Origin of the sequence: Actinotignum stranguriae (assembly GCF_051265215.1) — a bacterium.
Taxonomy (GTDB): Bacteria; Actinomycetota; Actinomycetes; order Actinomycetales; family Actinomycetaceae; genus Actinotignum; species Actinotignum schaalii_C.
Genome location: NZ_JBOZCJ010000012.1, coordinates 1 through 57514, shown reverse-complemented (window position 1 = coordinate 57514; position 57514 = coordinate 1). Strand labels below are relative to the sequence as shown.

General features: G+C 60.5%; 48 protein-coding genes and 1 rRNA gene (1 of these 49 cut by a window edge). 23 read left to right on the top strand and 26 right to left on the bottom strand.

Going from position 1 to position 57514, the window contains the following annotated elements; translation table 11 throughout:
- From ACRQEG_RS05580 to ACRQEG_RS05565, 4 genes are all read right to left on the bottom strand, one after another.
- Window positions 1-779, bottom strand: the 5' portion of a protein-coding gene (locus tag ACRQEG_RS05580; RefSeq protein ID WP_320757348.1) for a glycosyltransferase family protein. 250 nt of this gene lie to the left of the window's left edge; the window shows 779 of its 1029 coding nt (coding positions 1-779); the start codon lies at window positions 777-779; its stop codon lies off the left edge, out of view.
- Window positions 776-3373, bottom strand: coding sequence for a sodium-translocating pyrophosphatase (locus ACRQEG_RS05575; protein WP_320757347.1), 2598 nt, complete (start codon window positions 3371-3373; stop codon window positions 776-778). The genes ACRQEG_RS05580 and ACRQEG_RS05575 overlap by 4 nt, the downstream gene beginning before the upstream one ends.
- Before the next feature lie 911 nt (window positions 3374-4284).
- A complete protein-coding gene (locus ACRQEG_RS05570; protein ID WP_320757346.1) occupies window positions 4285-4482 on the bottom strand; it encodes a YbdD/YjiX family protein in 198 nt (65 codons plus the stop codon).
- Window positions 4483-4494: 12 nt separating this feature from the next.
- Window positions 4495-6957 carry a carbon starvation CstA family protein gene (locus ACRQEG_RS05565; protein WP_435733803.1) on the bottom strand — a complete coding sequence of 821 codons (2463 nt, stop codon included), beginning with the start codon at window positions 6955-6957 and terminating at the stop codon, window positions 4495-4497.
- A 542-nt stretch (window positions 6958-7499) separates the two neighbouring features.
- Here ACRQEG_RS05565 and nrdD point away from each other — a divergent pair.
- From nrdD to tal, 5 genes are all read left to right on the top strand, one after another.
- Window positions 7500-9659 carry an anaerobic ribonucleoside-triphosphate reductase gene (gene nrdD, locus ACRQEG_RS05560; protein ID WP_435733802.1) on the top strand — a complete coding sequence of 720 codons (2160 nt, stop codon included), beginning with the start codon at window positions 7500-7502 and terminating at the stop codon, window positions 9657-9659.
- Between the two features lie 177 nt (window positions 9660-9836).
- Entirely contained in the window at window positions 9837-10466 is a 630-nt protein-coding gene (gene nrdG / locus ACRQEG_RS05555) for an anaerobic ribonucleoside-triphosphate reductase activating protein (protein ID WP_320757343.1), read from the top strand.
- Complete coding sequence (locus ACRQEG_RS05550; protein ID WP_320757342.1) at window positions 10450-11814, top strand: OFA family MFS transporter; 1365 nt, start codon at window positions 10450-10452, stop codon at window positions 11812-11814. Before nrdG ends, ACRQEG_RS05550 begins: the two co-directional genes overlap by 17 nt.
- Before the next feature lie 36 nt (window positions 11815-11850).
- Window positions 11851-12261, top strand: a complete 411-nt coding sequence (locus tag ACRQEG_RS05545) for an OsmC family protein (RefSeq protein ID WP_320757341.1) — start codon at window positions 11851-11853, stop codon at window positions 12259-12261.
- 36 nt (window positions 12262-12297) lie between these two features.
- Window positions 12298-13398, top strand: a complete 1101-nt coding sequence (gene tal, locus ACRQEG_RS05540) for a transaldolase (RefSeq protein ID WP_320757340.1) — start codon at window positions 12298-12300, stop codon at window positions 13396-13398.
- Between the two features lie 50 nt (window positions 13399-13448).
- Here the strand turns inward: tal and ACRQEG_RS05535 are convergent, their stop codons facing one another.
- The 4 genes from ACRQEG_RS05535 to ACRQEG_RS05520 all read right to left on the bottom strand — a co-directional run bounded on the left by ACRQEG_RS05535 (window position 13449) and on the right by ACRQEG_RS05520 (window position 18306).
- Window positions 13449-15080 (bottom strand): glycoside hydrolase family 32 protein, encoded by a 1632-nt coding sequence (locus tag ACRQEG_RS05535; RefSeq protein ID WP_320757339.1) that lies wholly within the window; start codon window positions 15078-15080, stop codon window positions 13449-13451.
- A gap of 2 nt (window positions 15081-15082) precedes the next feature.
- Window positions 15083-15961, bottom strand: a complete 879-nt coding sequence (locus ACRQEG_RS05530) for a carbohydrate ABC transporter permease (RefSeq protein WP_274733861.1) — start codon at window positions 15959-15961, stop codon at window positions 15083-15085.
- A complete protein-coding gene (locus ACRQEG_RS05525) occupies window positions 15958-16941 on the bottom strand; it encodes a carbohydrate ABC transporter permease (RefSeq protein ID WP_320757338.1) in 984 nt (327 codons plus the stop codon). Before ACRQEG_RS05525 ends, ACRQEG_RS05530 begins: the two co-directional genes overlap by 4 nt.
- Window positions 16942-17007: 66 nt before the next feature.
- Entirely contained in the window at window positions 17008-18306 is a 1299-nt protein-coding gene (locus ACRQEG_RS05520; protein WP_320757337.1) for an ABC transporter substrate-binding protein, read from the bottom strand.
- Between the two features lie 238 nt (window positions 18307-18544).
- Between ACRQEG_RS05520 and ACRQEG_RS05515 the strand changes: the two genes are divergently transcribed.
- Window positions 18545-19561, top strand: coding sequence for a LacI family DNA-binding transcriptional regulator (locus ACRQEG_RS05515; RefSeq protein WP_320757336.1), 1017 nt, complete (start codon window positions 18545-18547; stop codon window positions 19559-19561).
- Between the two features lie 15 nt (window positions 19562-19576).
- Here ACRQEG_RS05515 and ACRQEG_RS05510 read toward each other — a convergent pair whose 3' ends face one another.
- Entirely contained in the window at window positions 19577-20617 is a 1041-nt protein-coding gene (locus ACRQEG_RS05510; RefSeq protein ID WP_435706306.1) for a hypothetical protein, read from the bottom strand.
- Window positions 20618-20833: 216 nt separating this feature from the next.
- Between ACRQEG_RS05510 and ACRQEG_RS05505 the strand changes: the two genes are divergently transcribed.
- Window positions 20834-21775, top strand: a complete 942-nt coding sequence (locus ACRQEG_RS05505) for a nucleoside hydrolase (protein WP_320757395.1) — start codon at window positions 20834-20836, stop codon at window positions 21773-21775.
- 2 nt (window positions 21776-21777) lie between these two features.
- Complete coding sequence (locus ACRQEG_RS05500; RefSeq protein ID WP_435706305.1) at window positions 21778-23187, top strand: MFS transporter; 1410 nt, start codon at window positions 21778-21780, stop codon at window positions 23185-23187.
- A 38-nt stretch (window positions 23188-23225) separates the two neighbouring features.
- Here ACRQEG_RS05500 and ACRQEG_RS05495 read toward each other — a convergent pair whose 3' ends face one another.
- On the bottom strand, window positions 23226-24047 hold the full coding sequence (locus tag ACRQEG_RS05495; protein ID WP_320757333.1) for a coiled-coil domain-containing protein: 822 nt from the start codon (window positions 24045-24047) through the stop codon (window positions 23226-23228).
- Window positions 24048-24245: 198 nt separating this feature from the next.
- On the opposite strand from ACRQEG_RS05495, the gene ACRQEG_RS05490 reads away from it, so the two are divergent.
- Window positions 24246-25709, top strand: a complete 1464-nt coding sequence (locus tag ACRQEG_RS05490; RefSeq protein ID WP_435706304.1) for a class II fumarate hydratase — start codon at window positions 24246-24248, stop codon at window positions 25707-25709.
- A 32-nt stretch (window positions 25710-25741) separates the two neighbouring features.
- Here the strand turns inward: ACRQEG_RS05490 and ACRQEG_RS05485 are convergent, their stop codons facing one another.
- From ACRQEG_RS05485 to ACRQEG_RS05455, 7 genes are all read right to left on the bottom strand, one after another.
- Window positions 25742-26683, bottom strand: coding sequence for an SGNH/GDSL hydrolase family protein (locus ACRQEG_RS05485; RefSeq protein ID WP_320757973.1), 942 nt, complete (start codon window positions 26681-26683; stop codon window positions 25742-25744).
- Complete coding sequence (locus ACRQEG_RS05480; RefSeq protein WP_320757972.1) at window positions 26684-27250, bottom strand: dihydrofolate reductase; 567 nt, start codon at window positions 27248-27250, stop codon at window positions 26684-26686. It abuts the gene before it with no gap.
- A 9-nt stretch (window positions 27251-27259) separates the two neighbouring features.
- Window positions 27260-28060, bottom strand: a complete 801-nt coding sequence (locus tag ACRQEG_RS05475) for a thymidylate synthase (protein WP_320757971.1) — start codon at window positions 28058-28060, stop codon at window positions 27260-27262.
- Window positions 28061-28157: 97 nt separating this feature from the next.
- Window positions 28158-28616, bottom strand: coding sequence for a DUF2505 domain-containing protein (locus ACRQEG_RS05470; protein WP_320757970.1), 459 nt, complete (start codon window positions 28614-28616; stop codon window positions 28158-28160).
- A 98-nt stretch (window positions 28617-28714) separates the two neighbouring features.
- Entirely contained in the window at window positions 28715-29104 is a 390-nt protein-coding gene (locus tag ACRQEG_RS05465) for a hypothetical protein (protein WP_320757969.1), read from the bottom strand.
- A complete protein-coding gene (locus tag ACRQEG_RS05460; RefSeq protein WP_320757968.1) occupies window positions 29097-29423 on the bottom strand; it encodes a helix-turn-helix domain-containing protein in 327 nt (108 codons plus the stop codon). The genes ACRQEG_RS05465 and ACRQEG_RS05460 overlap by 8 nt, the downstream gene beginning before the upstream one ends.
- Before the next feature lie 5 nt (window positions 29424-29428).
- On the bottom strand, window positions 29429-29971 hold the full coding sequence (locus tag ACRQEG_RS05455; protein ID WP_320757967.1) for a hypothetical protein: 543 nt from the start codon (window positions 29969-29971) through the stop codon (window positions 29429-29431).
- A 129-nt stretch (window positions 29972-30100) separates the two neighbouring features.
- Here ACRQEG_RS05455 and galK point away from each other — a divergent pair, with 129 nt between their 5' ends.
- Window positions 30101-31273, top strand: a complete 1173-nt coding sequence (gene galK, locus ACRQEG_RS05450; RefSeq protein WP_320757966.1) for a galactokinase — start codon at window positions 30101-30103, stop codon at window positions 31271-31273.
- A 104-nt stretch (window positions 31274-31377) separates the two neighbouring features.
- Here the strand turns inward: galK and galE are convergent, their stop codons facing one another.
- The 3 genes from galE to ACRQEG_RS05435 all read right to left on the bottom strand — a co-directional run bounded on the left by galE (window position 31378) and on the right by ACRQEG_RS05435 (window position 35284).
- Window positions 31378-32394 carry a UDP-glucose 4-epimerase GalE gene (galE, locus tag ACRQEG_RS05445; protein WP_320757965.1) on the bottom strand — a complete coding sequence of 339 codons (1017 nt, stop codon included), beginning with the start codon at window positions 32392-32394 and terminating at the stop codon, window positions 31378-31380.
- 82 nt (window positions 32395-32476) lie between these two features.
- On the bottom strand, window positions 32477-34033 hold the full coding sequence (locus tag ACRQEG_RS05440; protein ID WP_320757964.1) for a galactose-1-phosphate uridylyltransferase: 1557 nt from the start codon (window positions 34031-34033) through the stop codon (window positions 32477-32479).
- Between the two features lie 66 nt (window positions 34034-34099).
- Window positions 34100-35284: an ROK family transcriptional regulator gene (locus ACRQEG_RS05435; protein WP_320757963.1), complete on the bottom strand. Its 1185-nt coding sequence runs from the start codon at window positions 35282-35284 to the stop codon at window positions 34100-34102.
- A gap of 61 nt (window positions 35285-35345) precedes the next feature.
- On the opposite strand from ACRQEG_RS05435, the gene ACRQEG_RS05430 reads away from it, so the two are divergent.
- The 6 genes from ACRQEG_RS05430 to ACRQEG_RS05405 all read left to right on the top strand — a co-directional run bounded on the left by ACRQEG_RS05430 (window position 35346) and on the right by ACRQEG_RS05405 (window position 42283).
- Complete coding sequence (locus ACRQEG_RS05430; protein WP_320757962.1) at window positions 35346-36344, top strand: carbohydrate ABC transporter permease; 999 nt, start codon at window positions 35346-35348, stop codon at window positions 36342-36344.
- 18 nt (window positions 36345-36362) lie between these two features.
- Entirely contained in the window at window positions 36363-37277 is a 915-nt protein-coding gene (locus ACRQEG_RS05425; RefSeq protein WP_320757961.1) for a carbohydrate ABC transporter permease, read from the top strand.
- 73 nt (window positions 37278-37350) lie between these two features.
- The gene (locus ACRQEG_RS05420) at window positions 37351-38715 is read left to right on the top strand and encodes an ABC transporter substrate-binding protein (RefSeq protein ID WP_087069785.1); all 1365 of its coding nucleotides are present in this window, start codon (window positions 37351-37353) and stop codon (window positions 38713-38715) included.
- Between the two features lie 78 nt (window positions 38716-38793).
- Window positions 38794-40320 carry a glycoside hydrolase family 36 protein gene (locus ACRQEG_RS05415; protein WP_087069784.1) on the top strand — a complete coding sequence of 509 codons (1527 nt, stop codon included), beginning with the start codon at window positions 38794-38796 and terminating at the stop codon, window positions 40318-40320.
- Between the two features lie 84 nt (window positions 40321-40404).
- Entirely contained in the window at window positions 40405-41727 is a 1323-nt protein-coding gene (locus tag ACRQEG_RS05410) for a family 16 glycosylhydrolase (protein ID WP_087069783.1), read from the top strand.
- 133 nt (window positions 41728-41860) lie between these two features.
- Entirely contained in the window at window positions 41861-42283 is a 423-nt protein-coding gene (locus ACRQEG_RS05405) for a hypothetical protein (RefSeq protein ID WP_087069782.1), read from the top strand.
- Between the two features lie 25 nt (window positions 42284-42308).
- Here the strand turns inward: ACRQEG_RS05405 and ACRQEG_RS05400 are convergent, their stop codons facing one another.
- The 4 genes from ACRQEG_RS05400 to ACRQEG_RS05385 all read right to left on the bottom strand — a co-directional run bounded on the left by ACRQEG_RS05400 (window position 42309) and on the right by ACRQEG_RS05385 (window position 45902).
- Complete coding sequence (locus tag ACRQEG_RS05400) at window positions 42309-42812, bottom strand: hypothetical protein (RefSeq protein ID WP_087069781.1); 504 nt, start codon at window positions 42810-42812, stop codon at window positions 42309-42311.
- Window positions 42809-43975, bottom strand: a complete 1167-nt coding sequence (locus ACRQEG_RS05395; RefSeq protein WP_087071112.1) for an MFS transporter — start codon at window positions 43973-43975, stop codon at window positions 42809-42811. Before ACRQEG_RS05395 ends, ACRQEG_RS05400 begins: the two co-directional genes overlap by 4 nt.
- Window positions 43976-44044: 69 nt before the next feature.
- On the bottom strand, window positions 44045-44260 hold the full coding sequence (locus ACRQEG_RS05390) for a hypothetical protein (RefSeq protein WP_087069780.1): 216 nt from the start codon (window positions 44258-44260) through the stop codon (window positions 44045-44047).
- Entirely contained in the window at window positions 44241-45902 is a 1662-nt protein-coding gene (locus tag ACRQEG_RS05385; protein ID WP_244899298.1) for an amino acid permease, read from the bottom strand. The genes ACRQEG_RS05390 and ACRQEG_RS05385 overlap by 20 nt, the downstream gene beginning before the upstream one ends.
- Window positions 45903-46052: 150 nt before the next feature.
- On the opposite strand from ACRQEG_RS05385, the gene ACRQEG_RS05380 reads away from it, so the two are divergent.
- On the top strand, window positions 46053-47510 hold the full coding sequence (locus ACRQEG_RS05380; protein WP_101595621.1) for a sensor histidine kinase: 1458 nt from the start codon (window positions 46053-46055) through the stop codon (window positions 47508-47510).
- Between the two features lie 111 nt (window positions 47511-47621).
- Here ACRQEG_RS05380 and ACRQEG_RS05375 read toward each other — a convergent pair whose 3' ends face one another.
- Window positions 47622-47882, bottom strand: coding sequence for a WhiB family transcriptional regulator (locus tag ACRQEG_RS05375; RefSeq protein WP_016441656.1), 261 nt, complete (start codon window positions 47880-47882; stop codon window positions 47622-47624).
- 236 nt (window positions 47883-48118) lie between these two features.
- Between ACRQEG_RS05375 and ligA the strand changes: the two genes are divergently transcribed.
- Window positions 48119-50719, top strand: coding sequence for an NAD-dependent DNA ligase LigA (gene ligA, locus ACRQEG_RS05370; protein ID WP_087069778.1), 2601 nt, complete (start codon window positions 48119-48121; stop codon window positions 50717-50719).
- On the opposite strand, the gene ACRQEG_RS05365 is transcribed toward ligA, so the two are convergent.
- Window positions 50716-51957: a phospholipase D-like domain-containing protein gene (locus tag ACRQEG_RS05365; RefSeq protein ID WP_087069777.1), complete on the bottom strand. Its 1242-nt coding sequence runs from the start codon at window positions 51955-51957 to the stop codon at window positions 50716-50718. The genes ligA and ACRQEG_RS05365 overlap by 4 nt on opposite strands.
- A gap of 80 nt (window positions 51958-52037) precedes the next feature.
- Between ACRQEG_RS05365 and gatC the strand changes: the two genes are divergently transcribed.
- From gatC to ACRQEG_RS05340, 5 genes are all read left to right on the top strand, one after another.
- Complete coding sequence (gatC, locus tag ACRQEG_RS05360; RefSeq protein ID WP_026429253.1) at window positions 52038-52334, top strand: Asp-tRNA(Asn)/Glu-tRNA(Gln) amidotransferase subunit GatC; 297 nt, start codon at window positions 52038-52040, stop codon at window positions 52332-52334.
- Entirely contained in the window at window positions 52335-53864 is a 1530-nt protein-coding gene (gene gatA / locus ACRQEG_RS05355; RefSeq protein ID WP_087069776.1) for an Asp-tRNA(Asn)/Glu-tRNA(Gln) amidotransferase subunit GatA, read from the top strand.
- A gap of 3 nt (window positions 53865-53867) precedes the next feature.
- Window positions 53868-55367 (top strand): Asp-tRNA(Asn)/Glu-tRNA(Gln) amidotransferase subunit GatB, encoded by a 1500-nt coding sequence (gene gatB / locus ACRQEG_RS05350; RefSeq protein ID WP_435710445.1) that lies wholly within the window; start codon window positions 53868-53870, stop codon window positions 55365-55367.
- A 119-nt stretch (window positions 55368-55486) separates the two neighbouring features.
- On the top strand, window positions 55487-56671 hold the full coding sequence (locus ACRQEG_RS05345) for an NAD(P)-dependent malic enzyme (RefSeq protein WP_234984537.1): 1185 nt from the start codon (window positions 55487-55489) through the stop codon (window positions 56669-56671).
- A gap of 549 nt (window positions 56672-57220) precedes the next feature.
- Window positions 57221-57514: ribosomal RNA gene (locus ACRQEG_RS05340) — 16S ribosomal RNA — on the top strand; the annotation flags it as partial.

Genomic DNA, 57514 nt, shown 5'->3' with positions numbered 1-57514 from the left:
GCCCCGGCCCCCAGCGCCTCCACGTAGGACAGCCCGTAGGATTCTTCCGCGGCGGTGGCCAGGAAGGCCGTGGTATGTGCGAGGGCTTCATAATACGAGGTGCGGGTGTCCGTGAGTGGCCCCACGTGCATCCACGGCAAGCGCGAATACGTCATTGCCTTCTCGGACACCAGGTGTGCTTCGTGTAGGCGCATCTCCACCGTGAGGGGAATAAGCTCCTGCACCCTTGTCAGCACGTCCATAAAGAAATCGGGGCGTTTGCGCGGGGACAGGTAGATCGCCGGGTAGAGCACCACCGGAACTTCCGGTTCGCGCCGCTCCTGCACGTGGTCGAGGCGGAAACCGAGATTCACCCAGCCGAGCTTGAGCCGCCCCGCCAGCGGGGGCACCGTCCACTTATTGACCATCTCGCGGATTTCCCCGGCGGTGCGCTCCGAATTCGCGAAAGTGGGGAAGAGCGCGCAAGAAAGCGCCACCGGGGCGATCTCCTCCGCGCTTTCCAGGGTGGACACCGGCAGCCACACAAAATTCATAAGGCGCGGGGCGGCGTGGCCAGCCTTGCGTAGGCGCTCCCACAGGGCTGGAGTGTCATGCACATCCATGGTGATAACCACCGTATCCGGGGCGAGCTCTTCGGCGGAAACCCCGCTGGGGTCAAGCACCATCGCACCCGGGAAAATACGCAGAAGGCGACGCAGCAGGGTGGCACCGGCATCCTGGCCGGCGATATTTCCTTCCGGGCTGATCTGAGCGCCGGACCAATGCACGGCAATATTCATGCCAGGACTCCCTTCTCGGGTTCGGATCCGGTCTCAAACCGAGATTGCGGTTCGAGCGCCGGCTTGGATTCAGGCGAAGATTCAGGCAAGGGCTCATCCAGCAGCGGATCCTCCGTGGAGGCCTGGATTCGCATGCTGTAGAAGGAACGGTAAATAAAGACAAGCGCGAGCGCCCCGAAGCACACCGCCAGGCCGGTGACCACCGCGGTGAGATTCTGGGCGTTGAGACTCACGGCCAGCTCCACGGCGAGCAGCCCGAAGAGCGTCGTGAATTTAATAATCGGGTTGAGAGCCACCGAGGAGGTGTCCTTGAAAGGATCGCCCACGGTATCGCCCACGATGGTGGCATCGTGGAGTGCGGTGCCTTTCGCGTGCAGATCCACCTCTACGATCTTCTTTGCATTATCCCAGGCCCCGCCCGCATTCGCCATGTAAATCGCCTGGTAGAGGCCGAAAATGGCAATGGAGATGAGGTAGCCGATAAAGAAGTACGGCTCGATAAAAGCGAAGGAGAGGGTAGCGAAGAAGACCGCTAGGAAAATGGTGAGCATCCCTTGCTGGGCGTACTGGGTGCAAATTTCGACGACGCGCCGCGAGTCATCATGGGAAGCCCGCTCCGCATTCTTATCCAGATGGATGGAATCCTTGATGAACTCCACCGCTCTATACGCTCCCGTGGTCACCGCTTGCATGGACGCCCCGGAGAACCAGAAGATCACCGCGCCTCCGCTAATAATCCCCAGCAGGAACGGGGCGTGCATAAGGGACAGCATCTCGATCCCGCTGGTCAGCCCACCGGTCAGCCCGATAATAATGGAGAAGATCATCGTGGTGGCACCCACCACCGCGGTGCCGATCAGCACCGGCTTCGCGGTCGCCTTGAAGGTATTGCCGGCCCCGTCGTTCTCCTCCAGCATGAGCTTGGCACGATCCCACTGCGGGGCGAAACCGAAACCGGAGCGAATATCAGCGTCGATATCGGGGAGCGCCTCGATCCGGGAAAGCTCGTAGACCGACTGGGCGTTATCCGTGACCGGGCCGTAGGAATCCACCGCGATAGTGACCGGGCCCATGCCCAGGAAACCAAAAGCCACCAGCCCGAAAGCGAAAACAGCCGGCGCCAGCATGAACTCACCGAGCGTGGCATCCGCGATCACGAAAGCCCCGGCCATAAGCCCCACGATGGTGATACCCAGCCAGAAAGCGGAGAAATTCCCAGCTACCACGCCGGACAGAATATTGAGGGATGCTCCGCCCTGGCGCGAGCTTTTCACCACTTCACGCACGTGCCGCGAGGTCGTGGACGTGAAGACTTTCACCAGCTCCGGGATGAGCGCCCCCGCGAGAGTCCCACAGGTCACGATAGTGGCGAGTGCGAGCCACAGTGCGCCGTCGTGCCCACCCAAAACGAGCCAGGAGATCCCATACACGCAAGCAATGCAGAAAATCGAGGTGAGCCACACGAGTGAACTCAGCGGTTTTTCGAAATTGAGGGTGGTGACGCTGGCGTAGCGGGTAGCAGCCAGGCGCGCATTGAGCCCGTAGGCCAGCGCCGAGGCAATAATCATGGCAACCCGCACCGTGAACACCCACACCAGCAGAGTGGCTTGCAAGGCTGGATCATGCACGGCCAGCACAATGAAGGTCACCAGCGCCACCCCGGTCACGCCGTAGGTTTCGAAACCGTCAGCGGAAGGCCCCACGGAATCCCCGGCATTATCGCCCACGCAATCGGCGATGACACCCGGGTTACGCGGATCGTCCTCATCAATTTTGAAAACGATTTTCATCAGGTCGGAGCCGATATCGGCAATCTTCGTAAAAATACCACCGGCGATGCGCAGCGCTGAAGCGCCCAGCGATTCCCCGATGGCAAAGCCAATAAAGCAGGCCCCGGCCACATCCGCGGGCAGGAACAGCAAAATGACGAGCATCATGAGCAGTTCCAGGGAAATGAGCACCATCCCGATCGACATCCCCGAACGCAGCGGCACCTGGTGCAGCGGGAGGGGCCGCCCGCGCAGCGACGCGAAAGCCGTGCGCGCATTGGCCAGGGTATTCACGCGAATCCCGAACCACGCCACCGCGTAGGACCCGCCCATACCCAGCAGTGAGAACGCCACCACGATCGCCAGCTTGCCCCAGGTGAAACCAACGAGGAACTTGTAGTAGACCACGATAACCGCGGTAATAAAGGCCCAGAGCACCAGCAGGAACCGCCCCTGTTTGACCAGGTAGGCCTTGCAGGTTTCGTAAATCAGGTCCGCGACCTCGGCCATGGCCCGATGCACCGGAAGCTTGCGCAGATTCATATACGTGATGAGCCCGAAGCACAGTCCCAGCACGCACACCCCCACGCCGATGAGGAGCAGCAGCCGGCCGGAGACCCCGCCCACCGCGCTCACACCCGAGAGATCGGGCAGTACAATATTTGCTTCACCTCCGTGCACAGTTGCCTCACCGGCGGGCGCGCTCGCGGAAGCGGCGCACGAACCTAGGGCAACGGGAGCCAGCGTGAGCGCCCCGAGCAGGGGGAGCAGCCGGCGTGGACGCGAGGTGTTCTTGTGTGTGGATACAGAAAAACAACGTCCCATAATTACCTCGACATGAAATGATGAGGCTCCTTTGCCTCTCTTTTATCCTAGGCCGGCTGAGCCACCAGTTTTTGGGACCAGGTACGACGACGCCGCTGCCGCGCGCGCACCACCGTGGCCGCGCAGGTGCGGGTTGGCCGGCGCGCCTAGGCCCGAGGTCCCGCGGTGGGTGGGTTTTCGGTGCGGGTAGGGCGCTTTCGCCGCGGGGGCCTTTCGGGGTGGTTGGGTGGGCACTCTGAGCCGGGCGGGCCGGACCGGGCGTGCCGGACTGGCGAGGCACTATGTGTTTTCAGAGCTGTACTGCATTTGTTGTACATGCGAAGTACACCTTGGGAAAAGTACCCCGCCCCGCCGCCGCGGAGTTTATGCTCGAAGGGCTCGCGAGGCGGATTGTGGATGTGGATTGCCTGGCGGTGGGGTGAGGCATATCGGTATGCCGGTGTCTCGGGTGGGTGTGGTTGGCGTAGTGGTACTGGAGAACATCGGGCCTGACAGAGTGGTACTGCACGACAGAAAAACGGGTACTGGTTGTAGCTCCAGTACCACTTTGTTTGTGATCGTCGCGGGCGCCCTATCGGAGACCGAAAAATGCATCTTCTCGACCTGAGGACGTGTAGAAAGCAACGCTATGACGGTGGGGGCCACAGAAAGCAACGCCAGCGCATGATTTGGAAAACTTAATGTATTTGCTGTTGCATTTTGTGTGGAGCGGAAAAGCGAGACACATGGAAGTGGGACAAAGCACCGCTCCCCGAACGGCGGACCGAAGTCCGAAGTTCGGGGAGCGGTGTTGATGGCCAGTTTCCAGCCCGTTCCAGCCCGGCGGCGACCGCCAGCCTGCGCATTCGGCCAGCTCAGCGGCTGGCGCGGATCCAGCGCCCGGCGGCGACCGCCAGCCCAGCGCCCAGCGCTTAGCAGCAGCCGGTGGAGACATTCTCCTCGTCGAAAGCTGCACGCTGGCGCCAGAACTCGCGCTTGGCGAGCGGCGGATGATCGGGATGCTCACGGGCGTGCCGAGCTACGTATTTCTCGTAGGCCGATTCGCCGGTGAAGTCCCGCCACAGGCTGCGAGCGTGTGTCGCGAAGGCACGAAGCTGGGTAATGAACATGGGCCTGATCTCCTAGCGCTGGGCGGACTCGGAAGAATCCGAGTCGCTGGCAGAGCCCGCCGTGCCCGGTTGCGCCGTCGTCGTACCAGAACCAACGCCCGCACCCTTACGGTGATCGTAACCGGGAATCAATGCCGGATCGCCCACGGCGGCGTATTCAGCCACCACCTTCTTCTCCAACTTGGTCGGGAAGAGCTGGGTGGGTGCGTAGAAGTTGGACTCCCGGTAGGGATCCTCGGAAGTGACGTACTTCTTCGCGGCAATCACCCGGATGATCTTGATCATCGCGCAAACCAGCACGAAGGCCACCGTGGCCAGGAAGATCACGGAGAGCCATCCCTGGATGAAGGTGTTACGCACAATCGCGGACTGGATACCGATGGCTTCGGTATCGCCGGCGGCCTGCGCCTTGGCGAGGGCCGCCTTCGCGTTGGTGTTCTGGGTGAAGTACCCGATGGCGGCGTCGGTGGAGAAAATCTTCTGCCAGGACGCCGCGAAGGTGACCACCAGGTCGAAGGTTGCGGCAATGCCCGGGATCCAAGCCCATTTCGCCCAGCCCTTATTGACCACCACCACGGTGCACAAAATAAGCGCCAGGGCGGCGATGAGCTGGTTGGCTACGCCGAAGAGCGGGTAGAGGGTTTGGATACCACCGCGCGGGTCGGTCACGCCCATGAGCAGCAGCGAACCCCAGGCCGCCACCACCACGGCCGTGGTAATCCACGCGCCCACTCGCCAGGAGGGATCCTTGAACTTGGGCAGCACATTGCCCAGGGCGTCGCCCAGCTGGAAGCGGGCCACGCGGGTCACAGCGTCCACCGCGGAGAGGATGAAGAGCGCCTCGAACATAATCGCGAAGTGGTACCAGAAGCCCATCATGGCCTGGCCGCCACCTACCTGGTGCAGAATATGGGCGATAGCTACCGCGAGGGTGGGCGCACCACCGGTACGCGAGGTGATGGAGGTTTCCCCAACGTCCTCGGCGACCTTGTCGAAGGCCTCCGCTCCCACGTAGGTTTTCTCATTTCCGTTCTCATCCCAGGATTCCCACCGGGCTTCCACCGAATTGCCGTGGGTATCGGTGACCGCGAGGTTTTGCACCGCGGCAGCCGAAAGTTCGGCGCGGTTATCGGTCATCTGCACGATGGCCGTGCCCGCCAGCTTATCGGTGGTGTGCTCGGAGGTATTCATACCGAAGTAGATACCCATATTGAGGGAGGAGGCCGCAGCCAGCGCCATAATTGCCACGAAGGATTCCATGAGCATGCCGCCGTAGCCGATCATGCGCACCTGGGATTCCTTCTGGATCATCTTCGGGGAAGTACCTGAGGACACCGTTGCGTGCATCCCGGAGAGCGCCCCGCAGGCGATGGTAATAAAGAGGAAGGGGAAGAGTTCCCCGGCGAACACCGGCCCGTCCGTATTCGAGGCGAATTCGGTGACGGCCGGCATTTCCACCAGCGGGCGCACGATGAGGATGCCCAACGCCAGCACCACAATGGTGCCGACCTTCATGAAGGTGGACAGGTAGTCACGCGGGGTGAGGAGCAGCCATACCGGCAGCACCGCCGCGAAGAAACCGTACACAATCATGCACCACACGAGGGTGGTGGGGGATAGGTGCAGGAAAGCCTGGCCGAAATCGGATTCCGCCACGTAGCGGCCCCCGATAATCGCACCGAGCAGCGCAATGAACCCAACAATAGACACCATCGTGATATTGCCGGGCTGCACGAAACGCAGCCACAGGCCCATACACAGCGCAATGGGGATGGTCATACCGACGGCGAAAACGCCCCACGGCGAATCGGCCAGCGCGTTCACGCAGATCATGGCGAGCACGGCCAGCACGATCATGAGCATGACGAGGATCATGACCGCGGCCACGGCCCCGCCGATCTTCCCGATTTCATCCACGGCCATCTGGCCGAGGCTGCGCCCGCCGCGGCGCATGGAGAAGAAGAGGACGAGCATGTCCTGGACGGCACCGGCCACGCACACCCCGAAGATAATCCACAGGGTGCCGGGCAGGTAGCCCATCTGGGCGGCCAGCACCGGGCCCACCAGCGGGCCGGCGCCGGCGATAGCGGCGAAGTGATGCCCGTAGAGCACCACGCGGTTTGTCGGGTCGAAATCGCGTCCGTTATTGATGCGTTCGGCCGGCGTCGCGTTGGAATCGTCGGGCTTCATAATGGTTTTTTGAATAAAGAGCGCGTAGAAGCGGTAGGCGATCATGTAGGTGCAGACCGACGTCACCACGAACCACGCGGTATTGACTTGTTCACCGCGATAGAAGGCGAGCATGTACCAGCCCGCAACACCGAGGGCTGTGACGAGGACCCACACCGCGATGCGCGGCAGCGTCCACTTCGTATGCGGTTTTGTTCCGACCGGAACACCATGGCGGTTCCGGATAATATATTTTTCCTCTTCTTCGCTATAGCTCGGAAGAGCAGTGTCAGCTGGTGCACTCATAGCTGAAACTCCATTTATATGGGCCGGCGCGGTCCGCGTGGACGGCAGCGCTGGCATCTTGTGCGGATCCTCGGTTGAGTACCCGGGTGGCGTACGCCACCACATCCGATAATAAACGCGTGCAACAGTAATGGGTTAACTTACGTTCGCGTTAGCGCGCTATTTGTGGGCTAGACCACTAAAATGGTGGCTTGCGGTGATGAAGCACGACGACGCCGCCAGCTGGCCGCGGGCTGGCTTGGGGTGGAAGTGGCGGTTTGGAGCCAGTTTCGCACTTATCGCAAGATGTAGGGGTGGCGGGTGGGTGGTGCCCCTATAGGTAGTGGTAAGCTCGCCCGGTGAGCGCGAAACGCGGTGCCGAAAAAATGTGTTGCACATCATAAATTCGGCGGGCGCGGGGCAAGAGTGGCGCGGCGTCGCCCTTTATGGGGTCGGGCACGGCGTGCGCGGCTCAAAAAACGCACCCGTGTGGCGCACGAAGCACACCGGTGTCATTCTGGCCGACTACTATATGTAGTGTTCGAATTTTACGGAGGCACAAGATGTTGATTGATACCTCAACGACCACGGGGGTAGTCGTCACCAAGCGTGACGGTCGGTCGGTTAGCTTTGACGCCGGTAAGATCTACCGCGCAATCGCGCTGGCAATGAACAGCCAGGGCATCGACGATTACGCATTCGTTGAGGAAGCCACCCGCACGGTAATCGATCATCTTGATGCTGCCAAGCTTGACGTTCCCACCATCCAAACGGAAGTGGAAAACGTGCTCATGGCATCCCGCTACCCGCAGGTGGCGCGCGCCTATATCGAGTACCGCCACGATCGCGATACGGCGCGCGAACAGGCCATGGATATTTCGCGCTCCCTGGATAAGCTCATGCAGCGCGATAAGACGGTGGTCAATGAGAACGCCAATAAGGACTCCACTGTTTTTAACACCCAGCGTGATCTAACCGCGGGTGCGGTGGCCAAGGCGTACGCCCTCAAGTACCTGCTGCCCCCGGCGGTGGCCAATGCGCATATTAAGGGCGATATCCACTTCCACGATCTGGATTACAACCCCTTCCAGCCCATGACCAATTGCTGCCTCATCGATATTGAAGGCATGCTGCGTGATGGCTTCCAGATTGGTAACGCCCGGGTGGAATCCCCGCGCTCCATTAACACCGCTACCGCGCAGATCGCTCAGATCATCGCGAATGTGGCCTCCAGCCAGTACGGTGGCTGCTCGGTGGATCGCTGCGATGAAGTGCTCGCCCCCTACGCGGAACTCAATTACGCCAAGCACCTCAAGGATGCGCAGCGTTGGGTTGCCGAAGATAAGCGCGATGAGTACTGCTGGGAAAAGACGAAGAAGGACATCTACGATGCCATGCAGTCCCTGGAGTATGAGATCAATACTCTCTACTCCTCGAACGGGCAGACTCCTTTTGTCACCCTCGGTTTCGGCCTGGGTACCAGCCGTTTCGAGCGGGAAATCCAGAAGGCAATCCTGACCATTCGTATTAAGGGCATCGGGGCCGATGGCCATACCGCGATCTTCCCGAAGCTCGTCTTCGGGCTGCGCCGCGGGGTTAACCTCAACCCTGAGGATCCCAATTACGACGTGAAGCAGCTCGCTTTGGAATGTTCCACGAAGCGCATGTATCCGGATGTCCTTTCTTATGACCGTCTCACCGAGCTGGAAGGTGATTACAAGGCTCCCATGGGTTGCCGTTCCTTCCTGCCTAAGTGGGTGGATCCGGAAACCGGTGAGGCCGTGAACGCCGGGCGTAATAACCTGGGCGTGGTGACCCTCAACGTGCCGCGCATTGCACTGCAGGCGCGCGGGGATAAGCAGCGTTTCTGGAAGATCTTCGATGAGCGCATGCAGGTAGTTAAGGAAGCTCTGGTCTACCGCGCCCAGCGTTGCGAGGATGCCACTCCGGAAAACGCCCCCATTCTCTACCGCTACGGTGCCCTGGGTATCCGCGCGGAAGAAGGCGATGAGGACGTCACGAAGTTCTTCCACAATCAGCGTTCTACGCTATCCATTGGTTACATTGGCCTGTACGAAGCCGCTACCGCTTTCTACGGCCCCAATTGGGAGCACAATTCCGAAGCGAAGGAATTCACCATGGATATCGTGCGCCGCTTGAGTGCGTACGCTGACCAGTGGAAGAAGGAGTACCCCTACTGGTTCTCCGTCTACTCCACCCCGGCTGAATCACTGACCAACCGTTTCTGCTCCATGGATCGTGAGCGTTTCGGTGCGGTTCCGGATATCACCGCGAAGGATTACTACACGAATTCCTTCCACTACGATGTGCGCAAGAAGATCACTCCTTTCGAGAAGATTGACTTCGAAGCGCCCTACGCGGAGTACACCAAGGGTGGTTTCATCCACTACTGCGAGTACCCCAAACTGACCCATAACACCGCGGCTCTGGAAGCGGTATGGGATTATGCTTACGATAAGGTGGCCTATCTGGGCACCAATACTCCGATTGATAAGTGCTACGAATGCGGTTTCAGCGGGGAATTCGATCCCACCGCGGAGGGCTTCAAGTGCCCGAACTGCGGTAATGATGATCCCGACCGTTGCGATGTGGTCAAGCGGACCTGCGGGTACCTCGGTAATCCGGTCAAGCGCCCCATGGTGCACGGCCGGCATGAGGAAATCATTTCCCGCGTTAAGCATATGGACGGTCCCTGCGCCTAAACTCCTGGGTGTCCGGTGCCGCGTGGTTGAGTGCCGCGTGCCCGGTGCACCCCAGCACCTAAGGCCCCGTGCGTCTTAGCTCTTCGCTGGCGCACTCTCGCAAGGCTCCCCGCACTCGGCGAATGTGCCGGGCGCGGGGAGTATTGTGACTCAGGGACTGTGAAAAGGTAAGGAAGAATGCGAGAATTGCGCCTGCTCTCCACACCTCCGGAAGCTCCGGGGGTGCACCAACCCAAGCGCCCCGGCGCGTGGGATGGGCGGCGTTTGTCACGCAGCTACGTTGCGGATTACAAGCCCTTCGTCATGGTGGACGGGGAAGGGGTGCGTTGCGCCATTTACGTTTCCGGCTGCCCCTTCAAATGCCCGGGCTGCTATAACGTGGCGGCCCAGAGTTTTCGCTACGGTACCCCCTACACGGAAGAACTCGAAGAACGCATCCTTGAGGACTGCGCGAAAAGCTACGTGGCCGGAGTGTCCTTCGTGGGCGGGGAACCGTTCCTCAATACTCCGGTTCTGCTGCCGTTAGCGCGGCGTTTCCGGGAGCGCTTCGGGAATAGTAAAACAATTTGGAGCTGGAGCGGATACACCTTCGAGCAGCTCCTGGAAGAAACCGAAGATAAACGCGAACTTCTTTCCCACGTGGACGTGCTGGTGGACGGGCCCTTTATCCAATCCCAGTTCATTCGTGACCTCACGTTCCGCGGCTCCAAGAACCAGCGCATTATCGACGTGCCCGAAACATTTGCCGCCATGCAAGCCGGGTGCGAAGCCCCGGTGCGGCTCTGGAAAAATGGAGATTACGACTAACGTGACCAGCACTCACCCTGCCGCTCAAGAACCCGCGGCCCAACAGTCCGCTGACCAGCACCTAGGGAACCAGGCCCCCGCGGATCAGCATCCCGAGGATGAGCGTCCCGCGGCCCAGCCGCCGGCAACGATGCCGCGCCGCAGCCGCGTCCTTATTGGAACACTTCTTGCCATTATGACCACCGGGGCGCTCACCGCCTTCTCTATTTTTGTGCGCCCGCTCGCCGCGAGCCGCGGCTGGGCAGCGCCGGATATTATGCTGGCCTTCGGGCTCGCCTCCCTGGTAGTGCCCTTTATTATGATTGCCTCCGGCACGCTCTTGCGGCGCGGTTACGCGGCCCAGATGATGGCGGTGGGCGGTACCTGCTTCGGGCTGGGACATATCCTGGCCGGCCTAGCACCCACCCTCCCGCTGTTCGTGCTCAGTTACGGGTTGGTCACCGGCGGAGGTCAGGGTCTCTTCTACTCGGCTGCGCTCACTAATACCATGCGTTTCTTCCCCGACCGGCGCGGTATGGTGGCCGGTCTCATCACCGCCGGGATGGGAATCGGCCCCATGATTATCGCCCCGGCCGGCCAGCATCTCATTGCCGGCTACGGCGTGCACAGCGCCCTGGTGATTCTCGGCATCGCTTTCACGGTGATTAACGCCGCCGCGGTCATCTTCCTGGTGCGTCCTTTCCGGGAAGAATACGGGGCCTACCTACCTCGCCCGGCGGGCACCGCCGCAGCCGCCGGACCGCGCGCGAGCCTGAATCCGCTCCAGATGCTCGCCACCCCCACCTTCTGGCTCATCCTCGCAATTTTCGTCACGGCTGCTTTCGGTGGCATCATGGTGAATGCCAATATGGCGCCGCTCGCTACCAGTATTGGGTTCGACGCCGCAGCCGCGGCTCTCACCGTCTCACTTTTCGCGGTCGCGAACGCGGCCGGGCGGCTGGCCTGGGGCTGGCTTTCCGACCGCATCGGTATTCCGCTGTGCCTGGTGGCGGTGCTCGGCTGCGCAGCCGGTGGGCTCGCGCTTCTTGCGCTATCCGAGCGCGGGGCAACGGTACTCTTCCTTACCGGGGCCATCCTCGTGGCCCTGGCCTTCGGGGGCACCATGAGTCTTTTTGCGCCGCTGACCATGCAAAGCTTCGGGCCGCGTCATAATGGAACCAACTACGGCCTCATGTTCCTCGGTTTCTCGCTGGCCGCCGTCGTCGCCCCGCGCTGGGCCGCGGCAAGTGCCGGTGCCCACGGCGGTTCCTTCACCCCGGCCCTGTGGGGTGCTTGCGTACTGGCAGCGGTCGGTCTTTTCTTGGCCGGACTTTTCCGCTGGTGGAAAGCGCGCTCACCACAGCGCTGAGCTTTCCCGTAAAGTGAAAGAAACAAGGAGGTAGCTATGGCTCAGCTCTCTGCCCGGCGTATCGGGCATCTTCATTTCACCGCCGTTAATGATCGCGGTGCTAGCGTGGAAATCGGGAAAGGTCCCGAACAATTCACCCCCGGGGAACTCATGCAACTGGCGGTGGCCGGCTGCCAGGCCCTCAGCGCGGATTCCCGTTTCGAGCAGGCTCTCGGGGAGGGCTACCGTGCCACCTTCACGGTGAGTGCGGATGCGGACCGCGAGGATAACCGGTTCACCGCGTTCCACACCGCTCTCGAGGTGGAATTTGCCGATATGCCAGAAGAAGCGCGCGCTGCGCTTTTGGGGCGGGTAGACCGCGCCATTGAGCGGGCTTGCACGGTGGGTCGCACTCTTGACCACCCCGTCCCGCATGACCTGGAGATTCGCAACGCTGCGGATAACTAGGATGCCTTCGGGTACCACGGAGAAAGGACAGCAAGCATGAGTACCGCTAGCTTGAGCGATGCCGGAGTGAGTATCTGGCTGGATGATTTATCCCGCGAGCGGATTGCCTCCGGGAATCTCGCTTCCCTTATTGACACCCATACGGTGCGGGGCGTGACCACGAATCCCACAATTTTCGCCGCGGCCCTGCGCAACGGGGAAAGCTACACCGAACAGGTGGCCGCTACTGCGGCGGCCGGCAAGGATGGCGACGAGGCGATTTTTGACATCATCATTAAGGACGTTCAGGACGCCTGCGATATTTTCCGCCCCATTTATGAGGAATCCGGTGGGGAAGACGGGCGTGTTTCCATCGAAGTTTCCCCGGAGTTGGCGCATGACACCTCGGCCACCGTGGCCCAGGCCCGCCAGCTGTGGGACCGGGTGGATCGCCCGAACGCTATGATCAAAATCCCGGCCACTAAGGAAGGCCTGCCGGCTATTACCGAAGTGATCGGCCACGGGATCTCCGTGAATGTCACCCTCATCTTCTCCCTGGCGCGCTACGGCGAGGTTGTGGATGCCTACCTCGCCGGCCTGGAAAAGGCCCAGCGTTCCGGGCATGCACTCAGCGATATTCACTCGGTGGCTTCGCTTTTCGTTTCCCGTGTTGATACAGAAGTGGATGCCCGTCTGGAGAAGATCGGTACTGAGGAAGCCTTGGCGCTGCGCGGTAAGGCCGGGGTAGCCAATGCTCGCCTGGTCTACGAAATCTTCGAGAAGAAATTCGCTTCCGAACGTTTCACCGTGCTGGCTGCGGACCACGCGCATGCCCAGCGTCCGCTGTGGGCTTCCACCGGGGTCAAGAACCCGAATTATCCCGATACGCTCTACGTTACCGAGCTGGTGGCTCCCGCAACCGTCAATACCATGCCGGAAAAAACCCTGGAGGCCACCGCGGATCACGCGGAGATCACCGGGGACACGGTGCGGGAGAACTACGGGCAGACACATCGGGTTTTCGAGGAACTCGCCGCGGTGGGCGTCGATATGGGCGATGTAGCCGCCCAGCTCGAACGCGAAGGCGTGGAGAAGTTCATCGTCTCCTGGAAGGAACTGAGCGAAACGGTCAGCACCGCGCTCGCGGCTGCCCGGTAGAGCCGGCTGCCCGGTAGAGCTGGCCGCCCGGTAGGGCAGGCTGCCCACGTTTAGCTCGCCGGGTTCTCCGCTTCAGCTTTCGTTTCTGGCTCCGGCTTGGCCTGGGGGAAAGCATCCATCATCTCCCACGCCGAGGCCGCGACCGCGATATCACCCTCCTCAGCCAGGAGGGTGATATCACGTTTGCCCTCCACGAAAGCAAGAGAGGAAAGCACCCGCTCGCCGTTCCCGGCAATCACCTCCACCGATCCGGCATCAACGAGCACCCGGAAGCTCAGCGGGGCCAGTGCAGATTCGCCAGCTCCGGCGGATTCTCCCGCTTTCTTAGCGGCTGTCTCACCGGCAATTTCACCGGCGCGTTCGCCCCAGAGGCGATAGGCCGGTGCCCAGGGGGCAGCCCGGTAGCCCAGATTCTCCACCGCCGCGCCGCGGTCCACCCCGATGGTGCCGCTATTGCGATCCACGATGATGCTCACGGAACTGGCATCCGAACCGATGCGCAACCGCAGTCGTTCGCATTCACCCGTGAGTACACTCACGGAAATATCCGCTGCGGTCACATCCCGGGCGATGGTGAGGGGCGCGCTGGCGGCGAGTGCGGCGTCGTCGTTCCACACACACCGGCCCCGCAAACGCGTGAGGGCAGGGGCGGGCCGTAAGCACAGGTCACCGGACTCAAGAGAGACGCTCATCGGTACCGTGAGCTGGCCGGACCAGCCGTCGGCCGCGGAGGCCGGGGCGCGCCCGAAGCTGCCCATCCAGCCGAAAAGCGTGCGCTGTCCGGCAATGAGGCAGGTCTGCGGCGCGTAAAAACTGTGCCCCCAATTGAGGGTGCGATAGGGCGCGGTGGGTTCAAAGCTTTCGCCAGGCTCCCAGCTGCCCAGCAGGTAGCCGGCGCTATTGACATTGCAATGCGCGAAACCTTCGGGGCGGATGCCCATGGGGGAGAAAATCAGCACCCACGTATCGTCGAGCGGGAAGAAATCGGGGCATTCGAGCATGAAAACCCGCGGATCGGGGTGCCGGTAGAGCACGCATTCGAAGCTCCAGCGCGCCAGATCCGGGGAGGTGTACATCCACACTTCACCGCGGCGGTCGCTGCTTTGCACGCCCACGACCATGCGGTACGTATCGCCGTGGCGCCAGACTTTCGGGTCGCGGAAATCGCGCACGCCTTCCGGGGTGGGTACGACGACGCCTTTCTTCTCAAAGGTCACTCCGTCACGTGAGATCGCCCGGCACTGCGACTGCCCGCAGCTGGCGGCTGGTAGATCACCGATGCCGGGCTGGCTCGCCACAGTGCGATTCCCGGTGTAGAACACCTCGAGGTGCCCGCAGGGGGCCTGGAGGGCGGAGCCGGAGAAAACTCCGTCGCGGTCGGCTTCCAGGGAGGGAGCCAGGGCGAGGGGGCGGCGCTCCCAGGTGGCGCCGTCGCGCGAAACCACATGTCCCCAGTGCATGGGCCCCCATTCAGTGGAGTAGGGGTGGTGCTGGAAGAACACGTGGAGTTCTTCGCCGGTGTGGACAAGGCCGTTGGGGTCGTTGATCCAGCCGGCAGGTGCCGCGATATGGAAACGCGGGTACCAGCGCGGATTCACGGCGGCGGCGAGCTGCGCATTCGCGGCGCGGGCTCGGGCCAGCGCCGCATCGTGGTCGGCGGTGAACTCGAAGGAAAGCGACATGGTTATCCCTTAATACCGGAAGCGGCAATAGAGTTGACGAATTGTTTCTGGAAAGCCAGGAACAGCATAATGACAGGAACGGTAATCAGCGTGGAGAACGCCATGATCTGGCCCCAGGATACGTTGAGCTGCTGGAAATAGTCGATTCCGATCATTGCCGGGCGTAACTCCTCCGAGCGTACCGTCATGAGTGGCCACAAGTAGGAATTCCAAGCCGGTAGGAAAGTCAGAATCGCGACGGTCGCGGTGGCTGGGCCGGACAGTGGCATAACGATAGAGCGGTAAATCTTGAACCAGCTCGCCCCGTCCACGCGCGCCGCTTCATCCAGCTCGCGCGGAATGGAATCGAAGTACTGGTAGAAGAGATAAATCGAGAGTGCGTTGGCAATAAAGGGCACGATCTGCACTTGGTAGGTATCCAGCCAACTCTGTGAGAACCCGTTGGCGTCCAACCACGGAAGCTTATTGACCCACCACAGCAGTGGCAGCGCCAGAGTTTCAAAGGGAACAATAAGGGTGGCGATCACAAGCGTCAGCGAAATCTTGCGGCCGCGGAATTGCAGGCGGGAGAGTGCAAAAGCTGCCATGGAATTGACGATGAGCCCGAAAACCACGATGCACACCGAAATAATGACGGAGTTGAGGAGGAAGCGCCAGAACGGCACCCGGTTGAAGACCCCGGAGTAGTTATCGAAACTAAGGTCACCTACCGGAAGGAAAGCCTCGAGGCCACCCATATCCCCGAAAATCTGGGTATCTGGTTTGAAACTGGAGACCACCATGAAAAGGAGCGGCAGGCCGAAGATGGCGGCCAAGCCAATACGAAGTGCCCAGATTCCAATAGCGCGGGGGATACTGCGAGACGACGTCGTGGTGCTCATGCGCGGGCCTCCTTATCGCGAGTGAGATAGCGTTGCACAAGATTTACGGCAAGAACCAAGACGAAGAAGACTAGGGAAATTGCTGCGGCATAGCCGGTTTGTTGCTGGTCGTATCCGGTTCGCACCGCCTGGTAGACCACTGTTGAGGTGGAATCGAGGGGCCCGCCCTTCGTCATAATATTGATCTGGGTGAAAAGCGAGAACGCCGCGATGGTGATCGTAATAAGAATAAAAGTGCGGGTTTGGCGCAGTCCCGGCCAGGTCACGTGCTTGAACTGCTGCCAGGTTGATGCCCCGTCCAGAGACGCCGCTTCATAAAGTTCACCCGGGATCGTTTGCAGACCGGAGAGCCAAATAATCATATGCATCCCGGCGGCCTGCCAGGCGGACATCACGATAATGGCGAAGAGTGCCCAACTCGGATCGCCCAACCAATCCGGCCCGGAAATACCAACTTTGGCCAGTAGTGCGTTGAGCAGGCCATCGGGCTGGTACATGAAAAGCCACAGCATGGAGACCACGACCATGGAGGTCACCATAGGCAGGAAGAATACGGTGCGGAAGAAGTTCAAGCCCGGGAACTTCTTATTTACGAGCAGTGCCATAATGAGAGCCAGCCCAGACTGCCCGGGCACAATAACGAGGGCGAAAATTAGGGTATTGCGCAGGGACGCCCAAAAGACCTCGGTTCCAAATAACCGCTCAAAATTCTCCAGTCCAATGAATTGCATCGGCCGCGGGGAGATGAGACGCGCGTCAGTAAAAGCGAGAATGAAGGTGAGGACAATGGGAACAACGAGGAAAAGCAGCATGAGAATCCCCGCGGGAGCCAGCATTCCCCATCCGGCGCGTGCTTGCGCGGAGGTTTCGCGCCGATATTTTTGCGACGGTGCAGCGGTTGCCTTAGCACGCTGAGAAGATGCGGACGCCGGCCGGGGTGCGTGCTTACTCTCCGCGGTGGCCTGGGGTGCAGAAGTCATATCACTGGCCTTTCGGCAAGGTGCGTGAGCTACCACTGGCAGCTCACGCACCCTGCACATCAGGTGTTACTTAAAGAAGCCGTTGGCTTTTTGGTTGGCGTCAATATTCGCCACGGTTTGGTCGAGAATCTTCTTGGGATCCCCGCCGTTGAGGATGTCCTGGGTTGCCTTGGTGAATTCGGTAGCGATGAAGGGGTAGCCGGCTGTTTCAGGACGTAGCACCGCGTACTTCTTAGAGAATTCCCGGAAGATAGAGTACTTCCCACCTTCGGCGAAAGCCGGAACTTCCGCGGTGGCGGCATCAGTTGCCGGGATATTACGGGTGGCAACCGAAACGGAGGCTACGTATTTATCCTGGGCGGCAAACTTCATGTAGTCCAAGGCTCCCTCGGGGGCAGGGCACGACGGCGACATTCCCCACTGCCAGGAGCCGCCGCCAATCTTCGGGCCCTTACCAAAATCAGGCGGCGGGAGGAAAACAACGTCGTCGCCAAAAGCCTCTTCGGTGGGTTGTGCAGCCCACGAACCCATCCACAAGAAAGCTGATTTTCCGTTAATGAAATCCTGCGTGGGATCCGAGCCCGCATTGGCCGGCGTGTAGCCCTCGGTTACCAGGGAACGCATCCACTTTGCCCATTCCAGGGCCTCCGGACCGTTGAGTGCACCTTCCGCGCTTTCGAACTTCGAGCGGTCAATAAGATCACCGCCGAAGCTCTGCAGGTAAGGGGAGTAGGCGTAGGGATACCATTCACCCTGGTCTGCGGTATTGATATCGAAGGGCACGGCGTATTTCCCGGAGGCTTTCACCTTGGCTAGGGCGTCGGTGAACTCATCACGTGTCCACGGCTGATCCACGGTGGGGGTGCGGATGCCGAATTCATCGAGGATGGACTTGCGGGTAATGACGGATAGAGCCACATCGTAGTAGCCGTAGGAGTAAATCTTGTCCTCGTAGCGTCCCACCGTGGTGGGGAGGAATTTATTGAGGGTGTCATCCATGCCTTCGAGCGGGGCAAGGTAGCCGGCCCACGCCCAGTTAGGAACATTGGGGCCGTCAATATCCATAATGCACGGGAGGCTATTGGAGGAAGCGGCCGCCACCACAGATTGGTTGTAGGAAGCCTGCGGGAAAGCCTGCATGGTGACTTGGTACTTATCAGATTGTGCGTTGTAATCGGCAACGATTTGCTCGATGGCGGCGAGCTCTTCTTCGTTGCCGGCGTTATGAGTCCACATGGTGACTTCTTGTTTCCCGTCCGCAACATTGCCTTGGGACGAGGTTCCGCCCTTACTGCAAGCGCTCAGCGTGAAAGCGAGTGCAGCGGCGGATGTTAGTGCGGTGAGTTTCCGGAATCTTTTACTCATCACCCCTCCTTGGGTTTGTTTGGCGCCCCGCCCGGGAAGCGGGAACGTGCTAAAAGGGAGAACCATCACGCGGCACCTTTGCACCGTGATAAATGCATTTAGCACTTGCCAGAAAGTGTAGGACTGCTCGTGGGTATGCGCAATGTGGGGGTGTGTATGAGCTTGGTCACCTTGGTGATCGGATACTCTTAGCTCAGGCTGTGGCCCAAAGGTGGGAAGAATGGCGCGAGGAGGTTGAATGAAGCGAGCGACGATCGCTCAGGTGGCACAACGAGCGGGTGTTTCACCCACCGCGGTGAGCTTGGTGCTAAATGATCGCCCCGCGCGTCTCTCTCAAGAAGTACGGGATCGGGTGATCGAGGCGGCGGCCGCCCTCAATTACCGGCCCAACCCGGCCGCACGTTCTTTGCGGACCAATACCACCGGGATTTACGGAGTGATTAGCCGGGACGTGACTGTTACGCGTTACGCTTCGGCGATGCTGCGTGGGATTCTCGACGCTGCGGATCAGGCTGAAAAAATCGTGTTTCTCGCGGAAGTTGGGGATAGCGCAAGCCGGGCGGAGAATTCGGTGCGTGAAATGCTCAATCGTAATGTTGATGGTCTTATCTTCGCGGAAATGGGAGCGAAGATGATCACCGTGCCGAAGAGCGTGACGGGCCTGCCGGTGGTGGTGTGCAATGCGGTTCCTGATCGGGAGGGAGTTTTCCCGGCGGTGCTTCCGGCTGAATACGAGGCTGGGCGGCGTATGGCCAATGTTCTCATCGAGGCCGGGCACCGCAAAATCGCGATTATTGGCATGGATGACGGTCTGCGCGAGCCGCGCATCTCCGCCACGATCGGCCATCGTTTTGACGGAATCCTGGATGCTTTCGAGGAAGCGGGCCTCAGGCCGGTAAAGATTTTCCCGGGCACGCTTTGGGACCCGGATTTAGGTTACGAGGCGATGGGCGACCTGTTGGATAATGGTCCGGAGTGTACCGCGATTCTTGCCCTCAATGATCGTATTTCTTTGGGTGCAATCCAGCAGTGTTTGGGGCGGGGTATGCATCTGCCGGATGATCTCTCTATTGCTTCTTTCGATGACGATGAAATCGCGCTCTACGTTCACCCGGCTCTCACCACCATCGCGATTCCCTACTGGGAGATCGGGCAAACTGCCACCCGCCTCCTGGGTGAGGAAGGTGCGGGAGATCGCGATATTCACCTGGTGGATATGCCGCTGCGCATGCGTGAATCGGTGCGCCGGATCTAGGTGCGGGGCTTGGGCTTATTCTGCCCGCAGCACCTGCATCACTCGCCGGGCGAGCTCGGGCATCTGCTCTGGGCAATAGCGCTGATCGATGGGTAGGGCAAGGATATTCGGCCAGTTGACCGCATGAGTCAGGCACGGCCAGAAAGCGGGGGTGAAAACTCCGTGGGCGGCAAGGAGTTCGGCACAATGGTGCGGGTTATGCGACGCGGGCCAGCTTGGCGGTAGGGCGTCCAGACGGAGGGCGAGGGCGTAGAGCGCGCTGTTCGTAGCCCCGCGACTTTCTTCCCCATCGCCGAAGAGCGCCCCCTCCGGTACACCTTGGCTCATCAGGGCCGCGCGCAAAGCCCGAGCGTTGGTCCTCCGCCGCTCCAGCACTGCCGCGACATCGAGGTGGGCGAGAATATCCCGGGCGGCACCGCTCATCGAGCTCGGGCTGAGAGCGGCATCAATGGCGGCCTCAGCTGCGCCGTCGTTCTCCTCCCCGCGCAATTGCAGCAAGCCGCACCGGGTTACCTCGCGGGCCGCCGCATTATCCGCAGCCACGGCAGGAAGCGCGGCGCCGAACGCCCAGGCGCCGTCGGGAATCGGAAACCATTTCCGCAAGGACGCTGCGGCATAATGTGCCGGGATCTTTCGCGTCGCGTCACCACAAGGTGCGTGCGTGAAATCAGCGACGACGACGCCACCGCGGCCCTCCCACCCCTCGAGCACGGCCCGCAACTCGGGAGTGGGCCAGGCACCGAAGGTGGTGGAGATGAGCACCGCGCAGCGCCGCGGATCGGTGAGGAGTTTGGCAAGGGCGGCCGGATCGGGCACGAGATCCGGGCCAACCTGCACCCAGCGGACCCGGATGCCTTCGAGCTGGAACGGTGTGAGTGCAGTCGCGCACAGGAAGCCCGGCGCGATTACGCGACGGATACCGCGGGCGGCGAGCGCCTGGGCGATAAGGCCAAGAGCCTGGCGCCCCGATTGCACCAGCATCGCGCCGGGCGGAATCGGGAGCGCGCGCGAAGCGGAGCGGGGCGGGAGTGCGGTGAATTCGCCGCCGAAGATCATTGCGTGTCACCGCGGAAAAGAACTGCCGGAATGGTGATAAAAGGCGCGGTGGGGACGGAGATAACCGCGGCAGAGATTACCATCATTATCCCTTTCATTAAAGAGCCCGCAGTCGATATTTGTTTCGTATACTCATGATATCCGGCAAGGGTGCCGGGTGGTGATTACGGTCAGCACGAAGGTCGTGACCGAATCTAAGGAGGAACCACAATGAAGATGATTCTGGACCTGGATACAGGTGTTGATGATTGCCTGGCAATCACCTACGCTCTCGGATCACCGGAAGTCGAATTAATTGGCATTACCGGCACCTACGGGAATGTTCTGCTGGACACCGGCGTGAAAAACGATCTTGACCTTCTTGATCTTTTCGGGCATCCGGAGGTGCCGGTCTATCCGGGGATCCCGCACGCTCGTGAAAAGGACGGTTTTGAGGTCCTTGAGATTTCGGAATTCATTCACGGTAAGAACGGTATCGGGGAAGTTGAGATTCCGGTGTCGAATCGGGTTCCGCAAACCACGCCGGCACCCGAATTTATGGTGGAAGCGGTGCGGGAGTATGGCAGCGACGTCGTTATTGTTGCTACCGGCCCCATGACGAATCTGGCCCGCGCTATTGAACTGGACCCCACATTCAAAGACAATGCCCGCATCGTCATTATGGGCGGGGCGCTCACGGTTCCCGGGAATTGCAATGACGTCATGGAAGCGAATATTTCCCAGGACCCGGAGGCCGCGGATCTGCTCTTCCGCTCAGGTGCTCACGTGACCATGATCGGACTGGATGTCACGCTTCAGACGTTGCTCACCTATGAACATACGCAACAGTGGCGCGATCTTGGCACCCCGGCCGCCACTGCTTTGGCAGATATTACGGACTTCTATATCAAGGCCTATGAGACTACCGCCCCGCATCTGGGCGGCTGCGGTCTGCATGATCCTTTGGCCGTTGCCGTGGCTATTGATCCCACGCTGGTCACGCTCTTCCCCTGCAATATCAAGGTTGATCTGCACGAACCGGTGCGTGGGCGCACTATCTGCGATGAGGAACGGCTCAATGATCCGGTCAAGACCGCGGATGTGGCCATCGCGGTGGACGTGGAGCGTTTCCTTTCCGAGTTCATGTCCCGTATCACCTCGCTGTTGAAAGGCATCTGACCGTGGACGCGCGTGATCGATCTCAGGTTGATACCGCGGCTGCCATGCGCACGCTGCCGCAACTCATCATTATTTTCATTACCTCAATTCTCACGATCCAGGGCTTCAACCTGGTTTTCCAAGACATCGGCGCGCAGCTCAACGCGGTTGAGTATGCCCCGCTTATTACCTCAATTCCCGGCATTGTGCTGGGTATTGTGTGCGTGATTTACGGTTCGCTTGGCGATTTCGTTTCCCTGCGCAAAATGATGATGGCGGGTATCGTGCTCATCGTTATCGGCTCGGTGTTGGGACTGGTGGCATCGCGGTCCTCCATCTGGGTGGTGATTATCGCCCGTGCGATTCAAACAGCGGGCACGCAGGTATCCGGGTCCGTCTACCTCGTGGTGACCACCAAGTATGTCCCCGGGGTGAAAAAGGTTCTGTATTTCGGTGTCTTCACCGCGGCCTATCAGTTCTCCACGGCCATTGGGGTGCTCGCGGCTGGATGGCTTATCACCATGTCCTGGGTGTGGCTCTTCGCGATCCCGCTCATTTCGGTGCTCTTCATCCCCACCCTGTGGCGGGGCCTCCCGGATGTTTCCGGAAAGGCCCAGCGGATTGATGTGCCCGGCTTCCTGCTGGCCGGCGTTACGGTCACGGCCCTGGTCATGTACTTCAACTCGATGAACTGGCTTTACCTGGGCGCCTTCGCGGTGCTCCTGGTCCTCTTCATCATCTACATTTCCAAGGCCAAGAACCCCTTCGTCACCCCGGAGTTCTTCCAGAACCGCCGCTACCTCATGGCGGTCTCCCTGGTGCTGCTCTTCTACTTCGGTAATTACGCCATGACGCCGCTCTTCAACCTGGCAGGTGGTATTTTCCACGGCAAGACGGCCCTGGAAATGGGCTTCGTGCTGCTCGCCGGCTACGTTGTTGCGACCGCCATGGGCGTGATGAGCGGCGCAATCGTGGCGAAAATCGGCTGCGGGATGGGAATTGTACTGGCGGGTGGAGCTGCCGCTATCGGCGCCTTCCTTGCCGCTTTCACGGTAGACGAGGGCCTGTGGGGCATTATTGTTTCGGCGGTGTTCCTCTTCGGTGGCCTGGGCTTGGCCTATGCGCCGGTGGTGGATACCGTCATGGGAACCGTGGATGTATCCGAATCGGGGCGTGCGGTGGGCATGAATGACCTGGCTATGAATATCTCACCCTCGATTGGGATCGCAATCCTCGGGTCAATGATGCCCGCGGCGGTTCGCCCAGACGGCGTGGCCGAAGCGCAGTATCTCGCTGATTCCGCGCATAGCCTCACCCTGCTTTTCATCATCGTGGGCGCGACGTGCCTGGCTGGTTTGCTGGCTTTCTTCGCTTTCCGCCGCCAGCTTTTCCCAGCTGACGGCTGGGGGAAGGTTGCCAGTGAGGAGGCCTAGCCCGTTCGCACCGCACCGATAGGTGTAAGTGCGTGTTCTTATAAAACAATAATGAGCATCGCAATACCCAGCGCTGCCGCGAGTCCTCCCATTCCGAGGCTCAGGTAGCGCTGGGTTTGCGCGTGGGATTGCGCCTCGCGCAGCTCCGCCTGTGCCTCGGCCAGCTCATTGCCGGAGGTCTCCAGCTGGGTGCGGGTGGCGGCCAGCTGGGCCCGCGCTTCGCGCAGCTGCACCTCAAGAGTGCTGATCTGGCTGGTATAACGTTCCTGATGCGCGGCGGAGGTACGTGCCGAATCCACGGTGAGGCGCGCTTCCCGAGCCCGACCCGCCGCCTCGAGGGCCGCGTAGCGCCGTCGTTCTTCTTCTAGCTGCTGCTCTAAACCGCGCACGCGCGCAACCAGCCGGGCCGCGCGCCGCATCGCGTCCTCGCTGCGGGCCTGCGCGGTCACGGCGCTTTGTTCCACGCCCGAGGCGTAGACCACGCCCGCTTCCACTTCTTTTTCACGACGGCGCAAATCCGCCACCAGGCCCTCCAGCTCGGTCACGCGGGTCTGGAGCGTGGCGGCCTCCGCGCGGGCAGCCTCGCGCTCGCCACGCAGCTGCGAATTTTTCGCGCCCAGCGCTTCTACTTCGCGGTGGAGCGCGGTGCTTTCGCCGCGCAGCTTCGCGTGCTCCTCACGCAGCTTCGCGTGCTCACCACGCAATTTTTCGCACTCTGCGCGCAGCTGGTCGCGCTCGTCCCGGAGTGTGGCTTTTTCCGTGGTGGGAGAAGGAGTGGAAGATGGTGCGGGCACCGAGGCGCGTTTGCCGCGCGCGGGAGTATCAAGTGCCCGAGAACCGCGCCGTCGCTCCGTAGCCATGTCCCTCCTTTGTCCGCGCCTGACTTTACCTAATAAACATAGCGCGCGCAGATGCTTATGGCCCGCCCGCGGCGGCCTTTCCTGCCTAAATACCGGGAGCGTGAGAGATGCCACTCAGCTTCATAGCGGTTGTGGTGGGCAGGGGCCAATCCAGGTGGACTGACCGTTCTCAGCTGGATAGGCACTACCCTTGGAATTATGACGAAGGATCAGCTCACCGGCGCGGACGGCACCGCCGCCGCACCTAAGCCCGCCGCGGCTCAGCTCACCCGCACGGAAACGGATTTGATGGGTCCGGTTGAGGTGCCCGCCGCGCACTATTGGGGCGCGCAGACCGCTCGCTCGCTTCAGCATTTCCCCATCGGCGGGCAGCGTTACACCTGGGGTGGCCCCCTTATTCACGCGTTTGGGTTGCTCAAAGGCGCTGCTGCTCGTGCGAATGCCGAGCTCGGGGTGCTTGATCCGCAGCTCGCCACCCTTATTACCGCGGCCGCCAGCGAGGTTGCTGAGGGTGTTCTTGACGCGGAATTTCCGCTCAAGGTGTTCCAGACAGGTTCGGGCACCCAAACGAATATGAACGCCAATGAGGTGATTGCGGCGCGTGCGAATGAAATCGCCACCGGGCAGCGCGGCGGGAAAAGTCCGGTGCACCCCAATGACCATGTCAATAAGGGCCAGTCCTCGAATGATGTGTTCCCCACTGCGATGTATGTGGCGGTGGCTCGCCAGGCGCACCGCCAGCTTATCCCGGCGGTGGAGAGCTTGGCGGCCACGTTCCGCGCTCGCGCGAGCCGCTTCGCGGATGTGGTGATGGTGGGGCGTACCCATCTGCAGGATGCCACCCCGATCCGCTGGGATCAGGTGGTGGGCTCCTGGGCGGCGCAACTGGAGAGCGCGCTCGCGGGGGTGCGGGCAGCGGCGGCGGGCCTGTACCGGGTGGCGCTGGGCGGGACCGCGGTGGGCACCGGTCTGAATTCGCATCCGCGTTTCGCGGCGCGGGTCTGCGAGCTGCTCGAGGAGGCTACCGGCTTGCCGTTCCGCCCGGCGGATGATCTTCCCGCGGCTCTGGCTGCCCACGATGACCTCGTGACTTTTTCGGCAAGTTTGCGCACTTTGGCCGCTGCATCCATGAAGATTGCTAACGATATCCGCTGGTATGCCTCGGGCCCGCGTACCGGCATCGGCGAGATCGCGATCCCCGATAACGAGCCGGGTTCTTCGATTATGCCGGGCAAGGTGAATCCAACCCAGGCGGAGGCTCTTACTCAGGTGTGCGTCGCGGTTTTCGGTTATGACGCCGCGGTGGCTTTCGCAGGCTCGCAGGGCAATTTCCAGCTCAATGTGTACAAGCCGGTCATGGTGTTTTCGGTGCTGGAGGCATTGTGCCTGCTCGGCGACGCCCTGCGCACTTTCGAACGTTTCTGCGCGGCAGGCATCACCCCGCGCACCGGCGTCATCTCCGCGCACCTGGACCGGAATCTCATGTTGGTCACGGCACTTGCTCCTCATATTGGGTACGACGCCGCAGCTAAGCTGGCGCGCGCAGCTCAGGCCAGTGGGGCTTCACTACGGGAGGTTGCGCTTGCTTCGGGGCAGGTCAGCGCGGCGGATTTTGATACCTGGGTGAATCCAGCGGCTATGACTGAGCCGGAAGCTAGCTAGGTGTGCGGCGCCCGGAAGCCGCTACCGCAGGTCTACTCGGATAGCAGTGCTCGGGCGGGAGGTGACGGTGTTGCCGGAGTGCTTTCGGGGATAGCGGGGACGGCGAAACCGGCTCCGGCGAGGAGTTCGCGCAGGTAGGCGTGTATTTCGCGGTACCCGCGCGCGGTGGGATGCATCCACGCTTGAACATCTGAGGATGAGAAGGGGGAGACCAGCCACGCTTCTTCGTTATCGCGGAAGGCTTGGGCGCGCGGTTCGTGCCCGGCGAATAATGCGTGGGTGGAGGCGAAGAGGAAACGTTTGGATCCGGTTTCTTTCCGCATCTGGGCGGTGACGCGTTCTTGCATGGCGTCAGCGGCATCCTGGAGCTGGGCGAGGGCGGCCCCGGCATCGTAGCTTTCCACCACCGGAGGGATGCGGTAGGAGTGTTCCGCGAAAAGCCTCGGGTAGCCGACCAGGATAGCGGTGGCCTGGCCGTGGGAGGCGGTATCGATGGCCCGCAGGATCTCTAGGGTGGATTCTTCGATAGCCGGGAGTGCCGCGGTGGCTGCATTCATGGCTTCTTCGCAGCTATTCGGGGTACGGAGCACGAAGCACGAGCTGATGATCCGGGCGAAGTTGGCGTTGTTGCCGCCGGCGGTGAGGAAAACGACTGAAGTATCCGGGGTGACGGCACTAACTTGTTCGGCAATGTCGGATGTTCGTGCTCCGGAGCACGAGGCGTTGGTATAGCTGGCGCCGAGTTCACGGGCGAGCGGAGCGGAGTAGTTATCCGGGGAGCGCCGGCAGGTATCTTCTTCGTAAGTGCCGGCTCCGTTACCGGAGGAAAAAGAATCACCTAGTTGCACGATGGCGGTGATGGGCCGCGGGGTGGGGGAGGGCGGCGCGCCCGCGTTGCCGGTGGGAGTGCAGGCTGCGCAGCTGAGCGCCACGGCGGCAAGAACGCCAGCTGCCCGCGCGCCCACACGCAGCATTTAGGCCACCTGCCAGGCCGCATCCGGGGTAACGGGGAGTAGATTTTCCGGGATGGAAACACCGGGGCGAGCCCAGACTTCGTATCGATAGCGCAGCCCGGCGCGCGAGGCGTGCCAGCCTTCATGAGCGTTTCCCGGTGAGCAGAGCCGCAGCTCCCATTCCGGGGTGATTGCGGGCGCGAAAATATCAGCATCCACATCTGCATCGATAACGGTGCGGATAAGCACCTGTGAATAGTCCCGGGTTTCGGCATAGACCCCGGCACCCCCGCATACCCAAGCCGCATCCGCCCCGGTAGCACGGGCCAGCGTGAAGGCCTCCTCAAGATTCGAGGCGAGCTGCGCACCGGGAACCCCAAAATCTTCCTGCGTGCTCACCACGATGGTGGGGGAGTGCGGCATGGGCCGTCGCCCCGCCGAAATCCAGGTTTTCCGCCCCATGATAACGGGCCGCCCGCGCACCGCCGCTCGGAAAAAGGCCGAATCTTCCGGAACGTTCCAGGGCAGCCGCAAACCCTTCGCGAGGGCATGACCGTGTGCTTCCGCCCAGATTTGTGCAATGAGCATAGCTTCCTCCTAGACCGAGACCGCGCCGGTGAGCTTGGGGTGGTGCTGGTAGCCCTGGGTGGCCGAAATATCATCCATCTCATAAGAGAAGAGGGAATCGGCTTTGCGCAGCTCCAGGGTGGGGAAGGGATAAGGTTCGCGCGAGATCTGTTCGCGCACCTGATCGAGGTGGTTGAGGTAGATATGGCAGTCCCCACCCGTCCACACAAAATCACCAACATCCAGACCAACCTGCTGGGCGATCATATGGGTGAGCAGGGAATACGAGGCGATATTGAAAGGCACCCCGAGGAACATATCCGCGCTGCGCTGGTAGAGCTGGCAAGAAAGCTTGCCATCCGCCACGTAGAACTGGAAGAAAGCATGGCAGGGCTGGAGCGCCATCTTATCCAGATCCGCCACATTCCACGCAGAGACGATCATGCGCCGCGAATCCGGGTTGGTACGTAAGGTTTCCAAGAGCTGGGAAATCTGATCGATATGCCGGCCATCCGGCGCGGGCCAGCTACGCCACTGATAGCCGTAAACCGGGCCGAGCTCCCCATGTTCATCAGCCCACTCATCCCAAATGGTGATGCCATTGCGCTGCAACCACTCAATATTGGTAGATCCGCGCAAGAACCACAGGAGTTCTCCCTTGATGGGCTTCATGGCCACGAACTTGGTGGTGATACGCGGGAAACCATCAGCCAGGTGGTAGCGCAGCTGGCGCCCGAAGACAGAGAGGGTACCCGTGCCGGTGCGGTCCCCCTTGCGAGTTCCGTTGGCGAGGATATCTGCAAGCAGATCTTCATATTGGCGATTAATCATGAACCCATCCTACGTGGCAACTACGACAGAAAAATTGGCTGCGAAAAAGCTACCCGGCCGGGCCGCGCTGGGAGAGGCAGCATGCCGGGTGAGCATCTTAGCCCTGCGCGATGATCTCGCGGATAAGCGCGGCGTCGCGCTCCACCACTTTCGCGGCGTACTGGGCCACCTTCTCCTCAATTTTCTTGCCGACGAAGGGAATGGAGACCCGCACCTCACCGGTCACCGTGACCGTGGCCGGCCCGGAACCAGCAACCTGGAAATCAGCGCTGGCGTGGACGGGAAGTTTGGCTTCCAGCTGCGCTGCGACGTCGTTCCCACTGCGGGTAAACACGATACTGGCGGCTAAACCGGAAGAAAGGAACCGCCGAGCCTGTGCGGGAAGCTGTTCGGCATCCACCCGCACCGTGAGGACTGCGCGCTCGGCGCCGGGTGTGAAGGAGGACGGTTGCGTGTGGAGCGCGGCGAGACGGCGGTTGGCGAGTTCTTCGGACATGAGGACGGTGGCGACGGCGCTCGCGGGGGCGTCGATTTCATACGAATGGGAAAACTGCATGGCTATATTTTCCTGCATGAGCGCGGCGCGAGGAAAGCTCGGCCGGTTTTTTCAGCGCAGAGCCGGAGAAGTGGGGCGCTGGTAGCCAGTGTGGAGATCTATCGCTGAGCGCTTTTTTCCGGTTTGAACATCGGCAGGCCGGTGAGGGAAAGCCCCACCGCTTGCGCGACGTCGAGTAGTTTTGTGGCCATGATCGGCCATACAAGATCGATGAGTTCTGAGGTAATGTCCTGGTGCTTGTCTTCCAGGTTTTCAATACGCACGCGTGCCGTGACCTCGGACAGGTACACTTCTTTACCTTGGAATGTGGCGACAAGATTCATGGTGACATCAGCGGTGGAAACGCCCGCAGTGTCTTCGTCGAGATCAATAAACCGCGTATGTACGTCCAAATGGCTTCCGAGATCGCGCTGGTTATCGTTGTAATATTTGGTCGTTTTGCCGGAAACCTCGATAAAACTAATATCCGTGATGTTGTCTCTAAGCATTGTCCTTGATCCGTTTCTTTTCACCAGTGTTGAGGCTTCCATCCCAACCGAAAGTGGTGTCCTGCTCGTCTAGGTCTTTCACGTCGTAGTCGATGGAAACACCGATAGCGACCGCGTAGGAATGCAGCTCCTGCAGTGTCGGATTCACGGCCCTTAACTCTAAATCTGTCACTGACTCCGGAGTGGTAGCTAGCCTTCTAGCAACAATCTCCCTCGGTATTTGTTTGGCTTCACGCAGAAATTGAAGCTTTTCGAATAATCGACGGTTCCGTTTGGCTTGCTCGTACGATCTCTCTACAACCTCGGCGAAGAAATCCATGCTGCTCATCCTCCCTCTGATGTATTACCGCTCCGCCAATTTATTAACCAGGATTCTCCTCTGTTTTGCGCCAGGGAGATGCTCACATTTTGTTGCTCTTTCCAGTTGTCGGAGTTTTCTTTGGCTCCAAGACATAGAGAAACCATGCCGCCCCACTCGGCGGGTTCTCCATAATACAGCCGAACTAAAAACTGTCTGGAGTTGATTCTGTACGGAATGGGGAGCCGAATTTCTGCAACGCCAGGCTGGCTTTTACAGGCAGTAGCTTCTTTTGATGATAGTTCACCGAGAGAGGCTTGCTCGAGGTATTCCCGTAAGTGCCCGGCTAACGTTGCTGTGACGAAAAACGCTTCTGGGTCATTGCCGAATAAACTGCGTAGCTCGTTGAGATCTTTTCGCAGCCAGCATTGGGGATTTGTCCAGGCAAGTCCTACTCCACAGTGTTTGTCCCAGGGATGTGCCCATTCGTATATGCGCACAGACTCGCTTGCACCCCTATTGGAACGGGAGCGCAAGTTTTTCGGGTCAGCCAACCGGAACTTATGCATGTCCTCATTGTGACATAAGTCGGCCTTCCGGACACTACCTCTGGGAACCCCAGGGAATCTAGGGATCACCTATTCCGCTCTGGTAAACTTGGCTTGTTTCTCAACGACGAGCGAGCATAGGGACACTCAATGTCATTAGCTTTCACCGCTGCGTGGGATACCGCCGAAGGAACTCGGCGGGCTCAGGAGCTATTCACCCGGACTTTTAGCGAAACGGCTGAGCGCGTGGCTTTCGCACCCGGGCGAGTCAATCTTATTGGCGAACACACCGACTACAACGCCGGGCTGTGCCTCCCCATCGCGCTACCGCACCGCACCTACGTTGCCCTGAATGTGCGCAGCGATAACCGTATTCGGCTGATATCCGAGCACGGCGAACTCTGGGAGGGACACGTTGAAGATATCAATCCCGCTATGCCGGGATCGTGGATCGCCTATGCTGCCGGACCCGCCTGGGCATTAGATGTACAGCGCGGCTACGACGCGGCTATCGTCTCCTGTGTTCCGCTGGGAGCAGGGCTTTCCTCTTCGGCAGCCCTCGAATGCGCCATGGCATGCGCCATCAACCCGTGCCTCATTCAGGAAGATCCGAACGCTGTTGTTACTGCCTGTATTCGCGCGGAAAACGAAGTAGCGCACGCGCCAACAGGCGGAATGGACCAAACGGTATCCGTTTTCGGGAACGACGGCGCAGCCGTTGCGCTCGATTTCCACTCCCACACACACAGCCTTATTCCCGCAGATTTCGCGGCAGCCGGACTGCAACTGGTTGTCATCAATACCCGCGCCAAGCACTCCCTATCAGACGGGCAATACGGAAATCGCCGCCAGGAATGCGAAGAAGCCGCGAAGCTTCTGGGGCTGAGCTCCCTGCGCGAAGCAAGCGTGGAGGATATCGATAGGATCAACGGAGTGCATGCCCGGCGTGCGCGGCACGTCATCACCGAAAACGTCCGTGTTACCCATGCCATCGAAGCCCTGAGGGCAGGTGATTTCCACACCCTTGGCAAGCTGTTCAACGAATCACACGTATCGCTACGCGATGACTTCGAGGTCTCCTGCCCCGAACTGGATTGCGTGGTCGAAGCAGCATGCCAGCACGGCGCCCTGGGCGCTCGCATGACCGGCGGCGGATTCGGTGGTTCCGCAATCGCGCTCGTTCCGCTCGACAAAGTAGAGGCGCTCGCTGCCGGCGTTATGGAAGCGGCCGCAGCACGCGGATTCCCCACCCCGGAACTACTGCTAGCGCAGGCAAGCTGCGGGGCCCGCCTGGTCAGCGGAGAAACCGATGGCGCTCAATAAGAGCGCAAAGTAGTATCGGCCGGTCATCCGAATGGGGGATACCGGCCAATACCCGCGGTGTCGAAGAGACGTTCAGGGGAACGAAGGAAACGAAGATACGCTGCTCAGCCCCGCAACCCCGCGGGATTCATTCTCTGCCAGTGCAGGGAGGAGGTCGCCATCTCATCAAGGGAATGGGTGGCTCGCCAGCCCAATTCCCGTGCGGCTTTACTGGCATCGGCATAACTGGAAGCAATATCGCCTGGCCGCCGGGCGACCACCCGGTAGGGAATTTTAATCCCGGCTGCCTTTTCATAGGCGTGAATAACCTCCAAAACTGAGGAGCCGTGACCGGTACCCAGGTTATATACGTACACCCCCGGCGAATTGACCTTGTCAACCGCAGCAACGTGCCCGCGCGCTAAATCAACAACGTGGATATAATCCCGTACGCCGGTACCGTCCGGGGTGTCATAGTCATCACCAAACACCTGGACGTGGTCAAGTTCCCCTACCACTACCTTCGCCACATACGGCGTGAGATTAGCGGGGATACCCTTGGGATCTTCCCCGATCAAGCCACTGGGATGGGCGCCAATAGGATTGAAATACCGCAGCAGCACTACCGTCCAGTTCGGGTCAGCCTTCTGGATATCCTCCAAAATTTGCTCGGTCATCACCTTGGTTTGCCCGTACGGATTCGTGGCTTTCCCCGCCGGAGACTCCTCGGTGAGTGGCAAAGATACCGGATCTCCATAAACGGTGGCAGAACTAGAAAAGACAATCTTCTTCACCGAATGGGCTTGCATGACAGACAGCAATGCCAGCGCCCCGCCAATATTATTCTCGTAATACTTGAGCGGTTGCGCCACGGATTCACCCACCGCTTTGAAACCAGCAAAATAAATGACCCAGTCAATCGGGTGGCGGCTAAAAACCTGGTCGAGAGCTTGCGCATCACGAACGTCAATGTCGTAAGCGGGGAGGTCGTGATCGGTAATCCGGCGCACGCGCTCCACGGCTTCCGGGCTGGAATTCGCGTAATTGTCCACGCACACCACGTTGTAGCCCTGTTCAAGGAGTTCAATACTCGTGTGGGTGCCGATATAGCCAGCACCTCCAGCTACTAAAACAGTTGTCATCACTAACCTCTTTTCACAAACCTGTTGTCTTGTTCTGTGCGGACGTGCCGCATTGAAGCTTGCGACCTAATGCCTTGCGGTATCACGCTTGCGGATACCAGCCGCATTCGGACAGGAAGCTCGCGGTATCCGCTTCGCTCGGGAATACGGCGGTGTTTTCGAGAATTCGAACGCAGACGCTACCCAGTTCGGTCCGGATCGCATCTTCCACACTTTCCTTATCACGGGCACCACCGAGCAGCTGGCGGATCTCCTCAAAAATCATGGCGAATTCCGGAAGCTCCTCGGGCAGTTTGTGCCCATCCTCCAAAGCTTGCGCGAGCAGCGCGAGCTGACGCTGCAGACGCGCCGGCAAAATAAACAAGCCCTGAGCTTCGATCAGACCGATGGACTCCTGCTTGACGGGGAAAAACTCCGGGTGCGCGTGGAAAACCCCCTGCGGATAGCGCTCACTGGTGATATTCGAGCGCAAAATGATGTTCATTTCGTAGCCGCGCGCGGTACGCACACAGGTGGGCGATACCCCGGAATGCTGCCCTTCTGCGTCCCGCGGAATAATGCCGAGCTGCTCATTCGTATAAGTATTCCAGGCCCGAGTGATGCCGTAGCTGGCCCGCGTCACGGCAGCGCGGTCACGCCCCACAACGCGCAGCACACTTCCGGGCCATTCCACACTTTCTAGTACGACGGCGCACTCCTCTGCCGAGGTATAGCTCTGGCGGGCAGGGGTGGTGTGGAGGGGAAGAGTTTCCAGGCCACCCTGATAGTGATCATGCCCGAGCACGGATCCTCCGATCCGGGGAAGGGTGGCATTGCAGCCAATAAAGTACCCGGGGAATGCATCAACGAAGTCCATGAGCCTGTCAAAGGTAGCTTCGTCGATATGCATGGGGATGTGCTCAGTGTTTACCGCTATCCCGTGCTGCGTGAAATATCCGTAGGGGGAGAACTGCCAGAACCAATCCTGGCCGGCTAAATGTAAGGGCACCGTGCGGAGAGTCGCTTTAGAGCGCCCCGCAAAACCTTCGTTCTCCGGGCAGATCGTGCATTTGGGATAGCCGCCCGCAAGGGAATTCCCACTTGCCGCGGTACGCGGGTCCTTGAACTCGGGCTTGGCCAAATTGATGGTGATAATCAGGCCGTTAGATTCGAAACGTGGATTGCGATCAAGCACGCTGCGTTTCACGTAGTCATTTGCCACGCCGTAGTTATAGAACCACTCCATCGCCGCCCGGCCCCCCGCAGAATTCTTCAGAGCAGCAAACTTGGAGCGGATAACGGAGGGCGGGATGCTCACGATTCCCATAACCCTATCGGCCATGGCTGCCCGGCCACCCGTCTCAATGAGGCCGGCCTTCTCGCACGAGTCTAGAAACTCGCTCAGCACGTTATCGGGCCGGCCACCGTGCACGGGATTCGCATCCCTTGGGTCCGCGGGTGCGGACTCTGCCCCCGGATCGCTATCGAGCAAAGCTAGGACTTCTTCCGCTCCGGGGTACGAATCTAGAGAAAAAATCTCAAAGATCCGATTGCGGGTCAGGGTGATATCGCGGGCGTCAAGATCTAGATAGTCCTGGGCGTAGGCGAGCAGGGCATCGATGCTGCGGTACACCGGGAGGAGGTGTGGGGGAGGTGTCATGGCCACTTCTTCCGCTGAGGACGTGCCGCCCAGCCAACCCGGACAACCACGTCAAAATCGAACTAGTTATCTACGGTAGATTTCTTGGAAACCTTGGACGGATGGGAATACTTCCGAGGAAGAAGCCATCTGCGTAAGGTCATCGGTCAGGGTGTCTAATCCTTGCCGCAACGCACCTAAGCAAATAGCGCGCGGGCCCAGGGCTGATACGGAAACTTCCGGCATAATTGGGCAGATTCGCCGTAAGTTCTCGATGAATCGCTCCAAGAACGTATCCGCGTAGGCGGAGTATTTCCCGCCTACCACCACATGGGATGGAGCAAGCGCGAGGATCATGGCGGAAGCTCCCAGGGAGAGAGCATCGGCGAAGTCATCAACGAAGTCACGGGCGCGCGGATCGCTATCTACACTCTCGAAAATCTTGGTGCGGGAGGGGACTTCACCCGCGGGGTACAGCTCCCGGGCATGTGTTGCCGCTTCGATATCGCGCCAGCGTAACACTCCAAGTTCGCCAATAAGGCCGGCTCCACCCCGCAGCCCGCGGTGGATACGCCCACCCACGATGGCGGCCGCTCCGGTACGTTCACCGGAGAGGATATACACCACTTCGTCGTGGCCCTCCGCGGCTCCCTGCCAGGCTTCCCCGAGGGCACCGAGGGCGCAATCCCCGGCCACCACCGTGTGGCAGCCCAGCCTGGTGGAGATCTGAGCTGCGATATTGCTGCCCTGCCACCCGGGCATTCCACTGCCGCCGAAGTACTCAACTGCGCCGTCGTTAATGACACCGGGTGACGCGACCGAACAAAGTGTAATATCTCTCACGTCTAGTTTCGCGTCCGCGACAGTGCTTCGCCCCAGATCAACGGCCGCGTCAACACGCTCATTAGCCACCTGAGCTGCGGAAAGTTCGCAGGTGCGCTCCCCAAGAACCTCGCCCCTGGCATTGCAGAGCATGGCGGTGCAATGGTGCGCGCCAATATCTAAACCGAGCACGTAAACGGCGTGCTCGTCCAGCACCCAGCGCACCGCCGGGCGCCCCAGGGTGTTTTCGGGCTCCAGCTGTTTGAGCCAACCCAGATCATCAAGATCGGCCACGATGCTTTCCGCGGCCGGCCGTGTGACGCCAATTTTCCCCGCAATTTCCGCGATAGTCTGCGATTCGTGCACCAGGTACTGACACGCCGCGAGGAGGTTCATGCGACGCTGCACCCTGCGGGTCACCGCAGCAGGGAACTTCGAAACGTTTGACATACTAAAGAAACTAACGTAATAATGTTCGCGAGGCAACCGGTAACCAGATACTGGATACGCAATGAAGCGAAAACCTGCCCCGGCAGGTATGGAGGCGATGATGCACACAGCCGCAGCTACAGCCGAGAATGGCGTAGTACCCGCACGAAAGAAACCACGCGCGCAGGGAACTCCGCGCGGGAGCCGCTTCCACCGGAAAGGGGAGGGGCGCGCGGCGGTACTCTTCCTGGCCCCGGCAGTTATCGGATTCGTGGTCTTTTACCTCATCCCGATTGTGCGCGGTATCCACATGTCCTTTACCGATTGGAACCTGCTCGAGGACGCAAAATGGGTGGGATGGGATAACTACGCGCGGCTTCTCTCGGATGACACCTTCCTGAACTCCATCAAGGTGACGGTCATATACGTGCTCGTGAATATCTCCACCCAGACCATCCTGGGGCTCGGCATTGCCTTCCTCATGCAAAAGGTTTCGCAATCCACTCTGGTGCGTTCCGTTTTGCTCCTACCCTGGCTCGTTCCCAATGTCACGATCGCGGCCATCACGCTGTTCATCCTCGATCCCACGGTTGGCCTGCTCAACCACATCATCGGTTTTATCGGGGTCGGTCCCATTTCCTTCTACGGCAACCCGGATATCGCAATCTATACCGTGGCTTTGGTGAACTCCTGGCGCAATATGGGCTATACCGGATTGCTGCTTTTCGCGGGAATGCAAACAATTCCCCGCATGATCTACGAAGCCGCGGAAACGGAAGGCGCCTCCACCTGGCAAACGTTCCGCCACGTCACCCTCCCGCTGCTCCGCCCGATCCTCGTCATGGTTGTGGTGGTCTCCATGATCGGTTCCTTCCAGATCTTTGACACCGTTTCGGTTGCCACCTCGGGCGGGCCGGGGAACTCAACCCGGGTGATCTACCTGTATATCTACGAAAAAGCTTTCGAACAATTTGATATGGGCTACGCCTCCGCGATGGCAGTGGTGCTCATGCTGGCCTTGGTTGTCATTACCATCATCCAGCTGAGGCTCGCTCGCTCCAACGAATCCGATATGAACTAAGGGGCTGGAGGAAGAACAATGAAGACGATCGCACGCACAACAACGAAAAAACGACACCAGCCCGTAACAGCCCGAAAAGTGGCCGGATGGGGATTGCTTATCCTTCTCATTATTGTCACGGTTCTTCCGCTCCTGTGGGCACTGCGTACCGCGCTCACGCCCAATTCGGAAATTTTCTCCGGGAACTATTCACTCATCCCCGAGAACGCCACCACCATCAATTTCCGGCGGGTGTTGGGCATGACCACTCCGGAAGAAAGTGTGGCCGCAGGAGGTACGGCGGCAACCATTAACTTCTGGCTCTATATGCGCAACTCGCTGCTCTTCGTGGCGATTCTGGTTATCGCTCAGGTAACTACATCCACCATGGCTGCCTACGCGCTCTCACGCCTGCACTTCCGCGGCCGGGATACCCTTTTCGTCACGCTGCTGGTGGCGCTTATGATTCCCCCGATTTTCGTGGCCCTCCCCAACTTCGTGCTCATGGACAAATTGGCGTGGATCAACACCTTCCAGGGTTTGCTCGCCCCGTACGTGCTCATCTGCCCCTTCGGGATTTTCTTCCTGCGCCAATTCATGCTGTCGCTCCCGCGGGAAGTGGAAGAAGCCGCCATGCTCGACGGCGCGAGCCGGTGGACGGTTTTCCGGAAAATGATCGTGCCCATGTGCGCCGCACCCATCACCACCCTCGCGATTATTCAAGCGGTATTCGGATGGAACGAATACATGTGGCCCCAACTCATCGCCAAGGGTGACTCCGTGCGGCTCCTCAATGTGGCCCTGTCCGTTTTCGCGCAGTCTTCACCCTCCACCCGCCCCGATTGGGCCGGTCTCATGGCCGCGGCGACCTTGCAGATCATCCCGATGTTCATCTTGCTCATTATCTTCGGTAAGCGCCTGGTTAACTCTCTTGGTTTGACCGCCGCGAAATAGGCGGGCACAAGTCAAGTACCCAAAAATTGAAATAAGTAACGACGACGACGTCACCTTCGAGAAAGGAACTCAGATGCGTAAGGTATCGCAACTGGTCGCCATAGGTGCAACTATGTGCCTCGCATTGGGAGCGTGCTCCAACGGCACCTCCGTATCCCAAGGGAAAAGTGACTCTGGCAAAGAGTCCAACTCCAAAGAAGTCACCTACCGGCTCTGGGACGCTGGCCAGCAGGCCACCTACCAGAAGTGCGCGGTTGCTTTTGAAAAGGAAACCGGTATCAAGGTCAAGATTGAACAGCAGGGCTGGGATGACTACTGGAAGAATCTGACCACCGACCTCGTTTCTGGCACAGCGCCGGATGTTATTACCAACCACGTGCAGTACTATCCCGAGCTCGCGGGTAAGGGCCAGCTCCTGGACCTCAACCAGTACATGAAAGAGGGGGAGATCGATTTCTCCAAGTACACCGGTGAACTCGCCAACCTGTGGGTCAAGGACGGTAAGCGCTACGGCATCCCGCAGGACTGGGACACCATCGCATTTGTCTACAACACCAAACTCATCGAAGAGGCGGGAGTCTCCGCCGATGAGCTCAAGAAGCTGACCTGGAATCCGCAAGACGGCGGTACCTTTGGCAAGCTCATCGCCCATTTGACCATTGATAATAACGGCAAGCGCGGCGATGAACCCGGTTTCGATAAGAACAATGTCAAGGTTTACGGCTGGGGCCTGGAAAAGGGCGGCGGAATCGTCGGCCAGGGCCAGTGGTCGTGGTTCGCCCTCTCCAACGGTTTCAAGTACCTCGATAAGAATCCCTTCGGCACCGAGTACAAGATGAACGATCCCAAGCTCGCCGAAGCGATGACCTGGTGGCAAAAGCAGATCGAAGCCGGCTACGTTACCCCGCTGGAAATTGCCGGTCCGCTGGGCCTGGAACCCATGATGGAACAGGGCAAGGCCGCGCTGGTTCCGGACGGTTCCTGGCGTATCAAGATGTGGTCTAGCTCGGAGAAGAACAAGTTCGGTTTCGCCCCGCTTCCCGAAGGCCCGCAAGGCCGCAAGACCATCATTAACGGCCTGGCTCCCTCCATCACCAAGCAGGCAAAGAATCCCGAAGCTGCGTTCCAGTGGGTCAAGTTCCTCACCTCGGATAAGTGCCAGTCCATTGTTGCCGAAGACGCGGTTGTCTTCCCCTCGCTGACCGAATACTCCGAGAAGGCCGCCCAATCGCATGAGAAGGCAGGCCGGGACGTTTCGGCATTCACCGAAATCACCAAGGATGCCTCCAACCTCGCCTACTACCCGATCACCGATAAAGGCAATGAGATCGCAACGGAAGGCCAGGTCACCTTCGATGAGATCGAACAGCTCTCCGTTGAGCCGGCCGAGGCACTGGCCAAGCTCAATGACAAGGTGAACTCCATCCTCACCAAGTAACCCCATTACCTACACGGCGGGGTGCGGTTAGGCACTCGGGCAAACCGCACTCCGCCGGATATCTTTCGCGGAGAAAACATGGACATCCACACCGACTCAGGTACGTTCACCGTCCACGGGGCCAGCGCCGTCGTACCACTTAATACAAGCGACTACCTCATTACCGGAACGTCGTGGAAACTTTCCCACCCGTGGGGCGCCACCGAATACTACCGGCACGGGTGGAATTCCTGGACCCCCACCCGGTGGTGGACGCTGCGCCGCGAACCGTGGCGAATCTGGGACAAGCCCGCACGCGCGCTCACGGCCGACGACGCCGCAACGGATACTCCCACGGAGCACCACTCGTCCATGGTCACCGCCTTGAGCGGCCCGGAAGGGCGCACTCTCCTTATCGGAGCCGTGCACGCCTCCTCGCCGCTCTTGAGAATCACCGCGGAAGAAGTAGCAGCCAGCGCGGAAGCCGGGGAAGCTTCGTGGCTGGTGAGCATAGGGACCGAACCGCAGGCATTTGGCCGCTACGCGGGTGTTCTTAAAGAAGAATATTTGGGGGAGCGCACCCCGCTGCGGGCGGCGGAAACGCTCGGACCGGTGTGGTCCTCCTGGTATTCCTGGTTTGAAGAAATAACCGCGGAGATTATTACCGCGGAAATAGCGCCCGCACGGGAGCTGGGCTACGGCACCATTCAGATCGACGACGGCTGGGAACGCCGAGTCGGGGACTGGCGGGCCAACGCGAAATTCGCCGCGGGCATGCCGGATGTGTTTGCCAAGATTCACGATGCGGGCCTGAAAGCCGGGCTGTGGGTCGCCCCCTTTATCGCCCTTCCAGATACTCCGGTGGTCTCCTCCTACCCGGAACTGTTCCTCCACAACGCGGATGGCTCCCTGACCGTGACCGGTAATAATTGGGGAGAAAACTATTACGCGCTCGATTTTTCCAAGCCCCAATCGCACGACTGGCTGGCGACCACTATGTCCGCGATCCAGAGCTGGGGTGTGGATATGTTCAAACTTGATTTCATCTATGCCGCCGCAGTAGCCGGGGAACGCACGGGCGGTATGCCGCGCGAAGACGCCTACCGAAGCGGCCTGGAAACAATTCGTGCCGCCCTGGGTGACGAGGTGTATTTGCTCGGTTCCGGAGCGGTTATAAACGCGTCCCTCGGCGTGCTGGACGGGGTCCGGGTTGGCCCGGATACCGCACCCTACTGGGATAATAGTGAACGGGTGCGGGACCCATCCGGGCCGGCGGTGGTCAATGCGCTGCGGAATTCGCTCTCGCGCACCTGGCTCAAGCCGCTCCTTGATTGCGACCCCGATGTTGCCTACTTCCGTACCCGCGGATCGCTGCTTTCTCCCGAGGTTAATGCCTTGACCGCGGAGGCGGCCCTTGCGTGTGAATTCGCGCAATGCTCGTGCCCGGCGGCCTGGCTCAGTGACGAAGAAAAAGCGGCGGTGCGCGCCTGGACCACGCGTTTCCGCGGGGCTCCGGAGGTTCGCCAACTCGGGCGCTATCGCTTTGAGATCAACGGAGAAATCATCGATTTTGATCCCTACCTCAACCCGACAACTCGTGTTTCTGACCGGCTCTTGGTGAAGTAACGCATGGATGCCACTTCTATCAGCTGGCCGGAGCATGGAGCAATGCCGCTCCGAAGGTGAAGCACGTTCCCGAAAGGACACCTCATGAAACTCGGTAAAAATATGCTTCTACGGCGAAGTGTGAGCAGTGCTGCGCTCCTCGCTGTGGTTGGCGCAGCAACGCTCCTTCCCTGCGCCAGTGCCGCGGCTCCCTCGAAAGACCTGGGCGGTAGCGTTGCTGCCCCGGAACAGATTATTGACCCATCCACGCCGGCTAAAGAAGGAATGGTGCTGACCGCATCTTCCGAATTCAACGGCACAAGCGTCAACGATGCCCTGTTCACGGACCGCTATCTACCCCATTGGTCAACCTCGCCCGGCACCAAAGCGAACTACGAAGTGAGTGGCGGCACGCTCAAACTCAAGATCACCGCGGACCAGCAACCCTGGGACCCGAACTTTGACGGCTCGACGCGGGTTTCCTCGCTGCAGACCTATCAAAAAGACTATCTGCACGAGTGGACCAAGTACCCCGGGATCGCGCAGCATACGCAGCCGTTCCGGGGGCATCTCCAGAAATACGGATATTTCGAGTTGCGAGCCCGCGCCGCGAGCGGGGGAGGCCTGCACAGCGCCTGGTGGATGACCGGAGCTAACCAGGACGTGCCCGAAGGGCAGGGCGGATGGTCACGCCAGAACGGCGAAGTTGATATTTTTGAGATCCTCGGGCGCAATAACGCCACAGTGGCGCAAAGCGCGATTCACCCCTGGGGTGATTGGGGTCGGCTCTTCCCCTGGACAACCAAGATTTCCACCGGCACCGATCTTTCTGAAGGTTTCCACACCTACGGCTTTGAATGGAAGCCCTCGGGGATGAAGGTGTACATCGACGGCGTTGAGAAATTCTCCACCCCGCTATCCCCGAATTATCCGATGCTCACCTACCTCGGCCTGTACGAGAAACGCGAAGCTGATTCTTGGACCGGCCCCTTCGATCCCGCGATTCCGTATCCGAAGACGTTCGAGATTGATTATTTCCGCGCTTACCAATTTGCGCCGAGCTCACTGCCCTATACCCTCGCGACGACCGATGGCGTGATGCGGGGCGAAACCCGGGTTGCGAGCGGGACAACACGGTGGCTAGGTGGCGCGGGTAATGACGTTACTCTTACCTCCGTTTATGCACCGGAAGCTGGCACGTATCGCCTCGGTATTGAATACCGTAGCGGTGAGGTGCGTGACCTCCACGTAAATGTGAACGACGACGCATATGTGCTCGGCGGCCTCTCAACGGGATCTTTCAGCGGCGCATTCTCCTGGGCGAATACCTCGATCTCCTTACGTCAAGGTTGGAATACCGTGCGCCTGGGGAATCCGAACGCTCCCGCACCCGACCTCCGTAATATCAGAATAGAATCGAGGGAATGAGGATGACGCAGGCGTTGGTTAGCAGATAGCGCTTGCGGCACGCGCGCCCAGCGGAGGTGATATGGCTACTGATATAACGACGATACTAAGTCCTAGAACGATCAGGAATATCCTGCGTTTTCGAACGGCTTGTATGGTTGTTCTTGCCGTGCTCGTTGCGTGGCTCGGGGCGATAGGCGCGATCTACTGGAATATCGTTCCAGGATTCTATATTGACCGAACTCCTACGATTCCCGAGGATGCGCACATCGTTGTCAATCAGGCTACTGCCGGGGAGAAGATTTTCACGGTATATCGGGATGAGGGCGATGTGTGCGTCGCCGCGTACGGGAAGGTATTTGATATCCCGTATACGGAATGTGTGCCTACCGCAGAACAGATTGAGCCCTCAGATATCACCGTGCAATGGCTTGGTTTCAACGGCGAAGAAGTGGATCCCGCTTCTCTCGAGGTTGCGGCGGTTCGCTTTCGCATCGAAGCCGGAGGGAAGATCATCCTCGAGCACACCGAATCCTACTTTGAGGAAGCGTTTCATATACTTGGAAAGATCACCTAGCGTGATGATCTAGTTGGCGCGCGGGCTATAAGCCAGGGGCTGGTTCGTCCGGTGTCGATACATCGGATGTTGGCGCATTCGGCGCGGTTGTGCCCGGAGCGTGCTCATGGGCGCGCAAATCTTGGTTCTGTGCTTGCTGCCGGAGGAAAGTTTCATAACGGATTTTTTCTTTGCGGAAGCGGCAGGCCAGTAAGCAGACAAAGGTATAAACTCCGCAATTCACAAGGAAATAACCACCGAAAAAGCGCGGCATATCCAGAACCTTATCCCACGTCAGCGGCCACATTCCCAGACCTGCTACCAATCCGATAAAGATGCTGATCCCGCACAACACTAAGGATTTTCGGGATACCAGGCGCAGCGGAAGAATCAAACCGAGGAGGCTACAAGCGAGTATTGATCCTAAGGCCAGGTACCCGGCGTAGTAGCGCTTATCGGGTTGAATGAGGTCCAAGATGGGATACGCGGCATGGCACACAAAGATCAGCAGAGCTACGGATACGTACGACTTCCAGCTAAGATTCTTCACCGTTGCTCCTCTTTCGTTTCCTTGACCTGAACGTAACGATTTGCGATTGGAATCCAAGTCAGCATGACGAAGAAAAGAACAAGGGCGATTCCACCCACCGTCACCACCGGACTTTGATCTGCGCCCCAGCCGATGACCGGGTTGAGCAAGATTCCGATGAGACTTCCCAGTGTGCTCGCCACGTTTAAAACTGTCGCACGGCGCTCGCTCGGAATTTCCTTGTTAGCGACTGCCCGAGTGATCGGTCCACGCGCGAACATGCTGATAACCACCAATGTGAAACCACTGATTACGCATATGATGTGCGGAATCATCATCAAGATAAATCCAATGACGCCGTATCCGAAAGCGAGGAGAAGGCCTACTCGCCGGCCGACTCGCTCAACGATCACCCCGGAGAAATGATCGTAAACTGCCGCAGCTAATTGCGCACCGCCAACGATGAAACCCCAGAAGGCAAGCGGTACATCAACTCGATCAAAAATTGGCTGGTTGAGCGTAAACACTGAATTGAAGAGCACGAAGACCGCTGCCGAAGCGACAGCGGTATACAGCAGTACCGGGGAGCTGAACAACAAGCTAATTCCCTGCTTCAAAGAAACAAGTGCTGTTTCTTCCGTGGCTTTTTCAGATGCAGAAGCGGGTTGTGGTGGGAGGAAAAGAACCGCTACCGAGGCTAGACAAGCAGCGATAGCGGCCGCGCAAGCCGGCAAAGCAACATCAATCTTTGCGAGCACTCCACCCACGAACGAAGCAAAGACCCCGGCCACTAACTCAAGGGCGCCGAAGTGTCCCCACACCGCAACTGAGTCCCGATCTGCATCGTCGCCGAGAGCTTCGTAGATGTAGGCATCCTGCGTGCCGGTGAGCATCGCAATTCCTAGGCCGCTCAGCACAAATGACAAGGTGAACGCAGTGAACGAGTTACCCAGCGCAAAAACAACTTCCGCACACCCGTTGAATACGAAACCGGAAAGGATAACCCACCGGCGATCAATTCTGTCCGATATAAGCCCGCTGGGTACTTCTGCAACAAGGATGCTCGCTAAGAGAATACTCTCGAAAATGAAAATATCTTCGAGGGACTGCCCTCGAGAAGTCAGGAAAACTACGCTAACCGGAACATAAAAGGTCAAGCCGGCAGCAATAATAGCCAGGGCCATGGGCGCTAACGAACGGTTATGCCACACCAATCTGAGTGACGTGGTAGCTTTCATCGCAACACCCAATATCTACATCCTTATTTCGGTATCAGTGTTGCCACGAATCTCAGCACGCCTACCCACCAGCAACCCGTACGCAATTTCAACACCGCCAATCACCAGCAGCAGCGCCCACGGCACCCACCAGCCGCGCTGGAGAATGACGGTGAGAAGAAGGGGGAGGAGGCCGGCAGCAATAGAGCTCGCCCCGGCCCACATCCAACGTTTAGTTTTCGCTGACTCCATTAGTTGTAGCTCCTTCGCTCCCGGCCGCGGCATTACGCGCAGCCTCGGTACCGCGCGCAGCTTCGGTGCCGTGCGTGGCCTCGGTTCCCCGCGCAGCATCGCCGCCATGCGAGGCCGCAGCACCTCGCCCAGCTTCCTCACCGGCTAGATCGCGCGGCGCGGGCAGCCCGCGCACCCGATCCAGAAAAACATAGATAAGAAGAAGGATACCCAGATAGGGCAGCCCGGCATACCAGGCTACCGGCATGAGCCAGAAGAGCGCCACAAAAATAGCCAGGCAGCCGGCCATGACGGCCAGATTCGTCACCGGGGCGCCCCAGAGGCGAGCCGATGGGAGCTCGAGTCCCAGCTGCTTGCGGCATCGTCGAAAAGCAATATGAGTGGCCATCACTAAAGCCCAGGTGAGCAGGGTCCCGACCGTAGCGCAGCCGTACAAATACGAGAAGCCGGCCTGCGGGGAGGTGAGCGCCAAAATACAGGCGACCACCATTCCCACCATCGCCAAAGTGACCGCACCGCGCGGGGTGCCCTTCGGGGTGGTGCGCGCGGCAAAAGCGGGGGCCATGCGGTCGGTTGCCAGGGCGTGAATCATGCGCGAGGAGGTGTAGAGGCACCCGTTCGCAGCGCTCAGCGCCGCCACCAGGAGCACCGCGTTCATAATATGCCCGGCGGCGGGAATCGCGGCGGCATCCAGCGCGTGCACGAAAGGTGATTGGGAAATATCGTGGAGCGGCTCGGCGGTGACCGTCCATGGCTGCATCGCCACCACCACCGCAATCGCCCCCACGTAGAAGAGCAGCAGCCGCCAAATCATGGTGTGCGCGGCGCGCGGAATATCGTAACGGGGATTCCCCGATTCCGCGGCCGTGACCGAGACCGTTTCAATCCCACCGAAGGAAAAAACCGCCATGCATGCGGCAATGAAAACCGAGCCGGCGCCCAGCGGCATAAACCCGCCGTGCTCGGTGAGATTGACCAGCCCCACCGGTTCGCTCGCGGGCAGCCCCACAAAAATAATAATGAGACCCAGCAGAATAAAAACTGAAATGGCGGCCACTTTAATCATGGAGAACCAGTATTCCGCGGTGCCGTACAGCCGCACCGTGGCCATATTCAGGCCCACAATAAAGAGGGAACAGGCCACCGTTCCCACCGCGCTATTGAGCTGGGGCAGCCAGTGCTGGAGGTATTTCGCGCCGGCCGTCACTTCCGCGCCCACCGCCACAATGTAGGTGACCGCCAGATTCCAGCGCGTTACAAAAGCCCCCAGGTTCCCCAGATAAGCCCCTGCGATGGTGCCGTGCCCGCCGGGAACGGGATGCGCGCTGACCATCTCCGCCAGTGCCCACACCACCGACAGCGCCAGCAGCCCGGCCAGTGCGTAAGAAATAATCGTGGCGGGCCCCGCCAGTGAAATCGTGGCTCCCGCCCCGAGGAATAGCCCCGTGCCCAGCGCCCCGGATAGCGCAATCATCGCGATTTGCGGGGAGGTGAGGCTGCGCGCCAGCGCGGTATGGTGCGAAGTGGCGCGGGTACGTGCGTTGTTGCGTTTAGCGGTGGCGCGGGTACGCACGTTGGTGCGGCTTGCGGCGGTGCGCGTGCGGGCCCGGGCGCCGGGCGAAGCGTGGTGGCGTGCGGCCATGCGGGCTTCCCTTCGTGGATAGAACGACGGCGCAGCGCGGCGCCGCCCCACCCGGCCTCCACCGCCGGCGCAGCCCGGCCCTCGCACTGCCGTGAATATAACTAACGCGGAACTACTAGTGTACTCGCGCGAGCGACTACTCTTAGGGGTATGCCATCTCTCGGTCATATCTTGGAACGGTCCCAAACGCTCTCCGCTTCGCAACGCGAATGGTTGCATCAGCTGGTGGGGGACTGGCAGTTACTCTCCGATTTTTCCTTCGCGGACCTCGTGCTGGTCACCCCGCTCCAGGATGAACGCTTCATTATCGCGGCGGCCTGCCGCCCGGCCACCAATGCCACCGCGCTCGATAATGACGTGGTCAATATGACTTTCGATCCGGCCGATTCGGAGAAATTCCGGGAGATTATCGCCACCGGCCAGCGCGGCACCGTTTATATTCACGGCCTGCGTTACGAAGGCTATCCGGTGCGCCGGGCGGGTGAGGATCCTTTCGCGGTGCTCGCCCTGGTGTATTCGCAGCGTTCGCGCAAAGAAACGGTGCTGCGGCATTCCTCCTATGAGGAAATTGAAGAGCAGCTCCTCGATATGGTCACCCAGGGCCTGTTCCCCATGGAGGGTACCCCGAGCGGTTTCCGCCACGGCGCCCCGCGCGTCACGGATGGCTTCACCCACATCGATGCCGACGGCGCGGTGATTTTCAATAGCCCGAATGCGGTTTCTAATCTGCACCGCCTCGGGATTCGTTCCACTTTTGAAGGCCAGCTGCTCGCCGAGCAAATCACTTCGAGTATTGACGCGGAAACTCGCTTGGATGATGCGTTGCCGGTGGTGCTGCTCGGGCGTGCCCCGTGGATGACGGAGCTCGAATTGCGCGGGGCGGTGCTCTCCCTGCGCGCGGTGCCGCTGTGGAAGGACGGCAAGCACGTGGGCGCCGTGGTGCTCTCGCGCGATATTAGCGAGCTGCGCCGGCGCGAATTGGAGCTGGTCAGCAAAGACACCACGATCCGCGAAATCAACCACCGCGTCAAAAATAATTTGCAGACCGTTTCGGCGCTGCTACGGATGCAGGCGCGCCGCGCCGACGATAAAAAGGTGATCGAGGTGCTCTCCGAGGCGCAGCGCCGCGTGGAAACCATTGCCCTCGTGCACCAGATTCTCTCCCAAACCGTGGACGAAATCGTGGACTTTTCCGAGGTCCTCACCCCGCTTATCACCATGGCCACCGATATTGCCTCCACGGATGTGCGTGTTTCTTCCGAGGTGCGCGGGGAATTCGGAATGGTGGACGCAAATACCGCCACCCGCCTGGCCGTTGTCCTCAACGAACTGGTCTCCAACGCGGTGGAACACGGCCTGCCGCACGGCGGTCATATTGTGGTGAGCGCGGACCGTGAAGGTGACGTTCTCACGGTGCAGGTGAGCGACGACGGCGTGGGCGTGCCCACCACCGGCGTCAAGCAGGGCCTGGGCACCCGGATTGTGCGCACCATGGTGGAAGGCGAATTGCACGGCACCATTAAATGGGAGGCGCGGGAAGGTGGGGGGACCACCGTCACGCTCACGATTAATGTGACGGCCGGGCTACCGCCCACGGATGAAAAATAGTTTCCTCTCCCGGCGCGCGTAAAGATTAAGTACGAGGACGCAGCCCACTAAGTACGACGACGCAGCCCACGCGCAAAGCACGTGGGCTGGTAGGACTTGGGCCGGTTCGCCTTAGGAGGCAAGTTCGCGCACTCGGCGGGCGCGGGCGGTGCGGCGGCGCAGCCGGCGGCGTTCATCTTCGGAGGTGCCACCCCACACACCTGAATCCTGGTTATGTTCGAGGGCGTAATTCAAGCAGTCGTCACGGACGGTACATTCCTGGCATACCCGCTTGGCCCGATCCGTTTGGGCCAGGGCCGAGGCCGAACTACCAATCGGGAAGAAAAGCTCCGGGTCTTCCGTCAGGCACGCGGCACGCGAACGCCAATCCATGAATCCTCCTTTTCCCCGCCAGCGCGGGGCATTCCCGCCTCTGCGGGATATAGCCGTATGTGAGACCCATATATCTTTGCAAAGAGCGCAGCCGCGGTAAAGAGCCCACAGGTGTGATATTTCAACGCCCGTCCTTTCCGGGCTACTCACTTGTTATTCCAGGCTTAAACGACTATGGGGTGGCCCGCCGCGCGCTGGGGGTTTGAGGTAACCGGGTGGTGAGGGACAATAGGGGCATGAGCATTGACGAGGCCCGCCGCCGTTGGAATGAGATTGCCCCCACGCTGACCCGCGCGCAGATTGCCTACCATTCCGGGGCCGATCCGCTCATGACGGATGACCACTACGACCGCCTCATTCACGAGCTGCGCGATCTGGAAGCACGCTACCCGGAGCTCGCGGCACCGGATTCGCCCAGCCGCGCCGTCGGGGCACCGGTGAAGAACGACGGCGCAGCCACGCTGGCTGCGGGCGCGATGGTGGATGAAGGTACTGAACCGGAGCTCGGCGGGGGACGGGAGCCCGGTGCCGAACGGGAGCAAGGCGCCAACTCTGAGCTCGGCGGCGCGCCGGTGCCCGATGCTCAGCCCTTCGCGCCGGTGCTCCACCGCGAGCGCCTCTACTCCCTCCAGGATGTCTTTTCCCTCGAGGATCTGCGCGCTTGGTACGCCGCGCTCCCGGGAGTATCCGAGGCATCAGGCACCGCCGTCACCGCGGAAGCAAAAATCGACGGCCTCGCGATCAACCTGCGCTATAACAACGGCGCGCTCACCGTGGCCGCCACCCGCGGGGACGGCGTGACCGGGGAAGATGTCACCCGCAATATCGCCACCATCGCCGCCATTCCGCAGCGCCTGCGCGGCAGCGATATTCCGGAGGTCATGGAAGTACGCGGGGAAGTTTTCTTCCCTCTCGCCGATTTCGCGCAATTCAACGCCGAGCAGCGCGAGCGCCGCGAAGCAGCCGAACGCGAGCGCGCGGCCGCGGAACAGATTGGGGATACCGCAGCGGTGCGCGAAGCCAACCGCATCATCCGCTCCTGCCGCGAATTCGCCAACCCGCGCAATGCCGCGGCCGGCTCGCTGCGCCAAAAAGACCCGGCCGTCACCGCCTCCCGCCCGCTCTCCTTTATCGCCCACGGCATCGGGGCGCTCGCGGGCGTGCCCGCCTCCCTAGCCGAAACGCTCTCCACCCAGGCCGGCGTATACGAAGCATTCGCGCGCTGGGGTCTGCCCATTTCCCCCTACACCAAACTCGCCTCCAACTGGGAAGATATCGAGGCCTTCGTGGCAGACCTGGCCGCCCACCGCTACGATCTCATCCACGGGATCGACGGCGCCGTCCTCAAAGTCAATGACCGCGCGGCGCAGGCCGGGCTCGGCTACACCTCCCGCGTCCCGCGCTGGGCCATCGCCTATAAATACCCACCCGAAGAAGTGGAAACCACCCTCCTGGATATCCAGGTCAATGTGGGCCGCACCGGGCGCGCCACCCCCTACGCCATTATGGAACCCGTGCTCGTAGACGGCTCGGTCGTCACCCAAGCCACCCTCCACAACCGCGAAGAAGTAGCCCGCAAAGGCGTGCGCATCGGCGACGTCGTGATCGTGCGCAAAGCCGGGGATGTTATCCCCGAAGTGGTCGGCCCGGTCCTCCTCGAGCGCGACGGCACCGAACGCGAATGGGTCATGCCGCGCGCCTGCCCCTCCTGCGGGGCCACCCTCGCCCCCGCCCAGGAAGGCGATGTGGATATGCGCTGCCCCAATGCGCAATCCTGCCCCGCCCAACTGGCCGAACGCGTGGTCCATATCGGCTCGCGCGGGGCGCTGGACGTGGAAGCGCTCGGCGAGGAAACCGCCCTCTGGCTCACCAACCCGGACGCCCGGCGCCGCGAAGCACTCATCGCCCTCGCCAGCGGCCACCGCCTCGAAATCGAAGGTACCGACGGGCGCAAAAAAACCCTGCGCCTCGCACGCGAAGCGGCACGCGACCTGGGCATTGTGGACGGCGACGGCGCCATCCTCGACTCCGAGGTGATTATCCCACCCGCCGTGGCTCGCAGCCTGGGTGTTCCCGAACCCCAAGAACCGGTGCTCCACAGCGAAGCCGGACTTTTCGCGGTACAAGCCGCGGACGTAGCCACCACCTGGGTATGGAAAGAAATCCGCAATGCCGGCCAACCCACCGGCGACTACCGCTACGTGCGCGCCGCCTGGACCAAACCCACGTGGGGAAGCAGCGCCGGCCAACGCGTCATCACCAAAGAAAGCGAACCCGGCAAAGCCCTCCTCACCATGCTCACCGAGCTGGAAAAAGCCCGCGGCAAAGAACTCTGGCGCAAACTCGTGGCCCTCTCCATCCGGCACGTCGGCCCCACCGCGGCCCGCGCGCTCGCGGCGGCGTTCCCGGATTTGGCGCAGCTGCGCGCCGCTTCCGTGGAGGAACTCTCCGCGGTGGACGGCGTGGGGGAGATTATCGCCCGCTCCTTTAAGGAATGGTTCGAGGTGCCCTGGCATCTGGAGATTATTGAGCAATGGGAAGCCGCCGGGGTAGTTTTCGCCGATGATACCGCGGCCGCGGAGCAGGTTCCCCAAACGCTGGCGGGCATGACCATTGTGGCCACCGGCTCCCTGGAGGGCTATACCCGCGATTCGGTCAAAGAAGCGATCCTCAAGCACGGCGGGAAAGCCGCCGGCTCGGTTTCCAAGAAAACCACCGCGGTGGTGGTGGGGGAGAACGCCGGGTCGAAAGCCGCCAAGGCTGAAGAACTCGGTATCCCGCGCCTGAGTGAAGCAGAATTCACCGAGCTGCTGCGCACCGGCCAGCTGCCCGCCTAAAGCAGCGGCGCGAGCGGAGCCATGACCTTTTCGGTCACCCGTGCCAGCGTGCCGCGCTGGTCCCATTCCCCCAGAGTGAGTTCGCGGGTATTCCGCAGGTCGAATTCGAAAATCTTTTCCATCACGGCCGCGAAACCGGCATCGTGAATCGACATATTAATTTCGAAATTCCCCCGCAGGGACAGCCGGTCAATATTCGCGGTCCCCACGGTAGACCAGGTGGAATCCATCGTCATGGTTTTCGCGTGAATCATGGCGTCCTGGTAGAGGAAAATCCGCACCCCGGCGCGCAGCAGCCGCTCGTAATGCGGCCGCCCCACCCAATCCGTATAAATATGATTGGAGTACTGCGGGATAAGAATCCGCACGTCCACGCCGCGTTCGGCCGCGTCGGTGAGCGCGTCGAGCATGGGCGCATCCGGAATGAAATACCCCATGGTGATCCAGGCCCGCTGCGAGGAGCGCGCCAGCGCGTCCAAATACAGCGAAGAAATAGGATAAGTATTATGCGCGGGGGAATTCGTGACCGCCCGCATGCGCGAATCCCAGTGGTGGGTGAGGGCGCGGCGCAGGGTGGGATGATCGCGCTTGCGGTAGGCATTCCACATATCCACAAAAGCCACATCCAGCTCCCACACCGAGGGACCCTCCACGCGCAGGTGGGTATCGCGCCATTCGGTCACGTACAGGCCGCCAATATTGTAGCCACCCACGTAGCCGACGCGCCCGTCCACCGTCAAGATTTTGCGGTGATCGCGCCCTTTATCGCGCGAACGCCCGGTTAAAATACCGGTGCGCACCAGCGGGAAATTCATCCAGTGCAGATTCGCGATCCGCGGCGGGTGCCGGAACGAGGGCGGCTGATTGAGATTCCCCCAGGTGTCCAGCAGCACATGGACCTGCACCCCGCGGTGCGCCGCCGCGATAAGCGCGTCGCGGAAACGGTGCCCCACGTGATCCGCTTTGACAATAAACCACTCGAAATAAATATGGTCCCGCGCATTATTAATATCGGCGAGCATCGCGCGGTACACATCCGCGGCACCCGTATACAAGATCGCGTGGTCACGCCCGACCTGCACTTCTTGCGGGGGCAGATGCGGGTAGGAACTGACCGGTGGGGTGCGGCGTTTGCGCATTTCATCTACAACGACGACGGCGCCCGCGGCGGCCAAAGGCGCCGCGGCCGCGAGCATACCCGCCGTGCGCAGCACCCGGCGCGAAGTCCACTCAGTCATAGCGCCAATTGTAGACGCTCCCCGCTTCTCACTAATCCACGGGTGCGCCATCGCGCGGTGCAACCGCGTAGACTTGAGCCATGTCGTCATTTTCTAAGGAAGAGGTAGCGCGCTTAGCGGAGCTATCCCGCATCGCCCTGACGGATGCCGAAGCCGAAAAAATGGCCGGTGAGCTTTCCGTCATCGAGGATGCAGTGAAGGCGGTATCCGAAGTTGTTAGCCCGGATATTCCCTTTACCTATAATCCGCTCCCGCTGGCCAATGTCAAACGCCCCGATATTCCGGGGGAAACCCTTGATCGTGAGGAAGTCCTCGCCGCGGCCCCGGCCGCCGAAGAAGGTAAATTCCTCGTCCCGCGCATTATGGGGGAGGAATAAATGAATAGCTTGTTGCTCAAGTCCGCCGCTGAACTTTCCGCGCTGCTGCGCGCGGGGGAGATCACCTCCGTGGAACTCACCACCGCCTGCCTGGATCGCATCGAGGCGCTCAACCCCAAGGTGAACGCTTTCCTGTACGTAGATCGGGAGGGTGCCCTGGAGGTGGCCCGCGGGGTGGATGCCGCCCGCGCGGAAGGCCAGGAACTCCACCCGCTGGCCGGTATCCCCATCGCGGTAAAGGACAATATTTGCACCCGCGGGATTCCCACCACCGCGGCGTCGAAAATCTTGGAAGGGTGGCGCCCGCCGTACGATGCGAGCGTCGTCGTAAAAATTAAAGAAGCCCGGCTCCCTATCGTGGGCAAAACCAATATGGACGAATTCGCGATGGGGTCCTCCACGGAGCATTCCGCTTTCGGGCCCTCGCGCAACCCCTGGGATCTGGACCGGATTCCGGGCGGTTCGGGCGGCGGTAGCGCCGCGGCCGTCGGTGCGTTTATGGTGCCGCTCGCCCTCGGTTCCGATACCGGCGGGTCGATCCGCCAGCCGGCCGCGGTCACCGGAACGGTGGGAACAAAACCCACCTACGGGGCGGTGTCCCGCTTCGGTTTGATCGCCATGGCATCCTCGCTGGACCAGATCGGGCCGGTCACCCGCACCGTGGAAGATGCCGCGCTGCTCCAGGAGCTGCTCAGCGGGCACGATCCCCACGATTCCACCTCGCTTCCCGATACGCCTTCCGGCCTGGTGGCGGCCTGCCACGGCGAAGCCGGGAGCTGGGACGGTGCCGGAAGTGATCCGGAGCGCCCGCTCGCGGGCCTCAAGGTGGGGCTCGTGGAAGAAATGCACGGGGAGGGCTACGCGCCCGGCGTGCTCGAGGCTTTCGAAAACGCGGTGGCGCGCATGCGCGAACTCGGCGCGGAAACGGTGGAGCTTTCCTGCCCCAGTTTCCACTATTCGCTGGCCGCCTACTACCTCATCATGCCCGCCGAGGTTTCCTCCAACCTGGCCCGTTTCGACGGAATGCGCTACGGCCTGCGGGTGGAACCCGAAGAAGGGCCGGTCACCGCGGAAACCGTGATGCGCGCTACCCGCGCGGCCGGTTTCGGTGAGGAAGTCAAACGCCGCATTATCCTGGGCACCCACGTGCTCTCCGCCGGGAATTTCGATGCCTTCTACGGCGCGGCCCTGCGGGTCCGCACCCTGGTTCAGCGTGATCTGGAGCAGGCTTTCGCCCGGTGCCACGTGATCGTATCGCCCACTTCGCCCACGGTGGCCTTCCCCTTCGGCTCGAAAACGAACGACCCGCTGGCCATGTACCTCAACGACATCGCCACCATTCCCGCCAACCTGGCCGGAATCCCGGGTATTTCGCTGCCGGCCGGGCTCTCGGAAGGGCTGCCGGTGGGCTTGCAGATTCTCAGCCCGGCCCGGGCGGACGCCCTCATGTACCGGGTGGCCGCGGCTATCGACGCCGCGCTCGGCCACAACGTCCCCGCTGCCTGCCCCGCGCGGGATTGGGAGGAATAAAGCATGGATGAACTCATGAATTACGAGGACGCCGTCGCGCGTTTCGACCCGGTGATCGGTTTGGAAGTGCACGTGGAGCTGTCCACACACACCAAGATTTTCGACGCCGCACCCGTGGCTTTCGGTGCTGAACCCAATACCGATGTGCAGCCGGTCTCCCTTGGGCTTCCCGGTTCGCTCCCGGTGGTCAACGAGGCGGCGGTGGAATACGCGGTGAAGCTGGGCCTGGCCCTCAATTCCCGCATTAACGAGCTCTCGCGTTTCGAACGCAAGAACTACTTCTACCCGGATCTGCCCAAGGCCTACCAGATCACCCAGAACGCCCAGCCGATTATCCTGGGCGGCTACCTGGATATCGAGCTGGCCGACGGCGCTCCCTACCGTTTCCCCATCGAACACGCGCATCTGGAAGAAGACGCCGGGAAGAACACCCACGTGGGTGGGGCCGATGGGCGCCTCCAGGGGGCGCGCTACTCGCTGGTGGATTACAACCGTTCCGGGGTGCCGCTGATTGAGATCGTTTCCGATCCGGCCACCGGGGTGGGGAAGAACGCCCCGGAGATCGCCGGCGCGTACGTGCGTGGGATCCGCGAACTGGTGCGGGCGCTCGGCATTTCCGAGGGGCGGATGGAACGCGGCAATATCCGCGCGGATGTCAATGTGTCCCTGCGGGAAAGCCCGGATGCTCCTTTCGGCACCCGTACCGAAACGAAGAATGTCAATTCTTTCCGCGGTATCGAAAACACCATTCGCTACGAGATCTCCCGCCAGGCTGCCATCCTGGCTGCCGGTGGCACGATTCTCCAGGAAACGCGCCATTACAAGGAAGAAATCCAGGGCACCATTGCCGGGCGCGTGAAGTCGGACGCGGATGACTACCGCTACTTCCCCGAACCGGATCTGGTTCCGGTGATCTGCACTCCCGAGTACGTGGAGGAGGTGTGCGCGGGGCTGCCCGAACTGCCGGCGGCGAAGCGCGCCCGTATCACCGAGGAGTGGGAGCTTTCCCCGGAGGAATTGCGCGATCTTATCAACGCCGGCGCGGTGGATCTGGTGGACGCCACCGTCCGGGCCGGGGCAACGCCCGCCGGAGCCCGCAAATGGTGGATGGGTGATATCGCCCGCTACGCCAAGGATAACGACGTCGAACTCGAGGACGCCCCCATTACCCCGGAGGCGGTTGCCGAGCTGGACGGCCTGGTCCAGAGCGGGCGGCTCAATGACAAGCTGGGCCGCCAGGCGCTGGCGGGAGTCCTCGCCGGGGAAGGCAGCCCGGAGGAGGTTGTTGCCGCGCGCAATCTGGAGATCGTTTCCGATAGCGGAGCTCTGGAGAAGGCCGTGGATGAGGCCCTGGCTGCCAACCCTGACGTCGTCGAAAAAATTCGCGGCGGAAAGGTGCAGGCCGCCGGTGCCATTATCGGTGCCGTCATGAAGGCGACCCACGGTAAGGCCGACGCCGGTGCCGTGCGCGCCCTCATTATGGAGCGCGCCGCGGCCGAGTAAAGCGGCGGTGGTGAACCGGGCCGAAAAGGCGCGGTAGCGAACCCGGACGAAACCGGGCATATCTCGTGAAGGAGGCGCAGGTGGCGCGAACACAAGCAGGGACAGAGCAACAATCTGACGTGGCATCGCCTTCGGGTGAGGCCCAGCAGTTCGTGCCACCTCCCTCCCAACGCGAGATTTTTGCAGCCCACGAAGGCGGCAAATTAGAAACCCACGCGACGGCCGCCATCGAAAACCGCGAGGACCTGGCCCGGGTATACACGCCCGGGGTGGCCAAAGTCTGCGAAGCGATTCACGCCCAGCCGGAACTGGCCCGCCGCTACACGGTGAAATCCAATACCGTGGCCGTGGTGACAGACGGCACCGCGGTGCTCGGCCTGGGCGATATCGGGCCGCTGGCCTCCCTCCCGGTCATGGAGGGGAAGGCCGCGCTCTTCAGGCGTTTCGCGGGCGTGGATGCCTGGCCGGTGCCCCTGGCCACCACCGATACCGAGGAAATCATTGCGGCGGTGCGAGCCATCGCCCCTGCGTATGCCGGTATCAATCTGGAAGATATCTCCGCCCCGCGCTGCTTCGAGATCGAAAAACGCCTGCGCGCGGAACTTGATATCCCGGTCTTCCACGACGACCAGCACGGCACCGCCGTTGTGGTGCTGGCCGCCCTCATCACCGCGCTGCGTGTGGTTGGGAAAAAACCCGCAGACGCACGCGTGGTGGTATGCGGAATCGGCGCCGCCGGCACCGCGATTATTCGCTTACTACTGGAATACGGGGTGCGGGACATCATTGCCGTGGACCGCGCCGGCACTCTCGGTCCCTTCCGCAGCGAAATCAACCCCGGTCACGCCTGGGTTGCGGGCCGCACCAATCCCCGGCAGATCGACGGCGATGTGCGTGCGGCCCTGCAGGGTGCGGATGTGTTTATCGGCGTTTCCGGCCCTAATATTCTCGACGGCGCAGCTCTGGACACCATGGCCAAAGATGCCATCGTTTTCGCCCTGGCTAATCCCACCCCGGAAATTGCTCCCGAAATCGCGCGCGAGCACGCCGCGGTGGTGGCAACTGGCCGTTCGGACTACCCGAATCAGATCAATAACGTGCTGGCTTTCCCCGGGATCTTCCGCGGTTTGCTCGACGCTCATGCCACCGAGGTCAGTGACACGATGCTGCTGGCCGCGGCTAAGGCGCTCGCTGATCTGGTCGGGGAGGAAGCGAATCCGGATTACATCATCGTTTCTGCCTTTGACGAGCGGGCTGCCGCTGCGGTGGCGCAGGCGGTTCGCGAGAGTGTGGCAGCTGTCTAGGAAACTCCGACGCGGTTCCCTCGGGTGTGTGGTGGGTGTCTCTCTGGTTTGATTTGCGTCTAGCGGGGTGGGCTTGTAAGCTTGTTATCCGTCGCCGAGAGCCCGGTAAGGGCCCGGAGCGGCAAACAAATCCCTGTGAGTGGCCAAGGCCACGAGCTTCCCGGTTTGCTGGGAATGCTTGGTGGTGGTAGGCTAACGGGGTTGCTCTTCTTGAGCGTGAATGATTCTCCCTGGATCAACCAGTCTGTTTGATGTGGATGGTTGGTGTGGGGTGTGGATATGGTGTTTGGATGCTTAATAGCGTGTCTGACTAATATATTTTTTACGTGAATTTTTTGTTCACACAACCGGGCCAGGTTGACTGATTACTGATTGTTGGTTTCCTGGTGGTTGTGTGGGTGTGTGCAAGGACAGTTAGCACGCCAACAATGAAGACTGGATGCATTCGTTTGTTATATGTGGGTGTGTTTGGTTTGTTTGTTGGTGGTGTTTTTGTTCTTGTTATTTATTTTTTTGTTGAGCTAGATGTTGTCTTGCTCTTTACAGTTTTTTGTGGAGAGTTTGATCCTGGCTCAGGACGAACGCTGGCGGCGTGCTTAACACATGCAAGTCGAACGATGAAGCCTGCAACTTGTTGTGGGTGGATTAGTGGCGAACGGGTGAGTAATACGTGGGTAACCTGCCCTCCTTTTTGGGATAAGCCTTGGAAACGGGGTCTAATACCGAATATTCTGGCGCTCTCGCATGGGGGTGTTGGGAAAGCTTTTGTGAAGGGGGATGGGCTCGCGGCCTATCAGCTTGTTGGTGGGGTGATGGCCTACCAAGGCGGTGACGGGTAGCCGG

Bases quoted from the DNA above. Each gene is read 5' to 3' on its own strand.
- ACRQEG_RS05515 (WP_320757336.1), top strand. From the start codon at position 18,545: ATGAAGCGAGCGACGATCGCTCAGGTGGCACAACGAGCGGGTGTTTCA.
- ACRQEG_RS05435 (WP_320757963.1), bottom strand. From the start codon at position 35,284: ATGTCAAACGTTTCGAAGTTCCCTGCTGCGGTGACCCGCAGGGTGCAG.
- ACRQEG_RS05460 (WP_320757968.1), bottom strand. From the start codon at position 29,423: ATGGATTTCTTCGCCGAGGTTGTAGAGAGATCGTACGAGCAAGCCAAA.
- nrdG (WP_320757343.1), top strand. From the start codon at position 9,837: ATGCGAGAATTGCGCCTGCTCTCCACACCTCCGGAAGCTCCGGGGGTG.
- tal (WP_320757340.1), top strand. From the start codon at position 12,298: ATGAGTACCGCTAGCTTGAGCGATGCCGGAGTGAGTATCTGGCTGGAT.
- ACRQEG_RS05410 (WP_087069783.1), top strand. From the start codon at position 40,405: ATGAAACTCGGTAAAAATATGCTTCTACGGCGAAGTGTGAGCAGTGCT.
- ACRQEG_RS05385 (WP_244899298.1), bottom strand. From the start codon at position 45,902: ATGGCCGCACGCCACCACGCTTCGCCCGGCGCCCGGGCCCGCACGCGC.
- ACRQEG_RS05390 (WP_087069780.1), bottom strand. From the start codon at position 44,260: ATGGAGTCAGCGAAAACTAAACGTTGGATGTGGGCCGGGGCGAGCTCT.
- ACRQEG_RS05570 (WP_320757346.1), bottom strand. From the start codon at position 4,482: ATGTTCATTACCCAGCTTCGTGCCTTCGCGACACACGCTCGCAGCCTG.
- ACRQEG_RS05565 (WP_435733803.1), bottom strand. From the start codon at position 6,957: ATGAGTGCACCAGCTGACACTGCTCTTCCGAGCTATAGCGAAGAAGAG.
- ACRQEG_RS05415 (WP_087069784.1), top strand. From the start codon at position 38,794: ATGGACATCCACACCGACTCAGGTACGTTCACCGTCCACGGGGCCAGC.
- ACRQEG_RS05440 (WP_320757964.1), bottom strand. From the start codon at position 34,033: ATGACACCTCCCCCACACCTCCTCCCGGTGTACCGCAGCATCGATGCC.
- ACRQEG_RS05470 (WP_320757970.1), bottom strand. From the start codon at position 28,616: ATGCAGTTTTCCCATTCGTATGAAATCGACGCCCCCGCGAGCGCCGTC.
- ACRQEG_RS05485 (WP_320757973.1), bottom strand. From the start codon at position 26,683: ATGCTGCGTGTGGGCGCGCGGGCAGCTGGCGTTCTTGCCGCCGTGGCG.
- gatA (WP_087069776.1), top strand. From the start codon at position 52,335: ATGAATAGCTTGTTGCTCAAGTCCGCCGCTGAACTTTCCGCGCTGCTG.
- ACRQEG_RS05530 (WP_274733861.1), bottom strand. From the start codon at position 15,961: ATGAGCACCACGACGTCGTCTCGCAGTATCCCCCGCGCTATTGGAATC.
- ACRQEG_RS05510 (WP_435706306.1), bottom strand. From the start codon at position 20,617: ATGATCTTCGGCGGCGAATTCACCGCACTCCCGCCCCGCTCCGCTTCG.
- ACRQEG_RS05495 (WP_320757333.1), bottom strand. From the start codon at position 24,047: ATGGCTACGGAGCGACGGCGCGGTTCTCGGGCACTTGATACTCCCGCG.
- ACRQEG_RS05365 (WP_087069777.1), bottom strand. From the start codon at position 51,957: ATGACTGAGTGGACTTCGCGCCGGGTGCTGCGCACGGCGGGTATGCTC.
- ACRQEG_RS05490 (WP_435706304.1), top strand. From the start codon at position 24,246: ATGACGAAGGATCAGCTCACCGGCGCGGACGGCACCGCCGCCGCACCT.
- ACRQEG_RS05535 (WP_320757339.1), bottom strand. From the start codon at position 15,080: ATGTCGCTTTCCTTCGAGTTCACCGCCGACCACGATGCGGCGCTGGCC.
- ligA (WP_087069778.1), top strand. From the start codon at position 48,119: ATGAGCATTGACGAGGCCCGCCGCCGTTGGAATGAGATTGCCCCCACG.
- galE (WP_320757965.1), bottom strand. From the start codon at position 32,394: ATGACAACTGTTTTAGTAGCTGGAGGTGCTGGCTATATCGGCACCCAC.
- nrdD (WP_435733802.1), top strand. From the start codon at position 7,500: ATGTTGATTGATACCTCAACGACCACGGGGGTAGTCGTCACCAAGCGT.
- gatC (WP_026429253.1), top strand. From the start codon at position 52,038: ATGTCGTCATTTTCTAAGGAAGAGGTAGCGCGCTTAGCGGAGCTATCC.
- ACRQEG_RS05425 (WP_320757961.1), top strand. From the start codon at position 36,363: ATGAAGACGATCGCACGCACAACAACGAAAAAACGACACCAGCCCGTA.
- ACRQEG_RS05520 (WP_320757337.1), bottom strand. From the start codon at position 18,306: ATGAGTAAAAGATTCCGGAAACTCACCGCACTAACATCCGCCGCTGCA.
- ACRQEG_RS05395 (WP_087071112.1), bottom strand. From the start codon at position 43,975: ATGGCCCTGGCTATTATTGCTGCCGGCTTGACCTTTTATGTTCCGGTT.
- galK (WP_320757966.1), top strand. From the start codon at position 30,101: ATGTCATTAGCTTTCACCGCTGCGTGGGATACCGCCGAAGGAACTCGG.
- ACRQEG_RS05575 (WP_320757347.1), bottom strand. From the start codon at position 3,373: ATGGGACGTTGTTTTTCTGTATCCACACACAAGAACACCTCGCGTCCA.
- ACRQEG_RS05525 (WP_320757338.1), bottom strand. From the start codon at position 16,941: ATGACTTCTGCACCCCAGGCCACCGCGGAGAGTAAGCACGCACCCCGG.
- ACRQEG_RS05420 (WP_087069785.1), top strand. From the start codon at position 37,351: ATGCGTAAGGTATCGCAACTGGTCGCCATAGGTGCAACTATGTGCCTC.
- ACRQEG_RS05475 (WP_320757971.1), bottom strand. From the start codon at position 28,060: ATGATTAATCGCCAATATGAAGATCTGCTTGCAGATATCCTCGCCAAC.
- ACRQEG_RS05480 (WP_320757972.1), bottom strand. From the start codon at position 27,250: ATGCTCATTGCACAAATCTGGGCGGAAGCACACGGTCATGCCCTCGCG.
- ACRQEG_RS05505 (WP_320757395.1), top strand. From the start codon at position 20,834: ATGATTCTGGACCTGGATACAGGTGTTGATGATTGCCTGGCAATCACC.
- ACRQEG_RS05430 (WP_320757962.1), top strand. From the start codon at position 35,346: ATGAAGCGAAAACCTGCCCCGGCAGGTATGGAGGCGATGATGCACACA.
- ACRQEG_RS05375 (WP_016441656.1), bottom strand. From the start codon at position 47,882: ATGGATTGGCGTTCGCGTGCCGCGTGCCTGACGGAAGACCCGGAGCTT.
- ACRQEG_RS05550 (WP_320757342.1), top strand. From the start codon at position 10,450: ATGGAGATTACGACTAACGTGACCAGCACTCACCCTGCCGCTCAAGAA.
- ACRQEG_RS05380 (WP_101595621.1), top strand. From the start codon at position 46,053: ATGCCATCTCTCGGTCATATCTTGGAACGGTCCCAAACGCTCTCCGCT.
- gatB (WP_435710445.1), top strand. From the start codon at position 53,868: ATGGATGAACTCATGAATTACGAGGACGCCGTCGCGCGTTTCGACCCG.
- ACRQEG_RS05465 (WP_320757969.1), bottom strand. From the start codon at position 29,104: ATGCTTAGAGACAACATCACGGATATTAGTTTTATCGAGGTTTCCGGC.
- ACRQEG_RS05545 (WP_320757341.1), top strand. From the start codon at position 11,851: ATGGCTCAGCTCTCTGCCCGGCGTATCGGGCATCTTCATTTCACCGCC.
- ACRQEG_RS05455 (WP_320757967.1), bottom strand. From the start codon at position 29,971: ATGCATAAGTTCCGGTTGGCTGACCCGAAAAACTTGCGCTCCCGTTCC.
- ACRQEG_RS05405 (WP_087069782.1), top strand. From the start codon at position 41,861: ATGGTTGTTCTTGCCGTGCTCGTTGCGTGGCTCGGGGCGATAGGCGCG.